This is a genomic window from Marinobacter excellens LAMA 842 (assembly GCF_001574445.1).
In the GTDB taxonomy this organism is placed as follows: Bacteria; Pseudomonadota; Gammaproteobacteria; order Pseudomonadales; family Oleiphilaceae; genus Marinobacter; species Marinobacter shengliensis.
This window is the reverse complement of the sequence record NZ_LOCO01000019.1, coordinates 1-57,554: the sequence shown is the minus strand read 5'-3', so window position 1 is coordinate 57,554 and position 57,554 is coordinate 1. Positions and strand designations below refer to the sequence as shown.

The following is a 57,554-nucleotide window of genomic DNA, read 5'->3' as shown; positions in this document are numbered from 1 at the left end:
CCCCCGGTATAACGGACTGTTGCAGGACCGCACCAACTTTGCCGCCATGGCGGGGTCGGCTGAGACCGCCTTGGCTACATCGAGCGCGGTGGAGTCTTCACGGTCCACCACCCGGCGCACTTTCCAGGCCACATCCGGCACACTGGGCAATTTGAGCTGATTGGAACGAAGTTCGGCGTAAAACTCCATCAGCAGGTGATGCTCTTCACTTTCATCGGCGCCGCCATCCCCGGAATCCATTTCCACCTGGGCAACCGGCGCCGATCTCAGCATCTGATTCAGAACCTCCTGCTCAATGACCAGAAACTCGCAGGGCTTGACCGCAGTAACGTCGTACATCCTGGGCTGCAACCGGGCGATGGGGTTGAGTGCCTTTTCCGTTTCAGCCTCAATCACCGTTTTACGGCCGTCCACAGACTCGAGCTCTACCTTTCCGGATATCAGGAAAAAGTCCAGGCCGTCGCGAACGCCCCGCTCCATCACCCGTTGGCCGGGCCCATGGGTCCGGCGTTCAGCCCGGCTGGCCAACAACACCAATTGATCGTCCGTCAACCGCCCCAATGGCTGGAAATCCTTGAGACGACGCAGCTGCAGGCTTTCCTGGCCACCCATAGACAGACTCCCTCGAAATTCTGGTCAAAATATCCCGTTACTTGTTACGTATTGTAAACACGCACTGGCAAAACAGCCATGCGACCAGCGTTTAATCTGGTATCCTTTGTGCTCAAGTACAACCAGATAACCAGGGAGACAGCAGCACACCATGCCCCAGTACCGTTCTCATACATCAACCGCTGGCCGCAACATGGCCGGCGCCCGGGCGCTCTGGCGCGCCACCGGCATGAAAAATGAAGACTTTGGCAAGCCCATCATCGCCGTTGCCAACTCCTTCACCCAGTTTGTGCCTGGCCACGTTCACTTGAAAGACCTCGGACAACTGGTCTGCCGTGAGATCGAATCGGCTGGCGGCGTTGCCAAAGAGTTCAACACCATAGCGGTGGATGATGGCATCGCCATGGGCCATGACGGCATGCTTTACTCCCTGCCCTCCCGGGAAATTATTGCCGATTCTGTCGAGTACATGGTTAACGCCCACTGTGCCGACGCGCTGGTTTGCATTTCCAACTGCGACAAGATCACCCCTGGCATGTTGATGGCCGCCATGCGCCTGAACATTCCGACAATCTTCGTCTCCGGTGGCCCAATGGAGGCCGGCAAAACCAAGTTGTCCGAGCACAAACTGGACCTGGTGGACGCCATGGTGATCGCAGCCGACCCGACTGCCACCGATGAAATGGTCGAAGAATACGAGCGTAGCGCCTGTCCTACCTGCGGTTCCTGCTCCGGCATGTTCACTGCCAACTCCATGAACTGCCTCACCGAAGCCATTGGCCTGGCGCTGCCCGGTAACGGTTCCATGCTGGCCACCCACGCCGACCGTGAACAGCTGTTCCTGAACGCCGGTCGTCAAATTGTGGAGAATACCAAGCGCTATTACGAGCAGAACGATGCCAGCGTGCTGCCACGCAGCATTGCGTCGTTCTCCGCGTTCGAGAATGCGATGGTCATGGACATTGCCATGGGCGGCTCCACCAACACGATTCTGCACCTGCTGGCGGCGGCCCAGGAAGGCGGTGTTGAGTTTACGCTGGCCGAAATTGACCAGCTGTCGCGGAAAGTACCTCAGCTGTGCAAGGTGGCTCCCAACTCCCCGAAATACCATATGGAAGATGTACACCGGGCCGGCGGCATCATGGGCATCATGGGTGAACTGGAACGTGGCGGGCTGATCAACGTCGATTTGCCAACGGTACACAGTAAAACCATGAGAGATGCCCTGGAAGTATGGGACATCATGCGTTCTCCCACCGCTGAGGTGGTTGAGTTCTACAAGGCCGGCCCGGCGGGCATTCCCACCCAGACTGCCTTCAGCCAGAGCACCCGTTGGCCCAGCCTGGACGGCGACCGTGAAAACGGCTGCATCCGGTCCGTTGAAAATGCCTACTCATCCGAGGGTGGCCTGGCGGTTCTGTTCGGCAACATTGCCCAGGACGGCTGCGTGGTAAAAACAGCGGGCGTGGATGAGAGCATCTACGTGTTCGAGGGTAAAGCCAGGGTCTTTGAAAGCCAGGACGCGGCGGTTGCCGGCATTCTGAGCGACGAAGTCAAACCCGGCGAAGTCGTCATTATCCGCTACGAAGGCCCCCGTGGTGGCCCAGGCATGCAGGAAATGCTGTACCCCACCAGTTACCTGAAATCCAAGGGCCTCGGCAAGGAATGCGCCCTGCTGACGGACGGCCGCTTCTCAGGTGGCACTTCCGGATTATCCATCGGGCACGCGTCACCAGAAGCCGCCGCCGGCGGTGCCATCGGCCTGATCGAGAATGGTGACACCATCCTGATCAACATCCCGGAGCGCAGCATCAATCTGCAGGTCAGCAACGAAGAACTGGACAAACGTCGCAAAGACCGTGACGCCAGAGGCTGGAAGCCCGAACTCGCCCGCGACCGCAAAGTCTCGGCGGCACTCAAGGCTTACGCGCTGCTGGCGACCAGTGCCGACAAAGGTGCTGTGCGGGACCTGTCCAAACTGGACTAGGCCCCCACGCACTAACAAAAAAGCCCGCCTGACGGATGCCTGGCGGGCTTTTTTGTGGCTATCGTCCGGTCACCACAGTGACCAGCCGCTCTTCTCTTCTTCCTCTTCGGGCTCCGGCTCGGTCGCGGCAGCGGCACTCTCCTCTGCCGCCGGCGCAGCTCCAGCTCCGGCCTGGCCCGCGGCGCTGGCCACCGGCTGCACAGCGGTCATACCCAGGGCGCGCTCGGTTGCCTCATCCAGCGAACCGGTTACCTCAAGCCCCTGGTCACGCTGGAACTTTTCCAGTTCGGCTCGGGTATTACTGTCCAGTTCCGGGTTAACGTTTTCTATATCGTAACCGGCACCGTACAAAGCATGCTTGAGGGCGACGACGTCGTTGGCATAGGCCGGGGATGTTAATCCCAGGAAGGCGATAGTTCCGGCGGCCATAGCCGCCATTCGTATGCGATGGCTGAAAGGATTCGTCATTGACACCTGATCTGCTCCTGATACCTCAGGGATATCGGTCTATTTATTATTATGTGGCGCCCATCTCCACAAGCCCGGGCGACCCACAGACCCTAACACAGATCAGTCGTCCTCTGCCGAACCTGTCGCACGTTTCGGCATATTCCCGGTGCTTTCGTTGCCAAATTCCCGGATAAAGATACCCCAGAACGCCATGAACAGAGCCGCCACCAGCGGGCCCATCACAAACCCGTTAATGCCGAACATGACAAGCCCGCCCAAGGTCGACAGCAAAACCAGGTAGTCGGGCATCTTGGTATCCCGCCCCACCAGGATTGGCCGTAACAGGTTATCGGCCAGGCCAATTACCACCATACCGTAGACCGTCAGAATGACCGCTGGCACCACGTCACCGATGGCAGCCAGGTAGACCGCCGCCGGAATCCACACAATGGCAGCGCCAACGGCCGGTAGCAGGGAGAAAATGGCCATCACCACCCCCCACAGGAGCGCACCGGAGATCCCCAGAATCCAGAAAATCACGCCACCCAGGGCACCCTGAATGATGGCAATCAGCAAATTGCCCTTGACCGTTGCCCGGGTAACTTCGGCAAACTTGGCAAACAGCAGGCGCTCTCGCTCATCACCCAGGGGCAATGCCTTGATCAGCAGCTCTACCAGTTGCTGGCCATCCCGAATCAGGAAAAACGCCAGATACACCATAAGCGCCAGGCCGAGGAAAAACTGGAAAGTGTTCTGGCCGATGCCCAGCGCCTGCTTGGCAAGGAACTGGCTGCCACCAACAAACGCACTGACCACGCGATCCCGCAATTCACCGAAACTGATATCAAACTGGCCCAGAAATGCCTGAATGGCAGGGAACGACCGGTTGACCTGGTCAATGTATTCACCAGGACGGATCTCACCGCTCTGGATCTTCTGGTATAGCCCCATGCCTTCGGTAATCAGGGCCGCGCCCAGCCCCAGAACCGGAATCACCACGATAACAATACAAACCAGCAGGGTAATTATCGCATTGATGTTAGGCCGGTGGCCCAGCCGGCGGGTCAGCCACTGGTTGACCGGGTAAAAGATCAGGGCAATGGCGATGGCCCAGAATATTGGCCCGAAAAATGGTTTCATCAACAACGCGAAGGCGATGGAAACGCCCACCAGCATCGCCAGAAAAGTCCGTGTCTCAAGTTTTGCGTACATAATCCCTATACCCTGAAGCGAACGGTGCCCATACCGGATGGAACGTTTCACGAAAAAACAGACTAACACGATAGCGTGGCCACTATAGCCACCTTCACGATATAGTATCAGGTTATCGATCAGCCAATTAACAGGTCATGTTGTTGGATTCAGACGCTTTTACCGTTGAAACAGCCCTTGAGGCCGCGACAGAACTCCAGAAGGTTCTGGCTTCGCGTATGCACCGCCGCAAGGTGATGGGGCAGGAGGTTCTGGTGCCTGGTCAACTGGGTGAAGCCCTACATCTTCCGCGCATCATCAACCGCTTGCAGAGCAAACAGCAGAGGCAACGGGACAGAGGGCTGGAAGACTTCCAGGAACTGTGGCCAACCCTGTCCGAGTATACCCGGCACCGAGTCATGGACAAACTCGGCTGGTACGACCCGAAAGACCTGGACTGGGAGGACAAACGCTCAAACCGTCGCCCCGTGGTCGATCCTGACGCCTGATACGTATAACTGCTGAACCCGAACCAATGCAGGATCACTGTGGCGACTTTGAACTGTCACATTTTGTCCTTATGTTCTATGGATCAGGAGGATTATTATGACAAATACTACCCATTACACCGCCATCCTGGCTGAAGGCAGTGCCGTGCCGACACTGTTGTGCGGCCATTGCCGTTCCATTCTTTCCAGAGCCAGGATTTTCAGAAACCAGGGCGACGGCCATCAGGACATCCATTGCCATACCATCGGCCTGTGCTCGGCCGACGACTGTGGCGCCGTCAATTGTTGTGACGATGCTTTGGCCCGGATTGACAACCCTGAACGCCTGTTTGATATCGCGTCCTGATTCAAACCGGCAACGCACTGTTACGCAACTCAAACACACAAAATTTCCATCTGATTTATCCTGATTTCCGACGATTGCCGTAAAGACAATCACGCAACCAATCAGTCAGGACAGTCGATGGCATGCGTATTCTGAGAACCGACGAAGCCCGCTTCGCAGGCCTTCCGGATTATCCCTTCCAAGCAAATTATCTGGACGTTGAGCCAGGCCTGCGCATGCACTTCGTCGATCAAGGTCCGACCAATGGAGCACCGGTGGTCATGCTGCATGGCGAGCCCTCCTGGTCCTACCTTTACCGGCACATGATCCCCATGGTCGCAGAAGCAGGTTACAGGGTACTGGCACCGGATCTGATCGGCTTCGGAAAATCCGACAAACCAGCCAATGTGACCGATTACAGCTACAGTAGCCATATGAGCTGGCTGGCCCGCTGGCTGGAAGACCTGAACCTCACCAACATCACCCTGGTGTGTCAGAATTGGGGATCACTGCTTGGCCTGAGACTGGCCGCCGAACACCACAGACGTTTCAGCCGGATCATTGTCGGTAACGGCATGCTGCCTACCGGAGACTCGCCGGTGCCTGCAGTGTTCCGCGCCTGGAAAGCGTTTGCCAGCCACAGCCCCTGGTTTCCCGTGGCCCGCATCATACAGCTGGGTACCGAAAGGGCTCTGAGCCCGGGTGAGATGGCGGCATACGAGGCACCCTTTCCGAGCGCGGCATTCAAAGCGGGTGCCCGCGCCTTTCCGGGCCTGGTTCCGGTTTCACCGGATGATCCAGCCAGCGCCGCCAACCGTGAGGCCTGGCGGATCCTGGAGAAATGGCGCAAGCCCTTCATCACCTGCTTCAGCAATGGCGATCCGATCACCCGGGGAGGTGATCGTCACATGCAAAGACGCATTCCCGGGGCACTAGGACAGCCCCACATTACCCTGCGCGGTGGCCATTTCCTGCAGGAGGACTCCCCCAGAGAGTTTGCCCGGGTCATACTGGACGCCCTGAAAGCTGAAATGGCGGCCTGAGCCCCCACCCATTCAACCAAAAACGGTCACTGTCTGGCGGCTCAGCGCCACCAGTTCGCCGCTCTCAGTCCAGATGCCGGCATGGGTATGGCCGTAACCGGCACCTGCCTGATCAATCGTGGCCCTGTAGAGCAGCCACTCTCCCGGCTTCATGGTCGGCCGCGGGTGCACAATCTCCAACGCCCAGCTCAGGGAACTGGCCGGTGCAGGACCTTTCAAGTGCGGCAATAACGCAGGCGGCCAGGCATCCACCAACGCCACAATGTGCGCGTCCGTCAGAGCAGAGGGCGTTTCCCGGAACTGCATCCAGCCCCCCATCTCACGACCACCCTTGCCGGAAAACGGCATGTTGCCGAACGCCCAACGCATGTCGATATGCTGGGTAAATTCCGGGGTAACTCCGGGAATGTATGGCAACGCCTGGCATTGGTCTACCGGAACAGCCTCCGGGGCAGGCGATGGCGCTACCTGAACCGACGACTCCCGGTCACCACCAAAACTCGCCAGGCAGGCCAGCCTGGTCTCACCGTTTTGCAGAATTCGCCCCTGTACCTGAGAGACCGCCTTGCCCTCACGCAACAGCTCTGCCTCAAACACCGCAGGCACATCCGGTTCCACCGGCCCGACAAACGACACCTGCATCGCCCGCATGGCCCTGCCAGGGGCAACTTTCGACGCCATTACATCGAATGCCAGTGCCGCTACCAGCCCACCGAAGGTAGCCCGTCCCTGCCCCCAACTGGCCGGGATCACAACGTCTCGGCCCTCGCGCACCGAATTCAGAAGCTCATCGAACGTCATACTCTTCCATTCCTGTTAATTAGCCTGCAAACAACCAAGACTGCCGCAGTTGACCGAGGCTGGCAAGCGGCTTCCCCGGCAACTACCTACCCTATTACCGGCAATAGTCATGTTAAAGACTGCCCAAACCGACTATAATATTTCAAAATCATGCATTGCATTTGTAATGCGATACCCTCCGAATACCGAGTACATTCATGTCAGAATTGTCTTTTGCCGAACTGGGGCTGGATCCAGCAGTACTGGAAGCCGTCTCCGCAGTTGGCTATGAAACTCCGTCGCCCATCCAGGCGCAATCCATTCCAGCCTTGCTGGCCGGCAATCACCTACTGGGTGTTGCCCAGACCGGTACTGGCAAAACGGCCGCGTTTGCACTTCCGCTGCTGAGCCGTATTGATGCCAGCGTTGCCGAGCCCCAGATTCTGGTGCTTGCTCCTACCCGGGAGCTGGCCATTCAGGTGGCCGAGGCGTTCACCACCTACGCCAGCAAGTTCAAACACTTCCACGTTCTGCCGATTTACGGCGGCCAGGACTTTGCACCACAGATCCGCGGCCTGAAGCGTGGCGCCCAGGTCATCGTGGGTACGCCAGGTCGGATGCTGGACCACCTGCGCAAAGGCACCCTGAAGCTGGGCAGCCTGAAGGCACTGGTGCTGGATGAAGCAGACGAAATGCTGCGCATGGGCTTTATCGACGACGTAGAAGCCATTCTGGCGAAAACTCCGGACACCTGTCAGCGCGCCCTGTTCTCGGCCACCATGCCGCCGCAGATCAAAAAGGTTGCCCAAACCTATCTGAAGAACGCCACGGAAGTGCGCATTGAAAGCGAAACCCGCACCGTTGAGCGTATCTCCCAGTTTGTGTTGCCGGTCTACGCCGAGCGCAAACTGGATGCTCTGACCCGCATCCTGGAAGTGGAGCCGTTCGACGCCTCCATTATCTTCGTTCGCACCAAGGCAGAAACTACCCTGCTGGCTGAAAAACTGTCAGCCCGTGGCCATGCGGTGGCGCCCCTGAGCGGCGACCTCAACCAGCGCCAGCGTGAACAGACCGTAGAAGACCTCAAGCGTGGCAAGAAAGACATCATCATCGCCACCGACGTTGCTGCCCGTGGCCTGGACGTACCCCGGATTACCCACGTGATCAACTACGACGTGCCCTACGACACCGAGGCGTACATCCACCGGGTTGGCCGCACCGGCCGTGCGGGCCGCACCGGCAAGGCGATTTTGCTGGTCACACCGCGCGAGCGCAGCTGGCTGCGCACCCTGGAGCGGGCCACCAACTCTCCGATGGAACCGTACCAGCTGCCGTCACCGGCTGCGCTGCAGAAAATGCGAGTAGAGCAGTTTGAAGAGCAACTGCTGGGCTTCACCAACGATCCCCGATCTGCCAAGGCCATTGCCCTGCTGGACGACATTGCCGAGCGCAATGACATGGACATGGCGGCCGTTGCTGGCGCCCTGGCCTGCTTGCTTGAAGCCTCCCAGCCGGATTCACTGCCGCTGGAGCAGCCCGAAGCCCTGCCGGAAGTGTCCGCAGCGCCCCGTCGCGACCGCAAAGGCCCGCCTCCCGGCAAAGGTGGCTTCCGTAAAGGCGCTCCTGGCAAGAAATTCAGCAAAGATGGCAAGCCCGGCTTCCGCAAGGGACCACCCAAGGGCAAGCCTGCTGGCAAGGGCGGCAAGCCCTCTGCCAATGGCCCCAAGCGCGCCCCGCGCTGAAGGCCAGAACCGCTAGCCGGTCAGGCTGACCGGCTACGCTGGTAGACGACGAAACTGTAGTCGTATGGATTATGATCAGACGCGGAGAAATCTTCGCGTCCGATTTCTTCCCAGTCATCCCAGTTCACTTCCGGAAAGTAAGCGTCGCCATCTACCTCGGCGTGCACCTGTGTGATGTACATCCGGTCGACCATGGGCAGCGCCTCGGCGTAGATCTGGCCACCGCCGATGATCATTACCTCATCACCGCCCTCCAGTTCCGCCTGGGCTTCTGCTCTGACTAACGCGTCATTCAATGATGCCGCCGCGACCGTGCCGGCCGGCGCTTCCCATGCCGGGTTTCGGGAAATCACCACGTTCATCCGTCCCGGCAGTGGCCTGCCAATGGAATCCCAGGTTTTCCGCCCCATGATGATCGGCTTACCCATAGTGGCTTGCTTGAAGTAACGCAGGTCGCCAGGCAGATACCAGGGGAGCTTATTGTCCCGCCCAATGACGCGGTTCCGGGACATCGCAACGATCAGTGCCTTTCTCATATTTGGTCCTCATAACTTGGAGTTAGCGAGGAGCGGGAGCTGGTTTTCAAAACACGCTCAAGCACATCCATGTGACGCTTGGGCTCCGCCATCCCTGGCTCCGCACAGTTTTGAAAACCAGCTCCCGCCCCTCGCACCCAAACTTCACTGTAAGACTTCACATACTGCGATCTATCTCGCAGCGTGATCGCTGGCAAGCGGGTGGGGCTTTCCGAAAATCTGCGGAGCCAGGGATGGCGGAGCCGAAGCCGCACAGGGACGTCTAGAGGCGCTTTTCGGAAAGCCCCACCCGCTTGCCAGCAGCCCTTATACTCGCGGGCCCGTCTCAAGGAAACACCGCCAGACTAACAGTCAGATCGCTATCGGAGCCTTAATCACCGGGTAAGGGTCATAGCCTTCGAATTCGAAATCTTCCAGCTCGTAGTCGAAGATGGATTCCGGCTTGCGCTTGATGACCAGCCTGGGCAACGCACGGGGCTCGCGCTTTAGCTGCTCGAACACGATATCGTCGGTCAGGTGATTACTGTACAAGTGACAGTCCCCAAACGTGTGCACAAACTCGCCAACATCCAGATCACACTGCTGGGCAATCATGTGGGTCAACAAAGCGTAAGACGCAATGTTAAAGGGCACCCCCAGAAACAGATCCGCGCTGCGCTGGTAAAGCTGGCAAGACAGCTTGCCGTCCGCCACATAGAACTGGAACAGACAGTGGCAGGGCGCCAGCGCCATGCGCCCTTCCCGCACGTTCTCCTGCGGACTGACCGACTCGTCCGGAAGTTCCGCCGGGTTCCAGGCGGAGACGATCAGGCGCCGGGAGTTGGGCTTGGTTCGGATTTGCTCGATAACCTCGCTGATCTGGTCGATCACCCGGCCGTCGTGGCACTGCCAGCTGCGCCACTGCTTGCCATAAATTGGCCCCAGGTCGCCATTATCGAGTGCCCATTCATTCCAGATGCTGACCTTTCGTTCCGCCAGCCAGTTGTTGTCGGTGGAGCCTTTCAGGAACCATAACAATTCGTAAATGATGCTGCGCAGGTGGACTTTCTTGGTGGTCACCAGCGGGAAGCCTTCCTGCAGGTTAAAGCGCATTTGCCGGCCGAACACGGAGCGGGTGCCAACCCCGGTGCGGTCGCCCTTGTCGAATCCGTTGTCGACAACGTCTTGCATCAGGTCGAGGTAAGCTTTCATGCAGCGTTTCTCCGGTAAGCAATAACAATCAGGGCAGCGCCAGCAATGACCATGGGCAACGACAGCACCTGCCCCATGGTCAGCCAGTCGAAGGCCAGGTAACCCAGTTGAGGGTCGGGCTGGCGGAAGAATTCGGTAAAGAATCGGAAGCTGCCATAGCAGGCCAGAAACAGGCCAGAGACGGCCATTTTCGGGCGGGGCCGGGAGGAGAACCACCACAGAATGGCGAACAGTACCACGCCTTCCAAGGCAAACTGATAGATCTGGGAGGGGTGCCTGGCCAGGCTGTCGGGGGCGGTGCGGAACACCATACCCCAGGACACGTCCGTAGGTTTGCCCCAGAGCTCCCCATTGATGAAGTTGCCGATGCGGCCCGCACCCAGGCCCACCGGCACCAGCGGCGCCACAAAATCGGCGATGCTCCAGAACCCGGCCGACGTTTTACGCCCGAACCACCACATCGCCAGCATGACGCCCAGCAGGCCGCCATGGAATGACATCCCCCCTTCCCAAACCCGCAACAACCATAACGGGTCGGCCAGGAAGGCATCGAAGTTATAAAACACCACATACCCGAAACGGCCACCAAGAATGACCCCCAGGGCCATGTAAAACAGCAGGTCACCTACTTGCTCTTCATTCAGGGGGGACCAGGGTTTGCGACTACGCAGGCGGCCAAGCCACCAGCCGGCGGCGAAGCCAACCAGGTAGGTCAGGCCATACCAGTGGATTTTCAGGGGGCCGATGGCGATGGCCACCGGGTCAATCTGCGGGTGTTGCAACATGAATACGCTCTCAACTCAGCAGGAATCGGAGGCCGACGAGGATCAGCACAACGGCAAATATCTTCTTCAACAGGCGGCCATCCAGCTTGTGCGCCAGCTTTGCTCCGAAACGGGCAAAAAAGACACTGGTGGCAACAATACCGACCAACGCCGGCAAATAGATAAACCCAATACTGAAATCGGGCAGCTGCGGGTTCTGCCAGCCGGTCCAGATGTTGCCAGCAGCACCAGCCAAGGCAATCGGCAAGCCGCAAGCCGCGGACGTGGCGACAGCTTGTTGCATGCGTACGTTACACCAGGTGAGGTAAGGCACGGAGAGTGTGCCACCACCAATTCCGAAGATGGCAGATGCCCAGCCCACAAACCCACCGGCCACCCCGAGCCCGGCGTTACCAGGCACATCCCGACCGGGCTTCGGGTTTGCTTCCAGCAGCATTTTCAGCGCGACCAGAATCGCAAAGGCGCCAATGATGGTTTTCAGCATCGGGCCACTCAGCAGCGATGCCGTCCACGCCCCGGCCAACGCCCCGACGATGATTCCGACCGTCATGGGCCGCACCAGTTCCCACCGGACAGCCCCATGGATATGGTGGGTGCGGATGGAACTGATGGACGTAAAGACAATCGTGGCCAGAGAAGTACCAATAGCGAGGTGAGCGGCAATCTCGGCACTGAACCCCTGGAAGCCAAAAGTGAAAATCAGCACCGGAACGATAACCAGGCCACCGCCGATTCCGAACAGGCCTGCCATGGTGCCTGCCAGTGCACCTAGTGCCAGATACAGAATGAATATACCGATCAGGGTCATGTTTGTTTGCTTAATCCCGGGAATAAATCAGGCTGGTATGATACGCATTGTTGCCAAACGCTGCAGCCTCCCAATTCAATTAAAGGATTGCCATCGACCATGTGCCTCATTGCTTTCGCCATCGGACAAAGCCCGGAATTTCCCCTGGTGGTGGCAGCCAACCGGGACGAGTTCTTCCGGCGCCCCACCGCCGCCATGGACTGGTGGCAGGATAACAGCGGCCAGCAGATTCTGGCCGGACAGGACCTGGAATCCGGCGGCACCTGGTTGGCGGTCAATACCGACGGCACGGTAACAGCCGTTACCAATGTACGGGAAGGAAGCCCCGAGGCTGGCCGCCAAAGCCGTGGCGAACTGCCCTTAAACGCACTGAGACTCTCAACCCGTGAACTGCAATCCTCACTGGATGCAGAGCCCGGGCGCTATGCAGGGTTCAATCTGGTGAAGCTGACCGGTCTTGGAGGCTGGTATTACAGCAATCGGGACGCCCACCCGGGCCGGCAGGTATTCCGGGGCGTTTATGGCCTGAGCAACCACCTGCTGCAGACCCCCTGGCCAAAACTGCTGAGGCTACGCAAGGCCGTTGGCCATTGCGTGGAACAAGCGCGCCAAGACCCGGCGCCGCTGCATAAACAGCTACTGTCACTCTTACAAGACACCACGCCAGCGCCAGACCGGAGCCTTCCGGATACCGGCGTTGGCATGGAAACCGAGCGATTTCTGTCTTCACCATTCATCGTCGGCGACCACTACGGAACCCGAGCAACCACGGTTATTACCTTGTCCCGACAGGGCCAGGTGTCAGTCACCGAGCAATCCTGGGGACCGAATGCCACAACTCTGGAAAAACGCCAATTCGCCTGGCAGCGATAGCTCATGGACTCTGATATAATCCGCGCAATTTCCGAAACACCTGACCGGAGGTCGCCCATGGCCGGTGAGAATAACAGCAGCACATCCATTGCCGACTTTGAAAAATCCCTGGACGAACTTGAGCGATTGGTTCGCGATCTTGAGCAGGGAGAGCTTTCGCTGGAGCAGTCACTGGCAGCCTTCGAACGGGGCGTAAAGCTCACCCGAGAATGCCAGACCGCCCTGAAAACCGCCGAACAGCGTGTTGAACAGCTGGTTCAGAACAGCGATGGCTCCCTGGAGACCCGTCCCTTTTCAGCGGATGATGCCAACTGATGAGTGAGCGCCTGTCCCTGGCTCTGGAATTTCTGGAGCAATCCCGCCAGCAGATTGACCAGGCACTGGAACGCTCTATTCGCGATGGCGCCGCCTCACCCAGGCTGGATGAGGCCATGCGCTACAGCGTTCTGGGCGGTGGCAAGCGCGTTCGCCCGGCACTGTGCCTGGCCGCGGCCCGCGCCATCGGCGCCGATCCATTGGCGGCGCTGGCCCCCGCCTGTGCGCTGGAACTGGTGCACGCCTATTCCCTGGTGCACGACGACCTGCCCGCCATGGATGACGACGACCTTCGGCGTGGCCGACCAACCGTTCACATCGCGTTTGATGAGGCCAGCGCCATACTGGCCGGCGATGCGCTGCAAACACTGGCCTTTGCACTTCTGGCGGAGGCCCCGGAGCTGTCAGACCAACAACGCATCGCAATGATTCGGGAGCTGGCGACCGCCAGCGGACATCAGGGCATGGTTGGTGGCCAGGCCATTGATCTGGAATCGGTTGGCCGACAACTGACCATAGAACAGCTTGAGTCCATGCATCGCCATAAAACCGGCGCCCTGATCGAAGCCAGTGTTCGCCTGGGCGCGCTGACGTCCGGTTCGGTCACAGATCAACAACTGGCCGCCCTGTCTGATTTTGCCAGCGCCCTGGGCCTGGCGTTCCAGGTGCAGGATGACCTGCTGGATATTGAAGGCGATACCGAAATCATCGGAAAGCGGCAGGGCTCGGACGCCGCCAGGGAGAAACCCACCTATCCGGCCCTGCTGGGTGTTTCCGGTGCCAGGGAACACCTTGAGAAGCTGCTGGATCAGGCCCAAAGTGCCCTGGACAGTTTCGGCGAAGAAGCCGAGGTGCTTAGGGCCATGGCCGATTATGTGGTGGCCAGAAGCCACTGAACCGCGCTGACAAACAAGAATCGGCCGGCCTGACGACACCGTTTTGTAACATCTGGCCCGGGAAGTGTGAAACACACCTCCCTGTTCCCTTATAATGCCAGTCATAGAATCCATATTCCGATAAAGACCCGAGCTGATGCAGGACACATACATTTTCAGGGAAATCCCGTCGCAGCGGCCCAACACGCCCATTCTTGACCGGATTGACGTGCCCGCCCAGCTGCGCACCCTGCCCGAGGAAGATCTTCCACAACTGGCCAGAGAACTCCGGGCTTTCCTGCTCTGGTCTGTCGGCCAGACCGGCGGCCACTTTGGTGCCGGCCTGGGCGTTCTGGAACTGACCGTCGCCCTGCACTATGTCTTCAATACCCCCGAAGATCGGCTGGTCTGGGATGTAGGCCACCAGGCCTACCCCCACAAGATTCTGACCGGGCGCCGGGAACAGATGGGCAGCATCCGCCGCAAGGATGGCCTGGCCGGGTTCCCGAAACGGGCGGAAAGTGAATACGACACCTTCGGTGTTGGCCACTCCAGCACCTCCATCAGCGCCGCACTGGGCATGGCCATTGCAGCCCGCATGCAGAATACCGGGCGCAAGAGCATCGCGGTGATTGGCGACGGCGCCATGACCGCCGGTATGGCCTTTGAGGCCCTGAACCACGCCGGCCACCTGCACGCCGATATGTTGGTTATCCTGAACGATAATGACATGTCGATCTCCCGCAACGTGGGCGGGTTGTCCAACTATTTTGCCAAGCTGCTGGCCAGCCGAACCTACAACCAGGTTCGGGACAGCAGCAAGAAAGTGCTGAAAAGCACCCCACACCTGATGGCGCTGGCGAAGAAAACCGAAGAACACTTCAAGGGCATGATTGCCCCGGGCACGCTGTTCGAGGAACTGGGCTTCAACTACATCGGCCCCATTGATGGCCACGATCTGCCATTGCTGGTTGAAACCCTGGAGAACATCCGGGAGCTGGACGGCCCGCAGTTCCTGCATGTGGTGACCACCAAAGGCAAGGGCTTTGCGCCCGCAGAGGCGGACCCCATTGGCTATCACGCCATCAACAAGATTGAACCCGTGCCACCGAGCAAGCCGGAGCCGGTCAAACCGAAGCAGGCCAAACCGAAATACGCCAACGTCTTCGGGCAATGGCTGTGCGATGCCGCGGAGCAGGATGAGCGCGTGGTCGGCATCACCCCCGCGATGTGCGAGGGCTCAGACCTGCTGGCGTTCTCGGAGCGTTTCCCGGACCGCTACTTTGACGTAGCTATCGCAGAGCAGCACGCGGTCACCCTGGCCGCTGGACTGGCCTGTGACGGTGCCAAACCCGTCGTGGCAATCTATTCCACATTTCTGCAACGGGGCTATGACCAACTGATTCACGACGTTGCCATCCAGGATCTGGACGTGCTGTTTGCCATCGACCGGGCGGGGCTGGTGGGCGAAGACGGCCCGACCCATGCCGGCGCGTTCGACATAAGCTATCTTCGCTGCATCCCGAAAATGGTGGTGATGACCCCCTCAGATGAAAACGAAACCCGCCAGCTCCTGCACACCGGTCTTCAATACCATGGCCCAGCTGCCGTGCGGTACCCCCGGGGCACCGGCCCCGGTGCCGAAATCCAGCAGACACTGACGGCTCTACCCCTCGGCAAGGGTCGCGTTGTCCGAGAGGGCACTCGGGTGGCCATACTTAACTTTGGCACTCTTCTGGGCTCTGCCCTGGAGGCGGCCGACAGCCTGAATGCCACCGTGGCCGATATGCGCTTCGTCAAACCGCTGGATGAGAGCCTGGTACTGGAACTGGCCGAACAACACGACCTGCTGGTAACGCTGGAAGAGAACGTTGTGGCTGGCGGTGCCGGTAGCGCAGTGACCGAATGCCTGAATAAACGGGAAGTGATGCTGCCGGTGCTGCAGCTGGGCTTGCCTGACCGCTTCGTCGACCATGGCAAGCACGGGGAATTGCTCAAGGAATGCGGGCTGGACCCGGAAGGTATCCGTAGCGCCATCGCAAGTCGGATTGACCGCCTCGGTAACGCCGCCCTGACCGCCATCAAGTGATCACTGCTGGCTGATAGCACAGCCGTGCTATCAGCCGACTCTGCCAGCCGGCTCAATCAGGCCGGGTCGTCATCCTGATGAGTCTCGAGCCAGTGGCCGAGCTTGCTTTGCTTGGTATTGAGGTAGTGTTCGTTGTGCGGGTTGCGACCCACGTGCAGGGGAACACGCTCCGAAATCTGAATTCCGTAAGACTCCAACGCCTTGACCTTCCTGGGGTTATTGGTCATCAGCTTCAGGCTTCGAATCCCCAGGTGCTCGAGCATGTCCTTGCACATGCTGTAGTCCCGCAAATCCGCACCAAAACCCAGCCGCTCGTTGGCCTCTACGGTATCTGCGCCCTGATCCTGCAACCGGTAGGCGCGAATCTTGTTCAGCAACCCGATGCCACGGCCTTCCTGGCGCAGATACATCAGAATGCCACGACCTTCGCGGGCAATGCTGCGCAATGCTTCTTCCAGCTGATACCCGCAATCACAACGCATGCTGTACAGGGCATCGCCGGTCAGGCATTCGGAATGAGTACGTGCCAGCAGAGGCTCATCGCTATCAATATCGCCCAGCGTTAGTGCCACATGCTCCTTTCCGGTGTCCGGCTCCTCAAAGCCGTGCATGTCGAACACACCGAAGGGGGTGGGCAAACGGCAGGTCTCAATGTAACGAACAGCCACTGTATTTCCTCGTGGTTCTGACAAATTGGGCGGGCATTCTATCATGCGGCTGCTTGCCTGGCGTAGTGTTGGCACGTTTACTCTCCGAATACAGTGTGGTCGGAAAGAGTACGGCCAAGGCCAGAGAGCAGATCATTGTTCCGGCGCGCGCCAGTGTCCCGAGCGGCCACCCTTCTTTTCCAGCAGCCGCACACCATCCACCACCATCGCCTTATCAACGGCTTTGCACATGTCGTACAGGGTCAACGCGGCAACACTGGCAGCCGTAAGCGCCTCCATCTCGACACCGGTCTGCCCCGACAGCTTGCAGCGGGTAAGGATATGCACCGAGGCGCCATCCGCCCCCGGGGACAACTCCACTTTCACCGATGTCAGATTCAGGGCATGGCACAGGGGAATCAGGTCATGGGTCTTCTTGGCCGCCATGATGCCGGCAATACGGGCAGTAGCCAGCACATCTCCCTTGGGATGCTCACCATCAATGATCATTCGCAGGGTTTCCGGCGCCATGCGGATGGTTGCTTCCGCCCGGGCCTCCCGCTCGGTGACGGCCTTGCTCGTCACATCCACCATTCGGGCTTCGCCCTTATCATCCAGATGGGTCAACTTGCTCACGCTGCACTCCCCGCTCGTTTTTGATCTGTCACTGATTAACTACTGTTGCACAGACTGATGCCGGCGGAAATCCGTAATCTCCGCCAGCGGCTCACCACCAGAATCCGATGCCGGCAATGCCCTGGCCGCCCCGCTCACGACACAGTGTTTCATGACCTGGCGTCAGCCCCCCCAGCCCGTAGACTGGAAGCCTGGCATTGGCCACCAGGGATTCGAACTGCCCCCAGCCCATTCCGGGTTGCCCCGGATGGGTGGACGTTTCCAACACCGGGCCCAGCGTCGCGTAATCCGCACCCAGGGCCGCCGCATGGTGCAGCTGGCCCTGGTCATGGCACGACACACCCAGCCATCGATCGGCCGGCACAGGACGCCTTGAGAGCGCCTGAGCCTCACGCCAGGGCAGGTGCAGGCCGGCAGCTTTCGGAAACGCACCCAGCAAACGCGGATGGCCATGCAAAACCAGTCCGACGCCGGCACCGGAACAGATCGGCAAAGCCTCTGCCGCCAGTTTCAGGTAATCGTTATCCGGTAATTGAGGCGCCCGAAGCACAACCAGCTGCCCCGCCATCCCGCCAATCGACCGTTCCAGCCGGCTGATACCGTCCTGCCAGGATGCCATGGGGCCAACAATAGCCAGGCGCTGCGGTAAATTGAGTGCCCTGATGATCGGGCGGTTGGCGGCAGGGAAATCCGCATCGGCGAGCTCGCACGGGCGCAGCCAACTGATCGGCTGCCCTTCCCGGCCCTCTGGCTGCCCCTCGGCCCCCGAGGTTTTCCAGACATCCAGGAACACTTGTTTGTCACCGTAGTCGTGGCGGATACCGATCACCGGCTCCAGGCTGGCCAGGGGTACCTGCAGGCCGGTTTCCTCGGCAATCTCCCGAACCAGGGCCTGCTGTACGGTCTCCCCCGGCTCCACCTTGCCACCCGGGAACTCCAGCAGTCCGCCCTGATGCACGTGATCCGGACGGCGAGCAATCAGAACCCGGCCGTCACGGATAATGACGGCGACGGCAACGTGGATCTGCTTCTTCCCCGCCAGGGTCTCAGGCTCAGGTACGGTATTCGGCATTGATGGTCACATAGTCGTGGGAGAAGTCACAGGTCCACACGGTTTCCTGGACGCTACCGCGCTTGAGGTCGATGGCAATGGTGATTTCTTCCTGGCTCATTACCCGCTGACCCCGGTCCTCGGAGTAATCATCGGCACGGCCACCGTTGCGCACCAGGCAGACATCCCCCAGATAGATTTCCAAAGAGCCCAGGTCCAGGTCCGGCACGCCCGCGCGCCCCACCGCCGCCAGAATCCGGCCCCAATTCGGGTCCGAGGCAAACAGCGCGGTCTTCACCAGCGGCGAGTGCGCGACGGTATAGGCCACATCCAGCGCCTCCTGCTGGCTGGCAGCACCGCTGACGTCGATGGTGACAAACTTGGTGGCACCCTCACCGTCCCGGACAATGGCATGGGCCAGGTCCAGGTATACCTGGCGAAGGGCTTCTCTCAACGCCGGCAGGTGCGGGCTGCCTGCGGTAATTTCCGGCCCGTCGTACTGGCCACTGGCCATCAACATGCAGGCATCGTTGGTGGAGGTATCGCCATCAATGGTAATCCGGTTGAACGACTTCTCGCCCAGCTCCGACGCCAATGACTGCAGCACGTCGGGTGCAATGCGGGCGTCGGTGGCGATAAACCCGAGCATGGTGGCCATGTTTGGCCGGATCATGCCCGCGCCCTTGCTGATGCCGGAAATGGTCACCGCATGGCCACCCAGGTCCACCCGCACAGACGCCCCCTTGGGCCGGGTGTCGGTGGTCATGATGCCACTGGCGGCTTCCGCCCAGCGGTCTTCCCGGGTATTGGCCAGGGCTTCCGGCAGCGCCTTGATAATCTTGTCGACCGGCAGGGGCTCACCGATCACACCGGTTGAGAACGGCAACACCGCGTCAGGGCTGACGCTCGCTTCGGCGGCCAGCGCCTCACAACAACGCAGGGCGTCGGCCATACCCCGCTCTCCGGTACCGGCGTTGGCATTGCCGGTGTTGATCAGCAGGTAGCGGGGTGCGCCCTGGGCCAAGTGTTTCCGGCTGAGTACCACAGGAGCCGCGCAGAACTGATTACGGGTAAATATGCCCGCTACCCTTGCCTCCGGCACCAACTCGAACACCACTATGTCTTTACGCCCGGGCTTTTTGATACCCGCACTCGCAATCCCCACCTTGATACCCGCCACCGGGTAAAACTCGGGTAAGGTTCCGGGACCTACCGCCATGCCTGCCTCCTGAATTTATCCGAAACTGTAAACGACAAAACCCGCATACCGCCCATACACTGGCCGATTGCGGGTTCTGGTGCCGAGGTTGCTGCTCAGGTTTTAGCTGACCTTACCGCAACACTGCTTGTACTTCTTGCCAGACCCGCAGGGACACGGCTCGTTTCGCCCTACCTTGCGCTCCTGGCGAACGAAAGTTTCCGGGGTGCCCTGGGCCTGGTTACCCTGGCCATCATCCTCACCCTGGGTGGCACTGGTCTGATCGTGACGCAACTTGGCCCGGGCCATTTCCCGCTCCAGCTCTTCCTTGCGGCGGCGCTCAATCTCTTCCATCTCTTCGCGACTCTGAACCCGGACATGGCACAACACACGGGTGACGTCACGCTTCATGGTGTCCAGCATGGTCTCAAACAGGTTGAAGGCTTCGCGCTTGTATTCCTGTTTCGGGTTCTTCTGAGCGTAACCACGCAGGTGGATACCGCGGCGCAGGTGGTCCATGTTCGACAAATGCTCTTTCCACAGGGTGTCGAGCACCTGCAGGAACACCTGTTTCTCGAACTTGCGCATGGGTTCTGCGCCGGCAATCTCTTCTTTCGCCTTATATTCGGTGACGATGGCGTCAAGAATCTTCTGGCGCAGGTTTTCCTCATACAGTTTGCTGTCTTCGTCCAGCCACTGTTGAATCGGCAGATCAATGGCCATTTCCGACTGCAGCTGCGCTTCCAGCCCGGCCACATCCCACTGTTCCGGCATGCTCTGGGGCGGAATAAACTCGCTGACCATCGCGTCAACCACATCGCTGCGAATGGTGTCGACCATCTCGGAGATGTCGTCAGACGCCATCACCTCGTTACGCTGGTCGTAAATCACCGTGCGCTGATCGTTGGCTACGTCATCGTATTCCAGCAGGGTTTTACGCATGTCGAAGTTACGACCTTCCACCTTGCGCTGGGATTTCTCGATGGCGTTGGTAACCATCCGATGCTCGATGGCCTCACCCTTTTTCATACCCATGGCCTGCATCAGGTTCTTCACCCGCTCAGGCGCGAAGATCCGCATCAGGTTATCTTCCAGCGACAGGAAGAAACGGGAAGAACCCGGATCGCCCTGACGGCCGGCACGGCCCCGTAACTGGTTGTCGATCCGCCGGGATTCGTGACGCTCGGTACCAATAATATGCAGACCACCGGCATCCAGCACCTGATTGTGGCGTTCGGTCCACTCCGCCTTCATGCGGGCGACTTCTTCCTCGGACGGATTATCCAGGGCGGCCACTTCGTATTCCCAGTTACCGCCCAACACAATGTCCGTACCACGACCGGCCATGTTGGTTGCAATCGTCACCGCGCCGGGGCGGCCCGCCTGGGCAATGATCAGTGCCTCAGAGTCATGCTGCTTGGCGTTGAGGATCTTGTGCTCAATGCGGGCCTTCTTGAGCAGCATGGACAGCAGCTCGGAGGCCTCGATGGATGCGGTACCCACCAGGATAGGCCGGCCTTCACCAGTGACATCCTTGATCTCATCAATGATGGCGTGGAACTTTTCTTCCTGGGTCAGGTACACCAGGTCGTTATAGTCAATCCGCTGAATGGGTTTGTTGGGCGGAATCACCACCACGTCCAGACCGTAGATCTGGCGGAATTCGAAGGCTTCGGTATCGGCCGTACCGGTCATGCCGGCCAACTTGTCGTACAGACGGAAATAGTTCTGGAAGGTGGTCGATGCCAGGGTCTGGCTCTCGGCCTGGATCTTCAGGCCTTCTTTCGCCTCGATGGCCTGGTGCAGGCCTTCGCTCCAGCGGCGGCCCGGCATGGTCCGGCCGGTGTGTTCATCAACGATCACCACCTGACCGCCCTGAACGATATAGTCGACATCCTTCTGGAACAGGTGATGAGCCCGCAGGGCTGAATGAACGTGGTGCAGCAGGCTCAGGTTGGCTGCCGAGTACAGGCTTTCGCCCTCTTGCAGCAGGCCTCGCTCCAGAAGCAATTCTTCAACCTTCTCATGACCGGCCTCGGTGAGCTCTACCTGGCGTGACTTTTCGTCGATGGTAAAGTCGCCGGAGCTTTCTCCGGATTCACTGACCTCGCCTTTTTCAAGGCCCGGAATCAGCGTATTGATGGCCTGATAGAGCTTCGAGGAATCTTCGGCAGCACCGGAAATAATCAGCGGGGTACGGGCTTCGTCGATCAGGATGGAATCCACCTCATCCACGATGGCAAAGTTGAGACCGCGCTGAACCTTGTCATCAATACTGAAGGCCATGTTATCGCGCAGGTAGTCAAAGCCGAATTCGTTGTTGGTACCGTAGGTGATATCCGCCTGGTAGGCGGCGCGCTTCTCTTCCGGTGGCTGGCCAGCAACGACCACGCCAATGGTCAGGCCAAGGAAGCGATACAGCTTGCCCATCCACTCGGCATCACGGCTTGCCAGGTAATCGTTGACGGTTACAACGTGAACGCCCTTGCCGGGCAATGCGTTGAGATAAACCGCTGCGGTGGCCACCAGGGTTTTACCCTCACCGGTCTTCATCTCGGCAATGCGGCCTTCGTGCAGGGTCATACCACCAATCAGCTGTACGTCGTAATGACGCATGCCCATCACCCGGCGGCTGGCCTCGCGAACGGTGGCAAAGGCTTCGGGCAGCAGGGCATCCAGGGCTTCGCCCTCATCAAGACGCCGGCGGAATTCAGCGGTCTTGCCCTGCAACTCGGTGTCCGACAACCCGCCCAGCGCCTCTTCAAGTTGATTGATGCGCGTAACGGTTTTGCGCATCCGCTTGATTTCTCTGGCGTTTTTACTGCCGAACATCTTCGTTGCAAGCTTTGTGAACATAGACCACTGCTTCTTCAGTTAAACGGAGGAAGCCGGCATTCTAACCTTATTTGGCGACAGGACAAAAGGTGGGGTTCACGGGAATGGAATCAGCGGCTTGCGCGCTGGATATATTTCTCAGGATTTTCGGACTTGCCATTGCGGATCACTTCAAAATGCACGTGGGGGCCAGTAGACCGGCCGGTGCTTCCCATCAGTGCCACAACCTGCCCTTTCTGGACCACATCACCGATTTCGACCTTGATGGTCTTGGCGTGGGCATAACGGGTAACCAGCCCGTCGCCGTGATCTACCTCAACCAGATTGCCGTAGCCAAAGCGGTCACCGGCAAAGGTCACAACGCCGGCACCGACAGTGATGATATCACTGCCTTCCTTACCCGCCAGATCCACTCCGGCATGCCAGCGGCGCTTGCCAGTGAAGGGGTCGGTACGGTATCCGTAAGGGGACGACAACCAACCCCAGGTAATGGGACGGCCCTGCAGATACAGCTCGTCTTCGAGCTTGTTGCGGGACGCCACCTTATCAAGCAATCGCAGCTGCTTTTCACGATCATCCAGCGTGCGCTCCAATTGCTCGATCATATCGGTCAACTCAGGGGCACTGTAGGACTCACCACCCATACCGTCTTCGGGGCCACCAACAGCCGCCGGCTGATCAAAGTTGAATTCATCGCTGGCCACCAGCCCGGACTCAACGAAGCGCTGACCAAGGGCATCCAGTCGCAGAAGCCGCCCCTGGATATCACCAAGCCGGAGTGTCAAAGCGTCCACCTGCTGCTGCACGTTCTCCCGAACCCGCGTCACCTCGGCCCGTTGCTCCTGAAGCTTGTCTTGCCAGGTAGATACCAGTTCGGTCTCTGTGGGCTTTTTGGCTTCCGCCTTTGCCACGGCCACCTGATAACCCGCCCAGCCAGCCGCCAACAGCAGCGCCAGCACAGTAAACACCAGAGCTGCAACAATACCGGCGTTGAGCGCGATTGCCCGGGAACGGCCGTGGCGTTTGCCAACGAATATTACGTTCATATCGTCATTCGATTTCATTGAAGAGCCGCATACCTGTCCCTGTAGTGCTGCGGCCCGGAAATAAATATCCGAGCGGTTCTGCTATCCTTGGCAACAACTACGTACTGATAAATCGCAGCGCCCGGTAGACATACTCATTACCCACAATGTAAAACGAGTGTGTTATCAGCGCTACGCACAAAGCGTGCCGAAGTGTAACCAATCGTAAACAGTCCCGTCGAGAAAAAAGCCGGTTATGAGCAAAAAAAATGACCAAAAAATGATCTTTGGCAAAGTGGCTTCCAGCCCCGGCTCTACTCTGAAAGCCCTGCTGACCAAAGCCGAGCTTCACCAGCAGGCGGAACAACTGGTGCTCGACGCGGTTCCGGAGGAGCTGGCAGACGGCACGCGTTTTGTCAGCTGTACCGACGGAGAACTGGTGCTGGCCACCGACAACGCCAGCAAGGCTACCCGGTTACGGTTCCGGCAACACGAGATCATGGAAAAGCTGCGGGAGCAGGAGTTGTTCAGGTTTGTCTGGAAGGTTCGCATCAAGGTGTCACCCTTGAGGTACCGGGACAAACCGGAGGCGAAAATGACGCCCCTCAGCAAAGAAAATGCCCGGCTCCTCAAAGAGGAAGCCGGGCACACGAAGGATAAAGCACTACGCGAGGTTCTCGAAAAACTCGCAAGCCACGTCCGGGATTAAGGCTTCCGGCCTTAACCCACCGCGAGCACAGGTTTCATGTAAGAGATAGGAGCAGTGGCTTCATCATCGAAGGTCACCACTTCCCATGCGTCTTCTTCCGCCCTGAGCTTGCGCAGCAGCTTATTATTCAAGTCGTGACCGGATTTGATACCGCGGAACTCACCGATCAGGCTGTTGCCCAGCAGGTAGAGATCGCCGATCGCGTCCAGAACCTTGTGCTTGACGAACTCATCGTCATAACGAAGGCCATCTTCGTTAAGGATCTTGTAGTCGTCGACCACAATGGCATTGTCCACGCTGCCACCCAGCGCCAGGTTCATCGCACGCAGCTTCTCGATATCGCGCATGAACCCGAAGGTACGGGCACGGGAGACTTCCTTCACAAAAGACGTGCTGGAGAAATCCACCGTTGCGGTCTGGGCACGACCCTTGAACACAGGATGGTCAAAGTCGATACCGAAGCTGACCTTGAAGCCTTCAAACGGCAGGAAGGTCGCTTTCTTGTCACCTTCTTCGATGGTGACTTCCCGCTTGATGCGGATAAACCGCTTGGCGGCATCCTGTTCGGAAATGCCGGCAGACTGCAGCAGGAATACGAACGGCCCAGCTGAACCATCCATAATCGGCACTTCCGCCGCGCTCAGTTCGACATAGCAGTTGTCAATGCCAAGACCAGCCATGGCTGAGAGCAAATGCTCTACGGTCGCCACACGGACACCGTCATTTACCAGCGTCGTGGACAGCATGGTCTCACCTACATTTTCCGCGCATGCCCGGATCTCAACCATTGGGTCGAGGTCCGTACGGCGGAAGATGATGCCCGTATCAACCGGAGCCGGCTTCAGGGTCAGGTAAACCTTTTCCCCTGAGTGCAGGCCGATACCGGTCGCACGGATGGTATTTTTGAGTGTCCGTTGTCTGATCATCGGTTCATCATTCCGTCACAAAAAGTCGATATTCTGAGCAAAAAACTGCCCGGAGAATATCAGAATTCAAGACTGAGTACCATTTAGCCAACATGACTTTACTTAAAAATTGCAATAGTCATCCGCTATGGCCAACCAGCTCACGTTTATTCCGGACTAAAGGTTCCATCTGACTGCGTTGAAACCGATACCCCCGAACACAGGTGAGACAGATTATCAATCAGCCTGCCGGCGAAGGAATGCGGGAATATCGAGATAGTCCACGCCCTGCTCTTCGCTTTCTTTGCTCTGGTCCAGCGCCACATTGCCCTGCGAAACCGCACGACGACGCAGCACAGCAGGCCGATCCAACTGGTTGTAATCGGTCTTGCCGTCCAGTGTGCGTGAGTTGTCCACCACCTTGGTGGGCTTCTCACGTTCACCGCCGAGACCCGTCGCCACCACGGTGACCTTGAGCTCGTCGGTCATTTCCGGATCGATAACCGTGCCCACCACCACCGTGGCGGCGTCTGAAGCAAATTCACGAACGATGTCGCCAACCTCGGAGAATTCGCCCAGGTTCAGATCCATGCCGGCGGTAATGTTGACCAGGATGCCCTTGGCGCCCTGCAGGTTGATGTCTTCCAGCAGCGGGCTGCGAACGGCGGCCTCAGCGGCTTCACGGGCGCGGTTCTCGCCGGTGGCCCGGCCGGTACCCATCATTGCGTTGCCCATTTCGGACATCACGGTTTTAACATCGGCAAAGTCAACGTTGATCATACCGTTGCGGGTGATCAGGTCAGCGATACCCTGAACCGCGCCCAGCAACACGTCGTTGGCGGAGGCAAAGGCGTCCAGCAGGCTGGTCTTCTTTCCCATGACCGCCAACAGCTTCTCGTTCGGGATGGTGATCAGTGAATCAACGCTCTCGCCCAGCTCTTTCAGGCCGGACTCGGCCACGCTCATACGCTTGCCACCCTCAAACTGGAACGGCTTGGTGACCACGGCAACGGTCAGAATACCCAACTCCCGGGCCACTTCCGCGACAACAGGCGCGGCACCGGTGCCGGTTCCACCACCCATGCCGGCGGTGATAAAGACCATATCCGAGCCGCTGAGCGCCTCGGCAATACGGTCACGATCTTCCAGGGCAGACTGACGGCCCACTTCCGGGTTGGCACCAGCACCCAGACCTTTGGTGATATTGCCACCAAGCTGGATAATCTGGCGGGCGTCCAGGTCTTTCAGTGCCTGGGCGTCTGTGTTGGCGCAGATAAACTCCACACCTTCAATGTCGCTGTTAAGCATGTGACGAACGGCGTTACCGCCACCACCGCCAACACCGACAACCTTTATAACTGCGTTTTGCTGAACACTATCAACGAGTTCAAACATATCCCCTACTCCTTCGTGCTGTTTCCGGTCTTTCCAGACCGGTTTCATTCGATCGTTTTGTGTTTTTCGAGATACCTTCGTGTACTACCTGCTGATTCACCGTCAGAAGTGACCGGTAAACCAGGCTTTCATGCGCTCAATCAGGGAAGGTGCATCCTCCCCTTTGAGCACCGGCGCCCGGCCAAGATCCATTTGCCGGAAGCCATGAATCAACAACCCCACACCAGTGGCGTAAATCGGGTTGTTGACCACTTCGGTCATGCCGGAGACCGCCTGCGGACAGGCCAGCCTCACCGGCATGTGGAAGATTTCTTCGGCCAGCTCCACCACCCCTTCCATGGTGGACGAACCGCCCGTAATCACGATGCCTGCGGGAATCATGTCTTCGAATCCCGACCGGCGAAGCTCCGACTGCACCAGGGTGAACAGCTCCTCGTAACGGGGCTCCACCACTTCCGCCAGCGCCTGCCGTGACAGGTCTCTGGGCGCCCGGTCCCCGACACTGGGAACCTTGATGGTTTCATCGGCACCGGCGAGCTGAGTCAGCGCGCAGGCGTATTTGATCTTGATCTCTTCGGCATTTTGCGTTGGCGTGCGCAGCGCCATGGCGATGTCATTGGTGACCTGATCACCGGCAATGGGAATCACCGCGGTATGGCGGATCGCACCGCCGGTAAACACCGCGATGTCGGTGGTGCCCCCACCGATATCCACCACACAGACACCCAACTCTTTTTCGTCCTCGGTCAGAATCGCGTGGCTCGATGCCAGCTGTTCAAGGATGATGTCGTCTACCTCAAGGCCGCAGCGCTTCACACATTTCTCGATGTTCTGTGCCGCGTTTACCGCACAGGTCACCAGGTGCACCTTGGCTTCCAGGCGCACACCAGACATGCCCATGGGCTCCTTGATGCCTTCCTGGTTATCGATCACGAATTCCTGCGGCAGGATATGCAGGATTTTCTGATCAGCGGGTATGGCAACCGCCTGGGCCGCGTCGATCACCCGGTCGATATCGGCCTGGGTCACTTCCCGGTCGCGGATGGCCACGATGCCGTGGGAGTTCAGGCTCTTGATATGACTGCCCGCGATGCCTGCGTAGACCGAATGAATTCGGCAGCCAGCCATCAGCTCGGCTTCCTCCACTGCCCGCTGGATCGCCTGAACCGTGGTTTCGATATTCACCACCACCCCCCGCTTGAGGCCGCGGGACGGGTGTGAGCCGATACCAACCACTTCGATGGTTCCATCCATCTTGCGCTTGCCGACAATCGCAACCACTTTGGAAGTTCCGATATCCAGGCCGACAATCATGTTTTCCGTTTCAACCGATGACATGTGTTTCACCAAACCCCAGGTTCGTAATAATCGTTATCAGGATTTCGGCGCGGCGGTTGCCACGTCCGACTTCCACTGCACCGCCACGCCGTTGGAGTAGCGGGCATCAACCCGACTGACTTCGTCCACTCGCGAAGCCAGGCGGTTCTCATAAACCGTAATAAAACGCTCAAAACGTTGCTCGACCTTGTCACGCCCCAAAACCACCTCAATGCCGTTTGACAGCGTGAGTGTCCAGGCGCCCCGTTGTTCCAAGGACAAGCCAGCAAATCCGAGCCCGTAACCGGCCAACTGGTCACTCATGGCGCGGGCCATGGAAATCACCTCTCGCACCCGCTCATCCGGCCCCGCCAGCCTGGGCAATCTGCCCGCCACTTCCGGGTTTGGCGGCAGGAATAGCTCGCCTGACCTGCTTACCAGCCGGCCATCCGTCCAATACGCCAATGGCTTTTTCTCCCGGATGTCGATCTCCAGCCGCCCTGGCCAAACCCGCCTGACCGCCGCCGAGGCTACCCACGGCCGACGTTCCAGTTCGGCTTTCACCTCCGCCAGATCGGTGGCGAAGTAACTCTTGCCAATCCAGGCGCCGGCAGCACGCTCCACGGCCACCGAGCTGTCGCCAACAAAGTCTCCGCGCACATCCACCGCGATGATCTGCTGGTCCATGGCGGTAAGCAGCCGGTCGGTTGCCCAGGGCACCATGGCCGCCAGCAGAACAATGGTTGCGCCCAGCCCCACCTGTAGCCAAGGCACCGCCGACAATACCCCTCGCAACACACCAAACCGGTCCCGCTCCGGTCCGACCGAGGTTGCCCCCCGTCGCCGGGGCGGCTCGGGCGGTACCGCCCGGCTCCGGATCAGTAATGTTTCAAGCATTCGTCGCCTCCGGCAGCGTGTCCTTGAGAATCCGCACGACCAGTTCTTCGAAGCTGATGCCTGCTGCCTTGGCGGCCATCGGCACCAGGCTGTGGTCAGTCATACCAGGGACAGTGTTCGCCTCCAGCAACCAGAATTCGCCGTCAGCATCCTGCATGATGTCGACCCGCCCCCAGGTTCTGCACCCGAGCACCCGAAAGGCGTCCAGCGCCAGGTGCTGCAACCGGACTTCATCGTCCGGGGCCAGGCCACACGGAATCCGGTACCGGGTATCATCGGCCAGATACTTGGCGTCGTAGTCGTAAAAGGTATGGTCTGTACTCAGGCCAATGGCCGGCAGAGCTTTGTCCTGAAGCAGGCTGACGGTAAATTCCGGCCCCTCAATCCACTGCTCCACCAGCACAAGATCATCGATTTCCGCTGCCTTTCGATAGGCCTCCGCCAGCTCTTCGACATTGTGAACCTTGAAGATCCCGATACTGGAACCTTCGTGGGCCGCCTTGACACTCAACGGTGTGCCCAGGCTCCGGATAATCTCATCCGCCTCCGCGGCGGAGGTCATGGCCCGGAATGCAGGCGTTGGCAGACCGCAGCCCTGGAATACATACTTGCTACGTAACTTGTCCATGGCCAGGGCCGAGGCCAAAACCTCGCTGCCGGTGTAGGGAATGCCCGCCTGCCCCAGAATCGCCTGCAGGGTGCCGTCCTCGCCGCCCCGGCCGTGCAGGGCAATAAACACCCGGTCGTACTCCGGAGCTTCGACGGTTTTCAGCAGGCAGCCACGCACGTCAATACCAAAGGCATCAACGCCGGCCGACTGCAACGCCGACAACACAGCCTGGCCACTCTTCAGGGACACCGCCCGCTCTGCGGAATCGCCCCCCATGAAGACCGCCACGCGCCCGAAGGCTTTCACCAGTTCCGGTGATGCCTGATAGGGCTGTGCGTTGGTATGACTCAAATCACTCACTTGCTCACTCCCGCCGCAGCCAGTCGTGCAGCAACGCCACCAATATCGCCGGCACCCTGGGTAATCAGCAGGTCGCCGTCTTTCAGGGCACTTTCCAACAGGTTTTCGATTTCCCGGTTTTCCTCGACGAACACCGGCTCAACCTTGCCACGCTGCCGGATACTCCGGCACAGGGCACGGCCATCGGCACCGGGTATTGCCGGCTCGCCGGCCGAATACACATCCATCAATAACAGGCCATCGAGTTCCGACAACACACGTACAAAGTCTTCGTACAAATCCCGGGTACGGGTGTAGCGATGGGGCTGGTACAGCATGACAATACGCCGGCCAGGCCAGGCATCGCGTGCGGCACGGATAACCGCTTCCACTTCCGTGGGATGGTGCCCGTAATCGTCCACCAGCGTTACCGACCCTTGCGGAATCCGATACTCGCCGTACACCTGGAAGCGCCGGCCGACACCGGCAAAGCCTGCCAGGCCCCGGCAGATCGCCTGATCATCCACCCCTTCATCGGTGGCAACGGCAATGGCAGCCAGAGCATTCAAAACATTGTGACGGCCCGGCATTTTCAGCTCGACCGTCAGGTCTGAGCGATTCCCTGGGCGGCGCACAACAAAATGGGTTCTCAGACCATCTGAACTGATCTGCTCGGCCCGGTAATCCGCATCCGGGTTGTCGATGCCGTAGGTAATGATGGCCCGGGATATCCTCGGAATGATTTCCTGCACGTAGGCGTCATCCACACACATCACGGCAATGCCGTAGAATGGCAGGTTGTGCAGAAAGTCCACGAACGTCTGTTTCAGTTTTTCAACATCACCGCCGTAGGTATCCATGTGGTCGGCTTCGATGTTGGTCACCACCGAAATCACTGGGGTCAGGTGCAGGAACGATGCATCGCTTTCGTCAGCCTCTGCCACCAGGTACCGGGAGCCACCGAGCTGGGCATTGGTACCGGCACTGTTGAGTTTGCCGCCAATGACAAAGGTCGGGTCCAGGCCTGCTTCCCCAAGAATCGAGGCAATCAGGCTGGTGGTGGTGGTCTTGCCGTGGGTGCCAGCGATGGCAATGCCATGGCGATAGCGCATGATTTCCGCCAGCATTTCTGCTCGCGGTACGATCGGCACGCGGCGGCTGCGGGCGGCTGTCACCTCAGGGTTGTCGCCAGCGACAGCAGAAGAGACGACCACGACGTCTGCCTGCTCACTGTTCTCCGCCCGATGGCCGATCTGGACTTCTACGCCCATGGCGCGGAGGCGGCCGGTAACCGGACTCTCTTTCAGGTCCGACCCAGACACGTCGTAACCCTGGTTCTTGAGCACCTCTGCGATGCCACTCATGCCCGCACCGCCGATACCAACAAAATGGATACGGCGAATACGGCGCATTTCGGGCACCTGATAGACCAGCGGCGGATTGGTTACTTCAGCCATTGGCGGCCTCCAGACAGTAATTCACGACTCTCTCCGTTGCATCAGGGCGGGCCAGTGAGCGTGCGGCCGTCGCCATTGTCGAAATTCGTTCCCGGTCGCCTGCGAGATCTTTCAAGGTCTCCGCCAGCACATCCGGAGTCATCATCTGCTGGGGTATCAGAATGGCTGCCCCTGCTTTTACCATGTGTTCGCCATTGCGGGTCTGGTGGTCGTCCACCGCGTGGGGGAAAGGGACCAACACGGCCCCGACGCCAGCGGCGCAGAGTTCTGATACCGTCAGGGCTCCAGCCCGACACACCACAATATCTGCCCAGGCGTAGGCTTCGGCCATGTCCCGGATAAACGGTTCAACACTGGCCGAGACACTGGCAGCCTCATAGGCGTCCCGGGCTTCCTGCGCATTTTTTTCACCACACTGGTGCCGAACCTCCGGGCGCAGTTCCTCCGGCAACAACGCCAGTGCAGCTGGTACCTGCTGGTTGAAAACCCGGGCACCCAAACTGCCGCCCACAACCAGAACACGCACCGGCCCGGTCCGGCCATTGAGGCGGCGCTCCGGCTCGTCGATTTCGGTGACATCTTTGCGCACCGGGTTGCCGGTGCAGCGGGTGACCACGTTCGCACCAAAGCTCCCGGGAAAGGCTTCGAGCACCGTATCCGCAACCCGAGTCAACCAACGGTTGGTCATTCCCGCGATGGCATTCTGCTCATGGATCACCAGGGGCACACGCTGCAGAAAGGCAGCGATGCCACCGGGGCCAGTCACAAAGCCACCCATGCCCACAACGCAATCCGGCTTGATCTTTCGCAGTACGGTGAACGCCTCACCCAGTGCGCGCATCAAGCGGATCGGTGCCAGCACCAGTGCCAGTTTGCCTTTGCCACGAAGCCCGGAAATATGAATCAGCGACAGAGGAATATCCGTCTCGCCAATCAGCCGCTCTTCCATACCGCCCTTTGCGCCCAGCCAGAACACCTCGTGGCCTCTGTCCTGCAGCGCACGGGCGGTCGCCAGCGCGGGGAATACGTGGCCACCGGTGCCACCAGCCATCATCAGAAAACGACGGGGCTTACTCATACACAGCACCTCCCCGCGTTTTTTTTCTGGTTTGTTCTGAATTCATTCGCACCTTATCAAGCCGTTCAATTTCAACCCTTGCCAGCACGCCGATGCCAATGCATGTCATCATCAGGCTTGAGCCGCCGTAGCTCACCAGGGGCAGCGTCAGGCCCTTGGTGGGCAACAACCCCGTGCTGACGGCCATATTGATACCCGCCTGCAGACCCATCAGCAGGGTAAGGCCATAACTGAAGCACGCAGCGAACGGCATTCCAGCATTCTCCGCCCGCCGTGCGATCACGAACCCGCTGACCACCAGTGCGGTGAACAATGTCAGCACAATCAGAGAGCCCAACAAACCAAACTCTTCGGCGATGATGGCGAAGATGAAGTCGGTATGTGCCTCCGGCAGATAGAACAGCTTCTGGATCGAATTGCCCAGACCAACGCCGGCCCATTCGCCCCGACCGAAAGCAATCAGGGACTGGGTAAGCTGGTACCCGGTGTCAAACTGGTCTTTCCAGGGATCCAGATAGCTCACCACCCGCTTCAGACGATACGGCTGGGTAACCACCAGAACGGTTCCCAGCAACGCCAGGATGCCGATCAACGGAGCAAACCGGGTTAGCCGAACGCCGCTAAGGAAGATCATGCCCGCTGCGGCGGTGACCAGCACCACGGTGGCGCCGAAGTCTGGCTGAATCACCAGCAGCACCGACGCCAGGCCCAACACCACCAGGGGTTTCAGAAACCCGGACCAGGTGTTCAGCAATTCATTCCGGCGCCGAACTACGTATCCGGCCAGATAGGCAATCAGGCACAGCTTGGCCACCTCGGATACCTGCACATTGAACAGCCCCAGCGGGATCCAGCGGGTTGAGCCGTTGACCGTGCGCCCCATGGGTGTGAGCACCAGCACCAAAACCAGCATGCCGATACCCAGCAGCAGCCATCCGCTGCGCTCCCACCAGGACACCGGCACATTCACGGCGATCAGGGCCATGAGGCAACCGAGCGCCGCGAACAGTACCTGCCGGATCACATAGTGATAACTGTTGCCCATGGTGGCTGCTGCCATATCCATGGAAGCGGACGAAATCATCACCACGCCCAACACCAGAAGGGCGACGGAGGTCACCACCAGCACGGGCAGGGGCTGGAGATCGCCTAACCAGGCTTGTGGCCGGTAACTGGCTGCACCCATTTGCATCACTGGGCCTCCACCAACACACGGAACTGGTCTCCGCGATCGTTGTAATCCCGAAACATGTCGAAACTGGCGCAGGCCGGTGACAACACCACGCGGTCGCCCGGCTGCGCCAGCCGGCGCGCTTGCTCGACGGCCTCGGCCAGCGACTCTGCCTTAACGATGTCAACACCGTCGGCCAACGACCTGGCAATGGTATCGGCATCACGGCCCATCAATACGACCGCACGGCAGTATCTGGCTGCGGGTTCCGCCAATGGTGTGAAGTCGGCACCTTTACCATCGCCACCGGCAATCAGGATTACCTGGCCGTCTTGCGGCGCCAGGCTTTCGATCGCGGCAACAGTGGCACCCACGTTGGTGCCTTTGGAATCATTGATGTAATCAACGCCATCCAGATGCCGGACAAACTCACAGCGATGGGGCAAGCCGGTAAACTCACGTGCCACCCCAAGCATGGTCTCCATAGGCAAGCCCACGGCCTGGCCAAGAGCCAATGCGGCCATCACGTTGCTGATGTTGTGCCGCCCCATCAGCTTGAGTTCGCTGGCCAGCAACAGGTTGTCGAACCCGAAGGTAATCCAGGTTCCCTGGTCGTCCTCCCGGGTGCTGAACGTCTCCGGGTTCACCCGATTAAAACCAAAACAGATGAACCGAAGGTTATCTCGGGCCATGGGAGTGCTCAGGGCGTCGTCGAGATTCACAATGGCACTCTTACAGCCCCGGTAAATCCGCTGTTTTGCCTGAAAATAGGCCATTTTGTCGGGGTAACGGTCCATGTGATCGTCGCTGACGTTGAGTACGGTGGCAGCCTCCGCATTTAGCTCTTCGGTGGTTTCCAGTTGAAAACTCGAGAGTTCCAGCACATACAGGTCTGCGCCCTGACCAAGCAGATCCAGGGCTGGCGTACCGATGTTGCCGCCAACCTTGACGTTCCGTCCCGCCGCCCGGGCCATCTCCCCGACCAGGGTGGTGACCGTGGTCTTACCGTTGGAACCCGTGATAGCAATGATGGGCGCATCTGCCGCGTCGGCAAACACATCAATATCACCGCGAACTCGAGCGCCATTTTTGGCGGCAGCGGCAATGGCTGGCTCCGCAATGGCAATACCCGGGCTGACCACCAGTTCGTTAAAACCGGCAAACAACGAGGGATCAAACACTCCGAGATAGACCGGTATATCCGGCCAGCCCGCGCGCAGTTCTTCCAGCCCGGGCGGGTTTTCCCGGCTGTCAGCCACAGCAATGTCGCGGCCCGTTCCGGACAAATAGCGCACGCAGGAGAGCCCGGTTTTACCGAGCCCTACTACCAATGTGCGACGATCCGAAACAATGACACTCATAGCTGTAACCACTTCCTATCGGATTTTCAGACTGGCGAGGCCAATCAGTACCAGAACCACAGTGACCACCCAGAAACGCACAATAACGCGCGGTTCGGGCCAGCCTTTCAATTCGAAATGGTGATGCAACGGCGCCATGCGGAAGATGCGACGCCCGGTCAGCCGGAACGAAGCCACTTGCAGGATCACCGAGATGGTTTCCATCACAAACACGCCGCCCATGATGAACAGCACGATCTCCTGGCGGACAATCACGGCCACCACGCCCAGGGCAGCGCCCAGTGCAAGTGCACCTACATCCCCCATGAACACCTGAGCCGGATAGGTGTTGAACCACAAGAAACCAAGCCCCGCCCCGACCAGCGCACAGCAGAACACGATCAGCTCACCGGCACCCGGCAGGTGTGGAATCAGCAGATAGTTGGCGAACTGGGCATGACCAGACACATAGGCAAAGATCGCCAGCGCACTCGCCACCATCACCGTCGGCATGATGGCCAGCCCATCCAGACCGTCGGTCAGGTTCACGGCGTTGCTGCTACCAACGATCACAAAGTAGGTCAGAAGAATGAACATCACCGGCCCCAAAGTCAGTGATACGTTTTTCAGGAATGGCAGATACAGCGAGGTCTCTTGGGGCAGCGATGCCGTCATGTAAAGCACAATAGCTGCGGCAGCGCCGATGACCGATTGCCAGAAATACTTCCAGCGCCCAGGCAGGCCACGGGGATTACGCTCAACCACTTTACGGTAATCATCAACCCAGCCAATCGCACCAAACAGCAGCGTGACAGACAGCACCACCCAGACGTAGCGGTTGCTCAGATCCGCCCACAACAGGGTGGAAATCGCAATCGCCACCAGAATCAGCGCACCGCCCATGGTCGGTGTTCCGGCTTTGCTGAGATGGGTCTGCGGACCATCATCACGCACCGCCTGGCCAATCTGGTACTGGCTTAGCTTGCGAATCATCACCGGCCCGATCAGCAGCGATATCAACAGCGCCGTGAGCACGCCCAGAATGGCGCGCAGGGTCAGGTACTGAAACACCGTCAGTGCGGAAAAGTATTGCGATAGAATCTCTGTCAGCCAGAGCAGCATGTGTTTTTCACCTTTGTCTGAATCCCCTCCACCACGCGATCCATGGCGGAACTGCGAGAACCTTTCACCAGAACTGTTATAGCGCCCTGCCGGCCATCCACGATGGCCGGCACAGCCTGCTCATGACTCTGGAAAATTTCAGTGCCGGCACCAAAACCGGCCTCGTATGCCTCTGCACCCGGGCCTACCGCCAACAGGCGCTCAATGCCTTTGGCCTGGGCATGGGCACCCACCTGCCGGTGCAACTCGGCAGCCTCCGCACCCAGCTCTGCCATGGCACCCAATACCGCCACCCGAGTGCCGGGGTAACCCGCCAGCACATTCAGGGCAGCGATCATGGACGCCGGGTTGGCGTTGTAGCTGTCATCAATCACGGTCAAATCGGCTGCGGGGTTCAGTACCTGCAATCGCCCTTTCACCGCCTGCACCCCTGCGAGGCCGTCCACGATCTGTTGATCCGTGGCTCCCAGCGCCCGGCAAGCCGCCAGCGCCAGCAGACCATTGGTTATGTTGTGTTCGCCGGCCAGCGGTATACGAACCTTGCAATGCCAGCCTTCCGGACCGGTTACTTCGGATTCAAACCCCTCTGACATCGGGGTGCTGGCGACCGCCTGATAGTCAGCATCTGAAACCCCGAGCCGGGAAACGCTCAGCACCCGGCGCCGGCCCGCCCGCTCGCGCCACTGGTCAAAAGCGGGGTCGTCGCGATTCAGCACAACCACGCCATCGGCGGGCACACCATCAATAATTTCACCCTTGGCCAGTACAATGTTCTGGTAGCTGCCGAAGCCTTCCAGATGTGCCTGGCCGGCGTTGGTCAGGATTGCCACTTCTGGGCGAACCACCGCCACCGTGTGGGCAATTTCTCCCAGGCCACTGGCACCCAACTCAATGGCACCAAACCGGTGCTCTGGTGCCAGGCGGAACAGGGTCAGCGGCACCCCGATGTGATTATTCAGGTTGCCCTCCGTGGTCAGAGTCGGCCCCATGCCCGCAAGAATCGCCGACGTCATTTCCCGGACCGTGGTTTTGCCACTGCTGCCGGTCACCGCCAACAAGCGAGCGCTGCTTTCATCGCGATTTCCGGCCGCGAGCCGCGCCAGCGCATCCACCGTATCGGCGACCACCAACTGTGGGATCGCCAGGGAGCTGTCGGCGGTATCCACAACCGCCGCAACCGCTCCCTGCTCCATCGCTTGCCGGACAAATCCGTGACCGTCAAACCGCTCGCCTCGCAGTGCCACAAACAGCTGCCCTGGCACCACAGACCGGGTGTCGGTGGAAACGCCGTCAAACCGAACCGCATCAAGCGCAGAAACGGATCCGGCAACGGTTGCCTGCAACCAGTCGCGGGCCTCCGCCAGCGAAAAGGCGCGCATCATGCCACACCCCCATTCAGCTTCAATAGGTGGCGAACCTGCTCTGCATCACTGAACGGAAGCTTCTGCCCGGCAATCTCCTGCCAGGCTTCATGTCCCTTCCCGGCGATCAGCACCAGATCTTCCGGCCCGGCCATGGTCACCGCTGCCGCTATCGCCTCAGCGCGGTCATGGATAACCTTGAAACACCCTTCCTTTGAAAAACCCTGCTCAATATCACGGACAATCCGCGCCGGGTGTTCAGATCGAGGGTTGTCATCGGTGACGATGATCACATCTGCCTGTTTCTCCGCCTCGCGGGCCATTTCCGGACGCTTTCCGGGGTCCCGGTCACCACCACAACCGAACACGCAGATCAGCCGGCCGGTGACGTGGGAGCGCAGGGCCGCCAAGGCATTGGCGAGGGCGTCCGGCGTGTGCGCGTAGTCCACAACCACGTTCCGGCCGTCGGCACCGGTGAACCGCTCCAGCCGCCCCGGTGGCGGGGTCAGCCCTGCCGTTGCGGCGACTGCCCTGTCAACAGGCACCCCCAGCGTCAGGACCGTAGCCAGTGCCGCCAGTACATTGCTGGCGTTGAAGCTACCCAATAACGGCACCTGCAGGTCGAATTCGCCCCACTGGCCATCAACACGGGCCCGGAAGCCAGTCGCCACCGGCGCGAAATCTTTCAGCCACAACTCGGTCTGAGCCTCATGCAGGCTGTAACGAACCCGGTCACATTGCCCATTGAGCTGTTCGAATAACTGCCGCCCAAAAGGATCGTCAAAGTTGATTACCGCAAAGTGCAGCTCTTCCCTGCGAAACAATCGGGCTTTGGCCTCGCCGTAGGCTTCCATGGAGCCGTGGTAGTCCAGGTGGTCCCGTGTAAGATTGGTAAACACCGCTCCGGTCATGGTCAGCTTGTCAATCCGCCCCTGATCCAAGGCATGGGATGACACCTCCATCACCGCTGCACGACCACCGTCGTTTCGAATTCGGTTAAGTACCCGGTTGACCTGGACCACGTCCGGCGTGGTGTGGGTTGCCGGCTGAAGGTTACCCGGCATGCCATATCCCAGAGTGCCCAGCACACCACAAGGGGTGCCGGTTTCCTTTAAAAGTTGTGCGATGTACTGGGTGACCGATGTTTTCCCGTTGGTCCCGGTCACGCCAATCAGCCGCAAATGCCGGGAGGGATGCTCGAAAAATCGATCTGCAATCCGCCCCAACTGGGCCCGAAGCCCCACCACGGGCACCACCAACGCGCCATGGCGTTCGTGGCATTCCCTCGATTCCGAAGCTTCCAGAAGTATCGCAGTGGCACCCGCCGATATCGCCTGGTCAACGTATTGCTCCGATGACGTTCGAGTCCCGGCCAGTGCGATAAACGCATCCCCCGACGCCACCGTTCGGCTGTCGGTCTTCAGCCCATGAATCGTGACATCAAACACCGATGGCACGTCGACAATACCCTGTAACAAGTTGCTGATAGATGTGATGCACATGGTGTTACCCTCTCTCTCCGGGAGCCTGACGGGGCGCTTTGGCCCCGCTGACTTCCAGTTCTGGCTTCACATTCAGCAGTCGCAGTGCGTCCCCCATCACCCGGGCGAATACCGGGGCCGCCACTTCGCCACCGTAGTACTCTCCGGATTGAGGCGCATCCACGGCCACAACCGTCACGATACGCGGATCATCAATCGGCGCCATGCCCGCAAATATCGCTTTGTACTGGCTCTTTTCATAACCCCGGGCGCCCACGAGATGAACCGTGCCGGTCTTGCCTCCGGCGGCATAGAGACCCGGCTGGCCGCGACCACCCGTTCCCCGCGCCACGGCCTCTTTCAGCATACCGCGCACGGCAAACGCCACGTCTTCACTCAATACCCGCTGCCCCTGGGGCGGAGCATCCTGCTTCATCAGGCTCAATGGGTAACGGATGCCACCATTAGCAATCACCATATAGGCCTGGGCCAACTGCAAGGCGTTCACGCTCATGCCGTAACCGTAGGACAGTGTGGATTCTTCAACCGGGCGCCACCTTGGCGGTGCCGGTAAAACACCAACGGCTTCCCCTGGGAAGCCGATACCGGTTGCCTGCCCCAACCCCATCCTGGCGAACAGATTCCTCAACACATCGCCCCCAAGCTCCGTGGCAATCTGGCTGACCCCCACGTTACTGGATTTGACGATCATTTCTGTCAGGTCCATGGTTCCGTAATTTCGCGCATCCCGGATGGTAAAACGACCAAATCGGCGAAAGCCGGGTGAGGTGTCTATGGTGCTGTTAACCTGGTACTTGCCGGATTCCAGTGCCGCCGCGATGGTAATCGGCTTGATGGTGGAGCCTGGCTCAAACAAGTCGGTGATTGCTTTGTTGCGCAGATTATCCGCGGATAACTGGGCCCGGTCATTGGGGTTGTATGAACCCTGGTTAACCATTGCCAAAACTTCACCGGTATCCACGTCCAGCATGACCAGCGTTCCGCCCCGGGCATTATGAGCAGTCACCACTGCCTTGAGTTCCCGGTAGGCCAGGTACTGAAGCCTCAGGTCCAGGCTGAGCTCAAGATCCCGGCCGGGCCGGGCATCCCGGATCAGCATCAGGTCTTTGATGACACGCCCACGATTGTCCTTGAGTACCCGCTTGCGCCCGGGCTCGCCGGTTAGCCACTGGTTATAGGCCAGTTCAATCCCTTCCTGCCCCAGTTCGTCGATATTGGTGAAACCGACCACATGCGCAGTCACCTCTCCGGCAGGGTAGTACCGACGGTATTCTTGCCGGGCATAGATGCCACCGATCCCAAGATCCAGCGCTTCACGCGCCAGGCTGGGCTGAACTTTCCGGCGCAGATAGATGAATTCACGACCCGCAAACGTACGCAAACGCTCCCGCAGCGAACCTTCAGTCATACCCAACAGGCGAGCCAGACCCGCCAACCGGGGATCATCAGGATCAGTTTCAGAGGGGTTTGCCCACAGTGTCTGAACCGGGGTGCTGACCGCCAATGGCTCACCATGGCGATCGCTGACCACGCCACGATGAGCGTCAATCGACTCAACCCGGATGGTCCGGACATCGCCCTGCTGGCGCAGAAACTCCTTATCCACCACATGCAGATCGACCAGACGCCAGCCAATACCCAGCATCACCAGCAGAAAAACGCCCAGCACCGAGCCGAAGCGCCAGGCCTTCAACCCCGCGGACAAACGCTGCTGCCAGTTTGCTGCCTGCTTTCCCTGACCGGACAAATCGATCACCCTGATGTGTTTGTTATGATCGTTATTTCGCCGCAACCGGAGACATCAGCGGCACAAGAACTATGTCCTGTCGCCCCGGCACCACCATATTGAAACGTTCTGCCGCCAGGTGTTCTACGCGCCCATGAGCACTCAGCGCACTCTGCTCAAGCAAGAGCTGACTCCATTCCCGCTGATAGGCATCACGTTGCTGCTGCAACCCGGACAACGTATTGAATAACTCCCGGTTTTCGTGGGCACTGACAACAACACCGATGGCAGACAGTGTTAATACCGCCACCAACGCCAGAGTCACCACCACCCGGCTCTCCCGCGTGGTGTCGAAAACCTGCCGGGACAGGCGCACGGCGGTTGCCACGCCGTCACGAACCCGCTGCTTGCTGAGCCTGGTGGTCTTGGTTGGTTGTTCGATGGCTACCGCGCCCATAACGTCGCGCTCCCCTGCGAATTCGATTAGTTGGTTCGTCTTTCCAGTACCCGCATGACTGCACTACGGGCACGGACGTTTTCGGTAATTTCCTGCTCATTGGCCTTGCTGGCCTTACCTACCAGGCAAAACTCGGAGCGCTCCTGGTCAGCGGTCACTGGCACACCCTTGGGTATCATCGGGCCACGGGCCAAATCCCGCATAAAGCGCTTTACCAGGCGATCTTCAAGCGAGTGAAAGCTGATCACCACCAGGCGACCGCCTGGCGCCAGGCGCTCGACCGCAGCAACCAAACCGACTTCCAGGTCTTCCAGCTCCCGATTGATAAAGATTCGGATAGCCTGAAACGTTCTGGTGGCCGGATGTTTGTGCTTTTCTTTCTTGGGCACCGCCTCAGCCACCAACTCCGCCAGCTGGCGGGTTGTTTCAATGGCCTCTTCCTGCCGGCGGGCAACCACCAGACGCGCGATACGGCGAGAAAAACGTTCTTCGCCGTAGCGCCAGATCACATCCGCAATGTCGCGCTCGTCTGCGGTTGCCAGCCATTGAGCAGCGCTTTGCCCCTCCTGAGGGTTCATCCTCATGTCCAGCGGGCCATTGCGCATAAACGAAAAACCGCGCGCAGCATCGTCCAGCTGTGGCGACGACACCCCGAGATCCATCAGCACACCCTGCACCGTCGGCCACTGCTGACTGTCCAGAGCCTGACTCAACTCAGAAAAGGAGCCGTGATACCAGGAAAACCGGCTATCTTGTGCTGCCAGATCTTTGGCAACCTGAATGGCTTCCGGGTCTTTATCGATACCCATCAAGCTGCCCGGAGCGTCCAACTGGCCCAGAATCAGACGACTGTGACCGCCCCGACCGAAGGTGGCGTCCACATAACGACCAGCTGGATCATTGATCAGATAATCGACAGCCTCATCCAGCAGCACCGAGCGATGCCGGAATGGCTGATCTGACGCCTGCTCTGTTTCGGTCATAGCGACAGCGCCTCCATTTCCGGCGGCATATCGTCATCGCCAGAAGATTCATCCAGCCAGGCAAACCAGCGCTCCTCGCTCCAGAGCTCCAGCTTCTTGCCCTGACCAATCAGCATCAACTTTTTCTCCAGGTGCGCGTAGCTTCTCAGCGTCGGCGGCACCAGGATGCGGCCAGCGGAATCCAGCTCCATAGGCGCCGCATTACCGAGAATCAGCCGCTGTAAACGCCGGGCGGCTTTATTCATGTTTGGCAGCGCTTCAATTTTGGGCCTGAGGGTTTCCCACTCCGGCTCTGGATACAGCAAAAGACAGCGCTCTTCATCGGCATTGGCGGTCAGAACAATACGGCCACCACAAAGCTGCGCGAGTTCCTCACGCACCTTTGTCGGGATCGCCAGGCGACCCTTCGCGTCCATATTGATGGCATGACTGCCAAGAAAGTTGCTCATTTATGCCGTATCCAAGGCTGCTATTTCCACAAAAAACCACTTGAAACCACTTTTTCCCACTTCCGCACACTATAGAAACACGCAAAAGACAATGCAAGCGCCGCATTCGGCACCACACAGGCGAAAGCTCCTTTAATGACAAGAGGTTACAAAGGGGAAACTTAGAAAATCGTTAAAAAGACGTAAAGAAAAGGAGAAAAAACAAGCACCTGCGGAAAACTCTAAAGAGCCTTTCTGAGGTTTAAGATTTTTTGGCTATAAAGGCCGAATTGTGAGAAGGATGGGCATTACATCAAAAGAGAAAATGGCGAGCTCGCCGATAAGCCGGGTTCTGTCTTGGACAGTCATTCATCTAGGGCCTGCGTCACCGCAGGCCTCAAGCAACCTACCCGAATCCAGCGCGGGCCACGCCATTGGATTCCTATTTGGTCTTGCTCCAGGTGGGGTTTACCATCGCCGTGGACTGTTGCCAGCCACGCGGTGCGCTCTTACCGCACCATTTCACCCTTACCGGCGCCCGAAGGCGCTTAGGCGGTATACTTTCTGTTGCACTTTCCGTCGGCTCGCGCCGCCCAGGCGTTACCTGGCACCTTGCCCTGCGGAGCCCGGACTTTCCTCCCCCGATCGAAACCGGCGGCGACTGCCTGGCGAGCTCGGTGCCGACAATACCCCCGCATCCGCCGCCATGCAAGGCCTTAATGATCTTTCAGCTCCAACGCGCGCTGGTAGAGCTCATTTTTACCCAGACCACTGACTTCCGCCGCAATCCGGGCCGCCTTCTTCACCGGCAACTCCTTGATCAACAACTCCAGCAGTTTATCGGTGTCCAGAACGGAGGCTTCTCCAGCGGGTGTCGGCGCCGCGCCACGGACCATCACCACAAACTCACCCCTGGCTCCATGAGGATCACTCTCAAGCTGTTCAAGCACCTCATCCGCGCGACCACTGTAGAAGGTCTCAAAGGTCTTGGTCAGCTCTCGCCCCAACACACACTCCCGATCCGCCCCCAATACCTCAGCCAGGTCTTTCATAAATTCGATAATGCGATGTGGCGACTCATAGAACACCAAAGTCGCTGGCTCCCGCGCCAATTCCGTCAACGCAGCCTGCCGGCCCGAGCGCTTGGCTGGCAAAAAGCCTGCGAACAGAAACCGGTCGGTCGGCAACCCCGCCACAGACAAGGCGGCAACCAGCGCACACGGGCCAGGCACCGGCGACACCCGGTAACCCGCCGCGCGAACCTCGCGAACCAGCAAGTAACCCGGGTCCGAGATCAGCGGTGTGCCAGCATCAGATACCAACGCTACCTGCCGCCCCGCCGCCAGCGCATCCAGAATCCCTGCTACCCGAGCACGCTCATTGTGGTCATGCAGCGCCAACATTTGTTTGCTCAACCCAAGATGCTGGAGCAACCGTCCGGAGTGACGGGTATCCTCCGCAGCCACCAGGTCCACTTTTGCCAAGGTCTGACGCGCCCTGTCAGAGAGATCGTCCAGATTACCAATTGGCGTTGCAACCACATACAGAACACCATCCATCTCTTTCCGGACATTTTCCGAACCGGACATACACATACTCCCACCGATAGAAGACAGGAGCTGCGTCACTCCCGTGCAACCCGGCACCCATGACAGGCATGTCATGTGAAATGGGCCGGGAGCTGGTAAACTTGCCACCAATAAAGCGGCACCACAAGCCTAATGATCCGGAGACTCCGAGCCTGCTATGACTAAATACCGCAGCCATCGAACACTTTTTGCCCTGATCACCCTGGTCATCCTTCTGACTGGGGGTTGCGCCACCGTCAACCTGGACAGCCAGGTTGCAGACACACCAGAGCGTGCACTCGAACTTGCTGCCAGCGAACGAAACCCCGTAACAGCACAGCGTTACCTTCTGCGGATGGCCAGCAACTTCCAGGATCAGGGCAACCACAGGGCGGCGCGCCAGATTCTCCGCAACCAGCAGCTGGACACGATCGACAGCCAGCTAACCGGCCAAAAATTACTTCTGTCCATGGCCAGCGCCGTCGAACTTCAAGATAGCGACTGGGCGAATGAACTGGTCGGCAATCTGTCGCCAGACCACTTCCTCGGCTACCCGTCAGACATCATGGCAAAAGCCGCGCAACTGCAGGCTGAGACATTCGCCCTCAATGATGACCAGCTGTCCGCCGCGCTTACGCTGATGCTGCTCAGCCAGACTGACACCCAAAGCGACCCACAGGACACCCACGACCAGATCTGGCAATACCTCAGGACAATCCCCGGGCAAGCGCTGAATGAAGCTTCAGAAACAGCCATCGGCTTCGAAGAACAGGGCTGGCTGGAGCTGGCCACCACCTTGCGCGCCCGCGATGTCGGCCTTGACGAACAGGGGCGTCTGATCAGGGCCTGGCAGAATAACTGGCCAGGGCACCCCGCGGCACAGATCCTGCCCACAGACCTTCGCCTGCTGTCGGAACTGGCCACCAGCCGGCCGGAACGCATCGTACTGGCACTTCCCCTGCAGGGCTCTCTGGCAAGTGCCGGGCGCGCAATCCGGGACGGCTTCCTCGCCGCCTACTTCAGTGATGACAGCGCGGACCGCAGCAAAACCGACATCCGCATTGTCGACACCTCCAGCAAACCTTTTACGGCGCTGTATGAGGAGCTGGCTGGCCAGAACATCGACCTGATCGTTGGCCCCCTCGAGAAAGACGCACTGGCAAGCCTGAGCTCGAGAAACACGCTCGCGGTCCCAGTACTCGGTCTAAACTACCTGCCAGCGGACAGCCGGGTGCCCGACGGGCTTTACCAATTCGGCCTGTCTGCGGAGGATGAAGCACGGCAGATTGCCGACCAACTGGCAGCACAGTCGCTCCGCCAGATCCTCGTGCTCATTCCCCGGGGTGAATGGGGTGATCGCGTGGAACAGGCATTGCTTCAACGCATGGCCAATAATAACGGCACCGTCCTGGACATCGAGCGGTTTTTCCCGGAGGACAACTTCCGGTCAGTGACCGCCGATCTGCTCGGTGTCACCACATCCCGTCAGCGGGCGATTCAGGTTGAACGAACCATTGGCCAGAACGTCGAATTTGAGCCCCGTCGCCGCCAGGATGCCGAGGCCATTGTGCTGGTTGCGCAACCTACCGTGGCACGCCAGTTCAATCCGCTGTTTGCGTTCTATTTCTCCGGTGACCTGCCGGTATATTCCCCATCCATTGTCTACGAGGGCACCCCGGACCCGGGGCGTGACCGCGACCTTAACCGGGTGACGTTTACTGACATCCCCTGGATCCTGGCCGAAGACAATCCGCTGCGAACCCAGGCTGAGCAGAATCTCAGCGGCACCCGGGGCCAGTTGGGCCGGCTGTTTGCCATGGGGGCCGACGCCTGGCAATTGAGCAAGCGACTGCCACTTCTACGGCAAGTTGAAGGCGCCGCCATTGATGGCCAGACGGGCACCCTCACCATGACCCCGGATGGCGCCATCCATCGCCATCAACTTTGGGCACAGTTCCAGAATGGGCGCCCGGTCCTCGCCCCGGAACTCAACCAGATTCCTACCCTGGAAGACTCCCGGGGGACTGAACAAGGCGACAGCCAACGCCTGTAGAGGACACAAGCCATGGAAGGCAAGCGCGCCATAGGAAGTCACTACGAAGGGGTAGCCGCCCGCTATCTGATGAAAAACGGTATTACCATTCTGGAGCAGAACGTTTACAACCGGGGCGGAGAACTTGACCTGATTGGCCAGGACGGCGATACCCTGGTGTTCTTCGAGGTTCGCTATCGCGGCGATGGCAGCCTGGTCGATCCAGCAAGCTCCATCACCTATGGCAAGCAGCGACGACTGCTCCGGGCTGCCTCTTATTACCTGCACAGGCACGGCTTGTGGAACATCGCCTCCAGAATTGACGTCGTCGCGATCATGCCGGGTACGGTGCGCAAATACCGGGTACAATGGATCAAAAATGCAATCCAGGCAGAATAACCGAACCAATGACCGACACTGCACAAAAGATCAACCAGTGGTTTGCCAACCACATGGAACAGACTGCCCAGGCCGCCAGCACCGCCGGGCCAGATATCGAGGATGTAGCAGACGCCTTTGTAAATACCCTGCTGCAGGACGGCAAGCTCATCGCCTGTGCCAATGGCAACGCCAATATCCTCGCCCAGTATTTCTGCACGGCACTGCTGAACCGCTTTGAGCAGGACCGTCCGGCACTGCCTGCCATCAATCTCGGCGCAGATGCCACCACCTATTCGGCCATATGCAGGGATAATCGGTTCAACGACACTTTCTCCCGACAGGTTCGCGCCATCGGCAAGCCCGGCGACCTGTTGTTTGTCATTGTCGATGACGGGCACAAGGCCAACCTCATCCAGGCCATCCAGGCCGCCCACGACCGGGAGATGCAGGTGGTGGTACTGAGCGCCCGGGAAAAATCAGACATTACCTCTCTGATGCACCCGGAAGATCATGAAATTGCCCTGAATGACCTTGCCCCCCACGAAGCCACACCGTTAATGTTGCTGATCATCAACACCTTATGCGACCTGGTTGACCACAAACTGTTTGGCGGATAACAAAAAAGCCGGCTTTCGCCGGCTTTTTTTTATTTCACCACTTTCAGGGTTGGTCGCCCACTCGGGCGCTCATCTGAGCGCCTGCCCGTCGGAGCATCTGTATCCGCCCCGCCATCAGGATCCGGCGAACCCGGCTCACTGCCGAACACCATACCTTCACCATTTTCCTTGGCGTAGATAGCCATGACCGCCTGCAACGGAATAAACACCTGCATGGGCACACCGCCAAAGCGCGCGCTGAACTCCAGCGCGCCATTACCGATCACCAATCCCCGAACCGCGCCAGGGCTGATATTCAGGACGATCTGACCATTGGCGACATGTTCTGTCGGCACCTGAACACCCTGCACACCCGCGTCGACCACGATGTAAGGGGTACAGTCGTTATCCAGAATCCACTCATTGAGGGATCGTACCAGGTATGGACGGCTAGACGTCATAGTGACACTCATATCAGGCACTGCAACCACTCCTGCCCCGCCATGCGGGCTTGCCGATCAGCTTCGGATGTCTTCTTCCAGGTCTGAAAGGCTTGCCTTGAAACCTTCCCGGGCAAAGATGCTGTCCATGTATTTCTGAATAGGCTTGGCCTGCTTGTCACTCAGATCAATGCCCAGCGCCGGCAGGCGCCAGAGAATTGGCGCGATGCAGCAATCCACGATAGTGAACTCTTCTGACAGGAAGAACGGCATTTCCGCAAACAGAGGCGCTGTTGCCAGCAGACTCTCTTTCAGCTCTTTACGAGCCGCATCTGCCGCTTTGCCCGTCGGCTGCGCCAGAACCTGATCAACCAGGCCGCACCAGTCCTTCTGAATACGGTGAATCATCAGGCGACTGTTGGCCCGCGCGACCGGGTATACCGGCAACAATGGCGGGTGCGGAAAACGCTCGTCCAGGTATTCCATCATGATGTTGGGCTCGTACAGTACGAGATCCCGATCCACCAGGGTTGGCAGGGCGTTGTACGGATTCAGGTCAGCCAGTTCTCCCGGCGGGTTATCTGGATCCACATCCACAATATCAACGGTAACACCCTTCTCTGCCAGCACAATGCGCACACGGTGGCTGTAATGACTGGCCGGATCCGAGAAAAACGTCATTGATGACCGCTTGGTCACAACGCCCATATAACTACCTCACGATTCTGAAAATCGAAACAATACACAAACGCAAAATTCCAGCGAACCTTACCGGCCCGCTGGAATTCAGGATTGAGGATTATACCCTAAATCTTAATGTACGTCTTTCCAGTACTCGCGGTTAAGCAGGTACGCAAAGATGAAGAAGATCGCCACAAAGATCAGCACGAAAATCCCCAGACGCTCACGCTCAACCTTCACCGGATCACCCATGTAAGACATGAAGTTGGTCAGGTCCCACATGGCACGGTCAAAGTCTGCACCCGACATATTGCCTTCGATGGCATATTCCGGACAGACATCCGCGTTATTGATGTTACCACTAAGCGGCTCAACCGAGGCGCCGACACCAATCTTCGGCTCGACGGCACACAGACCCTGCATCTCGACCATCACATGGGGCATACCAACGTTGGCGAATACCACGTTGTTCACACCCAGTGGGCGAGTGTCATCCTGGTAGAAACCTCGCAGGTACGAGTACACCCAGGATTCACCACGCACACGCGTGACCAGAGTCAGGTCAGGTGGCGGAGCACCGAACCAGCCGGCAGCCATATCCTTACTCATGGAGATCTGCATCAACTCACCGATCTTGGCACCAGTGAAGATCAGGTTCTCCTCGTAGAGTTCCGCCGGAATCTCCAGGTCATCCGACACCCGCTTGTAACGGGCGTATTCCATGGAGTGGCAACCCATGCAGTAGTTGGTGAACAATGCCACGCCCCGCTGCAGTGATTCCTTGTTGGTGTGATCCGGCTTCATGGTGTCGAGAGGACCGCCGGGAGCAGCCGCCAGCCCGAGAGCCGGCAGGATTGCGATGAAAAGACCAAAAATCAGCTTTCTCATTATCCTGTCACCCTCTCTGGTACTGGCTTGGTTTTTTCCATGCGCGTGTAGAACGGCATGAGAATGAAGTACAGGAAGTACAGCACTGTCAGAATCTGGGCGACGATGGTACGACCCTCGGTGGCCGGAACGATACCCAGATAGCCCAGGACGATAAAGCTGACGACAAAGATGGCCAGCGCAACCTTACTCATCCAGCCCTTGTAGCGGATAGACCGCACCGGGCTCTTGTCGAGCCATGGCAGCACGAACAGGATGGCAATTGCTGCACCCATCACAACCACACCCCAGAACTTGGCATCGAGACCAAAGAGATCAACGGTTACCGCACGAAGCATTGCGTAGAACGGAGTGAAGTACCATACCGGTGCGATGTGTGCCGGCGTCTTCAGACTGTTCGCAGGTTCGAAGTTCGGCTTCTCCAGGAACAGGCCGCCCATCTCCGGGAAGTAAAACACAACGATGAAGAAGATGAAGAAGAAGACCGCCACACCCAACAGGTCATGTACGGTGTAGTACGGGTGGAACGGAATGCCGTCTTTGGGAATACCGTTTTCGTCCTTGTTCTTCTTGATATCAATACCGTCAGGGTTGTTAGAACCCACTTCGTGCAGCGCCAGAATGTGCAGCACCACCAGACCGAGCAGTACGATCGGCAATGCAACCACGTGCAGGGCAAAGAAGCGGTTCAGGGTAATACCGGAAATCAGGTAGTCACCACGAATCCACAGAGACAGGTCTTCACCAATTACCGGAATTGCACCGAACAGGTTAACGATAACCTGAGCACCCCAGTAAGACATCTGACCCCAGGGCAGCAGGTAGCCCATGAATGCCTCTGCCATCAGCACCAGGTAGATCAGCATGCCGAAGATCCAGATCAGCTCACGCGGCTTCTGGTACGAGCCGTACATCAGACCACGGAACATGTGCAGATAGACCACCACAAAGAACGCTGACGCGCCGGTGGAGTGCAGATAACGAAGCAGCCAGCCCCACTCGACATCACGCATGATGTACTCAACGGAAGCAAACGCACCTTCCGCAGACGGATTATAGCTCATGGTCAGCCAGATTCCGGTGACCAGCTGGTTCACCAACACCAGCATGGCAAGCGAACCGAAGAAGTACCACATATTGAAGTTCTTCGGAGCGTAATACTTACCTACATGCTTGTTCCAAGCATCGACAACCGGCAGACGCTCGTCTACCCAATTAAGCAGTTTGTTCATTACGCTGCCTCCGGATCAAGACCAATGGTCATGGTCGCATCGTCATCAAACCGGTACGGCGGAACCTCAAGGTTCAGCGGAGCCGGCTGATTGGAGAACACACGACCGGACAAGTCGAATCGGGAGCCATGGCACGGACAGAAAAGACCACCCAACCATTCACTACCCAAGTCAGCCGGCGCCACTTCCGGGCGATAGCTTGGCACGCACCCCAAGTGCGTGCAGATACCCACCAGGACAATAAACTCCGGCTTGATGGACCGCTGTGCGCCGGTGATGTAAGCCGGTTGCTGAGGGTCTTCGGACTCAGGATCTTTCATTCGCGGAGACAGCTTTTCAATGTTCTCAAGCATCTCGTCGGTGCGCCGGATAATCCACACCGGCTTACCCCGCCATTCGACGGTAATCTGTTGTCCAGGTTCGATCTTGTCGACAGTTACGGTTACCGGAGCACCGGCCGCTTCCGCTTTCGCACTGGGATTCCAGGACGCCACGAAAGGGACCGCTGCACCGACGACGCCGACACCACCCACCACGGACGTTGCACCGATCAAAAACCGGCGTCGACCTTGGTTCACGTCGCCATTACTCATTATGGTTTTCTCCCATCAGGCGAGGCACAGACGCGGAAAAACCGGCACTGCGCTTCGAAAAGGACTTCACAACCCAAAAATATAAGCGCTGAAATGGTAATGAAATTACCCCTCGCTTACAAGCCGGAAAGGCTCAACTGAGAGCCTATCCCTGCGTCAGATCAAAAATCTGGCGACCTTCAAGGCATAAAAAAACCCGACCATAGGATCGGGTTTTTCCATCGGCAATGGCGCCGATTAACGCTTGGAGTACTGCGGACGCTTACGCGCCTTGCGCAGACCAACCTTCTTACGCTCAACCTTACGGGCGTCACGGGTTACGTAACCCGCTTTACGCAGCGCAGGGCGCAGAGTTTCGTCGTATTCCATCAGCGCACGAGTCAGACCATGGCGAATTGCGCCAGCCTGGCCACTGATACCACCGCCCTTTACGGTGATGGTGATGTCGAATCGATCAGCAGACTCAGCAACAACCAGCGGCTGACGAACGATCATGCGAAGAGTTTCACGACCGAAGAAATCTTCGATGGTGCGACCGTTAATGGAGATGTTACCGCTACCCGGCTTGATAAAGACGCGAGCCGTGGATGATTTGCGGCGACCAGTACCGTAATTTTGTGCTACAGACATATTCGCCTTCCGTTAGATGTCGAGTTCTTTGGGCTGCTGGGCGGCATGAGCATGCTCAGCGCCTGCGTACACTTTCAGCTTCTTGAACATGGCGCGACCAAGCGGACCCTTCGGAAGCATACCTTTTACGGCCTTCTGAATGATTTGCTCGGGAGCCTTGTCAACCAGCTTCTCGAAGTTGATGGATTTGATTCCACCCGGAAAGCCGGTATGGCTGTAATACATCTTTGCCGATGCCTTTTTGCCGGTAACCTTCACCTGGCTGGCATTGATAACAATGATGTAGTCGCCAGTGTCCACGTGAGGGGTATACTCAGGCTTATGCTTGCCCCGCAGACGAAGGGCGATTTCGGTTGACAGACGACCCAGCGTCTTGCCGGCTGCGTCTACAACGTACCAGTCACGTTTTACTGTTTCTGGTTTCGCACTCAGAGTCTTCATTGATTCCGCCTTGAACGCTATATAAGAAACGTTAAAAACCACCACCGGTAAATGCAAGGCATCCGGAGGAGGTTCATACCTGTATGTTGACGTCGCCACCATTCGGGGCTGAGATAGTGACATCGCCTTGAAAAGCCAGGGCGCGAAGTATACTCGAAGCAGTCAGGAAAACCAACCCTGCCTCACTGTGTTTCGTCAATCCCCTATTCTGCACTGGCATCAACACCAGCCGTACAACTGTCGAACGTTATCATACAAGGCTTCAGAGAGCGTTTCGGCCGACTCGGCCCTCAGCTCCGCCAACGCCTGCAGTACCCTCGGCAGGTAAATCGGTGAATTCTGTCCCTTGGCCACACCGGCCGGAGCCATGTCGGGCGCATCGGTCTCGATCACCAGGGCCTCGACCGGCAACCTGGCAATCGCATCGCGGGTTTTACGCGCCCGATCGTGGGTGATCACACCACCAACCCCGATATAACAGCCAAGATCCACCAGCTTTCTGGCTTGCTGGTAACTTCCGGAGAAGCCATGAACCAAGGCCCGGCCAGACCAACCGGAAGAGCGCAGCAACCCATGCACTTCATCATGGCTGCGCACCGAGTGAATGACCAACGGCAACTTCACCCTCGCGGCAATATCAACCTGCGCCTGGAACCAAGGCAATTGCGCGGCGAGTTCACCATGAAGAGCATCAAGGCCACATTCTCCCAGCGCTACGCAGCCCTCGGGGAGGTCGGCGAGCTGCGCCTCGAGGACAATCAGATCCTGCTCACTGTGCTCTCCAACAAACCAGGGATGAATTCCCAGGCAAATCCAGAGCCCCCTATCCGGTGAAGCCAGCGCCTGAACCCGCGCCCAGTCCGCCCGGCGAACACCCGGAATGACCAACGCCTCCACTCCCCGGCCTCTGGCCTCCGCCAACACCTGGTCACGAATCCCATCAAACTCGGGGAAGTCGAAATGGCAATGGGCATCAACCAGCTGCATGGAGTCCTCCGGTGGCCGATCAGTGTTCCCGGGTTTTATGGAACTGGATATCCGGATAACGTTCCTGAGCCAGATTCAGGTTGACCATGGTCGGTGCAATGTAGGCCAGCCGGTCACTGCCATCGAGGGCCAGGTTCTCCTGATTCTTGCGCTGGAACTCATCGAGTTTGCGCTCATCACTGCAGCTCACCCAGCGTGCAGTGGCAACATTGATCGGCTCGTAAACGGCCTCAACCTTGTATTCACTCTTGAGGCGACTAACCACCACATCGAACTGCAAGACGCCTACTGCACCAACAATCAGATCGTTGTTCTTCACCGGCCGAAACACCTGAACAGCACCCTCCTCAGAGAGCTGGATCAGGCCTTTCTGTAATTGCTTCGCCTTGAGCGGATCCTTCAGGCGGATACGGCGGAACAGCTCCGGCGCGAAGTTCGGAATGCCGGTGAACTTCATGTCATCGCCGGCGGTAAAGGTATCGCCCAACTGGATCGTACCGTGGTTGTGCAAACCGATAATATCGCCAGCGTATGCCTCCTCGGCATGTTCACGGTCACCCGCCATGAACGTCAGAGCGTCGGAGAACCTCACTTCTTTACCAATCCGCACATGGCGCGCCTTCATACCCTGATTATAGCGACCTGACACGATACGCAGGAACGCGACCCGGTCACGATGCTGTGGGTCCATGTTTGCCTGGATCTTGAATACAAAACCGGAAAAAGCATCCTCCGCCGGCTCGACCTTGCGCACATCCGTTTCGCGCCCCTGGGGCGCAGGCGCCCAGTCAACCAGGCCGTCCAGCATATGGTCCACACCGAAATTACCGAGTGCTGTACCAAAGAACACCGGGGTTAGTTGCCCGGCAAGGAATGCCTCATGATCAAACTCATGAGACGCACCCTTAACCAATTCAATTTCGTCACGCAGGTCAGCGGCATAGCCGTCAATCGCTTCATCGAGCTCGGGGTTATTCAGGCCTTTGACAACCCGCTTTTCCTGAATGGTGTGGCCCTGGCCAGTCTGATAGAGGATCACTTCATCCCGATACAAGTGGTAGACACCCTTGAAACTCTTGCCCATGCCAATCGGCCAGGTGATGGGGGCGCAGGCAATTTTTAGAACATCTTCCACTTCATCCATTAACTCGATCGGGTCCCGGGTGTCGCGATCCAGTTTGTTCATGAAGGTGATGATTGGCGTATCACGCAGGCGGGTCACTTCCATCAGCTTGATGGTGCGTTCCTCAACGCCCTTGGCGCTGTCGATAACCATCAGGCACGAATCAACCGCCGTCAGGGTCCGATAGGTATCCTCAGAGAAGTCTTCGTGACCTGGGGTATCCAACAGGTTGACCAGCTTGCCACCATAAGGAAACTGCATCACTGAGGTGGTGACCGAGATACCCCGCTCCTTTTCCATCTCCATCCAGTCGGACTTTGCGTGCTGGCCGGACTTCTTGCCCTTGACCGTTCCGGCTTTCTGAAGCGCCTGACCGAAGAGCAGCACTTTCTCGGTAATGGTGGTTTTACCGGCATCCGGGTGCGAGATAATCGCAAAGGTGCGGCGCTTGGCCACTTCCTGGGATAGGTTAGACATAAACAACGGAAACCTGATTGGGTTGGGTGAAAAGCGGTCTATTATACGGGGTAGCGTGGGGTCAGGTGAACCGATAGACCATTACGCGGGCATCTTCTCGTCCAGTGGCATCCGGGTAGTAGCCGGGCCTGCGGCCGATTTCCTCAAATCCCTCGCTGGCATACAACGCAGCCGCCGCTTCGTTGCTTTGCCGGACTTCCAGAATCATCTGTACCATTCCGTCCCGGATAGATTCAGCCACGGCGTAGCGCAACAAGTAACGGCCAGCTCCGTGACCCCGCAGGGCAGGATGCACGCAGACATTCAGCAGGTGAGCCTCATCAACCATATAGTTGACTACGGCATAACCGACCAACTCATCGCCTTGCATCAGCGCCCACAGTCGATATTGCGGCTTAAAACAGTCCTGGAATACAGACACCGGCCAGGGGTGAGAATACCCCAGGCGCTCCAGTTCCATCACTCGGGGGAGATCGGATTCCACGAGGCTGCGAACCGTCAGGTCCTGATTCTGAACCTGGCGAAGGATTTGTGTTGACATTAATCCTTCGCGCCCAGGGAGCGAATCTTTTGCCATAACTCTCGTTTCAATACCGGGTTACTTGCCAGGCCAGCAAGGGAGGCGTCAAACACCACTTCCGGGCCGCGACCCATAACGTCGGAAAGGATATTGGGCACCGCACCGGCCCCGGCTCCCAGACCAAGCGCTATGACAGACTTGCCAGTGGCAGGGACCAGCGCTTGCCGCAGTAAGCCCGTCAGATCTGCATCACTGTTGAGCGACACCCTCAGATTATTGAACAGTGGCCAGCGAATGACGTCTGACATGTCCAGGGTCTGCTCACCGAGACTGCGAAGAATGTTGCGAGCCAGTGCGTCCTGCATGCTGAAACTGGCTTCCTCGGAGAGATTGGCAAGCAAAAGAACTCTATCTCCCACCCAGAACTGCAGACACAGCCGAGCGATATCTTTGATCGAAGCAACCCGTGGGCTGACATTGGGCTGATTTTCACCCAACAGGTCTGCTGCCGAGTCTGGCTCGACGGAATCCACAACTTGCGACTCAGCCTCGGCCAGCGGCGCTGCTTTATCTGGTTTACCAGCGCCGGTCTCCATCAGATTCTTGAGTTGCGCCAGACGGTCTTTATTGCCGGGATCAACGGCAGGGCGAGTGGGCACGGCACGCTTGGTTGCCGGCGCATCAACAACGACCGGGGCTGGCTCGACTTCGGCAACGCCGAAATCATACTCCGGGCTTGGCGCCGCGCCAGGCAGCGGTGCGCGGGCATACCACAGATGAATGCCTGCGGCCCCGAGATAGAACTGCCTTTCCGCTTCTGTTCGGATCACGTCATGCCTCTGACCGGGGACAAGTGCCACATAACGTCACTATCAGACATCGGCCACCTGAGGGTGCTGACGAATACCACCTCTGGCAATCAGGTTCAACGCCTCGATATAGGCCTTTGCTGATGCGATGATGATATCAGTATCAGAGCCAACGCCATTGACAATACGCCCGCCACGCTCAAGGCGCACGGTCACTTCGCCCTGGGCATCGGTGCCACTGGTTATATTATTCACGGAATACAGCTGGAGATTACAGCCTGAATCAACCAGCGACTCAATCGCCTTGAATGTTGCATCCACCGGACCACTACCCTCGGCCTCAACCGTGTGTTCCTTGCCATCCATGGTCAGGGTCAGATGAGCCTTGGGTACAACACCGGTTTCCGAGCAGACCTGCATGCAGACGAGACCATAACGCCCCTCCTCGTCTTTCTGACGCGTGTCGCTGGCTATGGCCTGGAGATCTTCATCAAAAATCTCGTGCTTCAGATCAGCCAGGGCCTTGAAACGGGTAAACGCTTCATTCAGCTCGGACTCGGTATCGAACTGAATGCCCAGTTCCAGTAACCGGGTACGGAAGGCGTTACGACCGGAATGCTTACCCAGAACCAGGCTATTGGTATGCCAGCCCACGTCTTGCGCGCGCATAATCTCATAGGTTTCCCGGTGTTTGAGTACGCCATCCTGATGGATGCCGGACTCATGGGCAAAGGCATTGGCACCCACAATGGCCTTGTTCGGCTGTACCGGAAAACCGGTAATGGTCGACACAAGCCGGGACGCCGGCACGATGTGCTGGGTATCGATTCGTGTATCAATATTGAAGAGATCCTGACGGGTACGCACCGCCATCACGATTTCTTCCAGAGAAGCATTACCGGCACGCTCACCCAGACCGTTAATGGTGCACTCCACCTGGCGGGCACCACTGGTAACCGCAGCAAGAGAGTTAGCCACAGCCAGCCCCAGATCATTATGACAATGGACGGAAAAAATGGCTTTGTCAGCGTTGGGGATACGGTTCAATAGCTGTCGAATTGTTTCAGCGAACTGCTCGGGGATTGCATAACCGACAGTGTCTGGAATATTAATGGTTCGGGCGCCGGCATCAATCGCCGCTTCGATAATTCGGCATAGGAAATCCAGCTCGGAACGACCGGCGTCTTCACAGGAAAACTCCACGTCGTCGGTATGGCTACGAGCACGCTTTACCGCCCGAACCGCCTGCTCCACTACCTGATCCGGCTCCATCTGCAGCTTATGCTTCATATGGATCGGTGAGGTGGCAATAAAGGTATGGATACGGCCGCTGTCCGCTGGGCGGATGGCCTCCGCCGCACGATCAATATCTTTGTCCAGGGCACGAGCAAGACTACATATCGTGGAATCCTTGATGGTTTCTGCGATGGCCTTGACCGCTTCGAAGTCGCCCTGACTGGCAATTGCAAAGCCGGCCTCTATCACATCCACGCGCAATTTCTCGAGCACCTTGGCAATACGCAGCTTCTCGTTCTTGTTCATGGTGGCGCCAGGGCTCTGTTCGCCATCACGGAGAGTAGTGTCAAAAATGACCAGGTGATCAGTTGCGGCCATTGGAAGGCTCCCATCAAAACTTGGTTCGGATAATGGTAGGGAGTATATCACTTCTCCCGAGGCACAAATAAAAAAGCCCCAGCATCAAGGATGCTGGGGCTTTGGCATTAGGAGCCTGACGATGACCTACTCTCACATGGGCGAACCACACTACCATCGGCGCTGGTCTGTTTCACTTCTGAGTTCGGGATGGGATCAGGTGGTTCCAGACCGCTATGGTCGTCAGGCAAAACGGATGATCA

General features: G+C 58.4%; 56 protein-coding genes, 1 rRNA gene and 1 other RNA gene (1 of these 58 running past the window's edge). 13 read left to right on the top strand and 45 right to left on the bottom strand.

Translation table 11 applies throughout. From position 1 onward, the window contains the following. A protein-coding gene (locus J122_RS14920; protein ID WP_058090978.1) for an HDOD domain-containing protein crosses the window boundary here: on the bottom strand, positions 1-612 show its 5' end (the start). It extends 642 nt beyond the left edge of the window; only the first 612 of its 1,254 coding nucleotides appear in the window; its start codon is at positions 610-612; the stop codon falls past the left edge of the window. Between the two features lie 151 nt (positions 613-763). Between J122_RS14920 and ilvD the strand changes: the two genes are divergently transcribed. After that, complete coding sequence (gene ilvD / locus J122_RS14915; RefSeq protein WP_058090979.1) at positions 764-2,599, top strand: dihydroxy-acid dehydratase; 1,836 nt, start codon at positions 764-766, stop codon at positions 2,597-2,599. A 69-nt stretch (positions 2,600-2,668) separates the two neighbouring features. On the opposite strand, the gene J122_RS14910 is transcribed toward ilvD, so the two are convergent. Both J122_RS14910 and J122_RS14905 read right to left on the bottom strand, forming a co-directional pair. After that, on the bottom strand, positions 2,669-3,067 hold the full coding sequence (locus J122_RS14910) for a peptidoglycan-binding domain-containing protein (RefSeq protein ID WP_061333033.1): 399 nt from the start codon (positions 3,065-3,067) through the stop codon (positions 2,669-2,671). 102 nt (positions 3,068-3,169) lie between these two features. Continuing rightward, complete coding sequence (locus J122_RS14905; RefSeq protein WP_061333032.1) at positions 3,170-4,261, bottom strand: AI-2E family transporter; 1,092 nt, start codon at positions 4,259-4,261, stop codon at positions 3,170-3,172. A 137-nt stretch (positions 4,262-4,398) separates the two neighbouring features. Between J122_RS14905 and J122_RS14900 the strand changes: the two genes are divergently transcribed. The 3 genes from J122_RS14900 to J122_RS14890 all read left to right on the top strand — a co-directional run bounded on the left by J122_RS14900 (position 4,399) and on the right by J122_RS14890 (position 6,117). After that, the gene (locus J122_RS14900; protein WP_061333031.1) at positions 4,399-4,749 is read left to right on the top strand and encodes a hypothetical protein; all 351 of its coding nucleotides are present in this window, start codon (positions 4,399-4,401) and stop codon (positions 4,747-4,749) included. 97 nt (positions 4,750-4,846) lie between these two features. Continuing rightward, a complete protein-coding gene (locus tag J122_RS14895; protein ID WP_058090983.1) occupies positions 4,847-5,095 on the top strand; it encodes a hypothetical protein in 249 nt (82 codons plus the stop codon). Positions 5,096-5,217: 122 nt separating this feature from the next. Beyond that, a complete protein-coding gene (locus tag J122_RS14890; protein ID WP_061333030.1) occupies positions 5,218-6,117 on the top strand; it encodes a haloalkane dehalogenase in 900 nt (299 codons plus the stop codon). A 12-nt stretch (positions 6,118-6,129) separates the two neighbouring features. Here J122_RS14890 and J122_RS14885 read toward each other — a convergent pair whose 3' ends face one another. Beyond that, positions 6,130-6,918 (bottom strand): acyl-CoA thioesterase, encoded by a 789-nt coding sequence (locus tag J122_RS14885; protein ID WP_061333029.1) that lies wholly within the window; start codon positions 6,916-6,918, stop codon positions 6,130-6,132. Between the two features lie 197 nt (positions 6,919-7,115). Here J122_RS14885 and J122_RS14880 point away from each other — a divergent pair, with 197 nt between their 5' ends. After that, positions 7,116-8,639 (top strand): DEAD/DEAH box helicase, encoded by a 1,524-nt coding sequence (locus J122_RS14880; protein ID WP_061333028.1) that lies wholly within the window; start codon positions 7,116-7,118, stop codon positions 8,637-8,639. Between the two features lie 20 nt (positions 8,640-8,659). Here the strand turns inward: J122_RS14880 and J122_RS14875 are convergent, their stop codons facing one another. The 4 genes from J122_RS14875 to J122_RS14860 form a co-directional block, all read right to left on the bottom strand. Beyond that, a complete protein-coding gene (locus J122_RS14875) occupies positions 8,660-9,175 on the bottom strand; it encodes a dihydrofolate reductase (RefSeq protein ID WP_061333027.1) in 516 nt (171 codons plus the stop codon). Positions 9,176-9,526: 351 nt separating this feature from the next. Further along, positions 9,527-10,366, bottom strand: a complete 840-nt coding sequence (locus tag J122_RS14870; RefSeq protein WP_061333026.1) for a thymidylate synthase — start codon at positions 10,364-10,366, stop codon at positions 9,527-9,529. Next, the gene (gene lgt, locus J122_RS14865) at positions 10,363-11,151 is read right to left on the bottom strand and encodes a prolipoprotein diacylglyceryl transferase (protein WP_061333025.1); all 789 of its coding nucleotides are present in this window, start codon (positions 11,149-11,151) and stop codon (positions 10,363-10,365) included. The genes J122_RS14870 and lgt overlap by 4 nt, the downstream gene beginning before the upstream one ends. A 10-nt stretch (positions 11,152-11,161) precedes the next feature. Beyond that, positions 11,162-11,959 (bottom strand): sulfite exporter TauE/SafE family protein, encoded by a 798-nt coding sequence (locus tag J122_RS14860; protein ID WP_061333024.1) that lies wholly within the window; start codon positions 11,957-11,959, stop codon positions 11,162-11,164. 99 nt (positions 11,960-12,058) lie between these two features. On the opposite strand from J122_RS14860, the gene J122_RS14855 reads away from it, so the two are divergent. The 4 genes from J122_RS14855 (at position 12,059) to dxs (ending at position 16,111) form a co-directional block, all read left to right on the top strand. After that, positions 12,059-12,832 carry an NRDE family protein gene (locus J122_RS14855; protein ID WP_061333023.1) on the top strand — a complete coding sequence of 258 codons (774 nt, stop codon included), beginning with the start codon at positions 12,059-12,061 and terminating at the stop codon, positions 12,830-12,832. A gap of 57 nt (positions 12,833-12,889) precedes the next feature. Beyond that, the gene (locus J122_RS14850; protein WP_058090992.1) at positions 12,890-13,147 is read left to right on the top strand and encodes an exodeoxyribonuclease VII small subunit; all 258 of its coding nucleotides are present in this window, start codon (positions 12,890-12,892) and stop codon (positions 13,145-13,147) included. Next, complete coding sequence (gene ispA, locus J122_RS14845; protein WP_061333022.1) at positions 13,147-14,043, top strand: (2E,6E)-farnesyl diphosphate synthase; 897 nt, start codon at positions 13,147-13,149, stop codon at positions 14,041-14,043. Before J122_RS14850 ends, ispA begins: the two co-directional genes overlap by 1 nt. 136 nt (positions 14,044-14,179) lie before the next feature. Next, positions 14,180-16,111, top strand: coding sequence for a 1-deoxy-D-xylulose-5-phosphate synthase (gene dxs / locus J122_RS14840; RefSeq protein ID WP_061333021.1), 1,932 nt, complete (start codon positions 14,180-14,182; stop codon positions 16,109-16,111). Positions 16,112-16,167: 56 nt separating this feature from the next. On the opposite strand, the gene ribA is transcribed toward dxs, so the two are convergent. The 6 genes from ribA to J122_RS14810 form a co-directional block, all read right to left on the bottom strand. Then, positions 16,168-16,779, bottom strand: a complete 612-nt coding sequence (gene ribA, locus J122_RS14835; protein WP_058090995.1) for a GTP cyclohydrolase II — start codon at positions 16,777-16,779, stop codon at positions 16,168-16,170. A gap of 132 nt (positions 16,780-16,911) precedes the next feature. Then, on the bottom strand, positions 16,912-17,394 hold the full coding sequence (gene moaC / locus J122_RS14830; RefSeq protein ID WP_058090996.1) for a cyclic pyranopterin monophosphate synthase MoaC: 483 nt from the start codon (positions 17,392-17,394) through the stop codon (positions 16,912-16,914). Positions 17,395-17,485: 91 nt separating this feature from the next. Continuing rightward, positions 17,486-18,466 (bottom strand): Nudix family hydrolase, encoded by a 981-nt coding sequence (locus tag J122_RS14825; RefSeq protein WP_061333020.1) that lies wholly within the window; start codon positions 18,464-18,466, stop codon positions 17,486-17,488. Continuing rightward, positions 18,447-19,664: a bifunctional glutamate N-acetyltransferase/amino-acid acetyltransferase ArgJ gene (gene argJ / locus J122_RS14820; RefSeq protein ID WP_061333019.1), complete on the bottom strand. Its 1,218-nt coding sequence runs from the start codon at positions 19,662-19,664 to the stop codon at positions 18,447-18,449. Before argJ ends, J122_RS14825 begins: the two co-directional genes overlap by 20 nt. A 102-nt stretch (positions 19,665-19,766) precedes the next feature. Next, entirely contained in the window at positions 19,767-22,499 is a 2,733-nt protein-coding gene (gene secA / locus J122_RS14815) for a preprotein translocase subunit SecA (RefSeq protein ID WP_061333018.1), read from the bottom strand. Positions 22,500-22,588: 89 nt separating this feature from the next. Continuing rightward, positions 22,589-23,524, bottom strand: a complete 936-nt coding sequence (locus J122_RS14810; RefSeq protein ID WP_227510226.1) for a M23 family metallopeptidase — start codon at positions 23,522-23,524, stop codon at positions 22,589-22,591. A gap of 235 nt (positions 23,525-23,759) precedes the next feature. On the opposite strand from J122_RS14810, the gene J122_RS14805 reads away from it, so the two are divergent. Then, entirely contained in the window at positions 23,760-24,212 is a 453-nt protein-coding gene (locus tag J122_RS14805) for a DUF721 domain-containing protein (RefSeq protein ID WP_061333016.1), read from the top strand. Positions 24,213-24,223: 11 nt separating this feature from the next. Here J122_RS14805 and lpxC read toward each other — a convergent pair whose 3' ends face one another. The 18 genes from lpxC to rsmI all read right to left on the bottom strand — a co-directional run bounded on the left by lpxC (position 24,224) and on the right by rsmI (position 43,895). Continuing rightward, positions 24,224-25,138, bottom strand: coding sequence for a UDP-3-O-acyl-N-acetylglucosamine deacetylase (gene lpxC / locus J122_RS14800; protein ID WP_058091002.1), 915 nt, complete (start codon positions 25,136-25,138; stop codon positions 24,224-24,226). A 216-nt stretch (positions 25,139-25,354) separates the two neighbouring features. Further along, a complete protein-coding gene (gene ftsZ / locus J122_RS14795) occupies positions 25,355-26,512 on the bottom strand; it encodes a cell division protein FtsZ (protein ID WP_058091003.1) in 1,158 nt (385 codons plus the stop codon). A 102-nt stretch (positions 26,513-26,614) separates the two neighbouring features. Next, positions 26,615-27,850 carry a cell division protein FtsA gene (ftsA, locus tag J122_RS14790; RefSeq protein WP_058091004.1) on the bottom strand — a complete coding sequence of 412 codons (1,236 nt, stop codon included), beginning with the start codon at positions 27,848-27,850 and terminating at the stop codon, positions 26,615-26,617. Between the two features lie 36 nt (positions 27,851-27,886). Continuing rightward, the gene (locus J122_RS14785) at positions 27,887-28,726 is read right to left on the bottom strand and encodes a cell division protein FtsQ/DivIB (RefSeq protein ID WP_061333015.1); all 840 of its coding nucleotides are present in this window, start codon (positions 28,724-28,726) and stop codon (positions 27,887-27,889) included. Next, on the bottom strand, positions 28,719-29,696 hold the full coding sequence (locus J122_RS14780) for a D-alanine--D-alanine ligase (RefSeq protein WP_061333014.1): 978 nt from the start codon (positions 29,694-29,696) through the stop codon (positions 28,719-28,721). Before J122_RS14780 ends, J122_RS14785 begins: the two co-directional genes overlap by 8 nt. Then, the gene (gene murC / locus J122_RS14775) at positions 29,693-31,132 is read right to left on the bottom strand and encodes a UDP-N-acetylmuramate--L-alanine ligase (RefSeq protein ID WP_058091007.1); all 1,440 of its coding nucleotides are present in this window, start codon (positions 31,130-31,132) and stop codon (positions 29,693-29,695) included. The genes J122_RS14780 and murC overlap by 4 nt, the downstream gene beginning before the upstream one ends. After that, on the bottom strand, positions 31,125-32,210 hold the full coding sequence (murG, locus tag J122_RS14770; protein WP_061333013.1) for an undecaprenyldiphospho-muramoylpentapeptide beta-N-acetylglucosaminyltransferase: 1,086 nt from the start codon (positions 32,208-32,210) through the stop codon (positions 31,125-31,127). The genes murC and murG overlap by 8 nt, the downstream gene beginning before the upstream one ends. Continuing rightward, positions 32,203-33,402 (bottom strand): putative lipid II flippase FtsW, encoded by a 1,200-nt coding sequence (ftsW, locus tag J122_RS14765; protein WP_061333012.1) that lies wholly within the window; start codon positions 33,400-33,402, stop codon positions 32,203-32,205. The genes murG and ftsW overlap by 8 nt, the downstream gene beginning before the upstream one ends. Further along, entirely contained in the window at positions 33,402-34,742 is a 1,341-nt protein-coding gene (gene murD / locus J122_RS14760; protein ID WP_061333011.1) for a UDP-N-acetylmuramoyl-L-alanine--D-glutamate ligase, read from the bottom strand. Before murD ends, ftsW begins: the two co-directional genes overlap by 1 nt. A gap of 15 nt (positions 34,743-34,757) precedes the next feature. Next, positions 34,758-35,843, bottom strand: coding sequence for a phospho-N-acetylmuramoyl-pentapeptide-transferase (gene mraY / locus J122_RS14755; protein WP_058091011.1), 1,086 nt, complete (start codon positions 35,841-35,843; stop codon positions 34,758-34,760). Beyond that, positions 35,828-37,225, bottom strand: coding sequence for a UDP-N-acetylmuramoyl-tripeptide--D-alanyl-D-alanine ligase (locus tag J122_RS14750; RefSeq protein ID WP_061333010.1), 1,398 nt, complete (start codon positions 37,223-37,225; stop codon positions 35,828-35,830). The genes mraY and J122_RS14750 overlap by 16 nt, the downstream gene beginning before the upstream one ends. Beyond that, on the bottom strand, positions 37,222-38,706 hold the full coding sequence (locus J122_RS14745) for a UDP-N-acetylmuramoyl-L-alanyl-D-glutamate--2,6-diaminopimelate ligase (RefSeq protein WP_061333009.1): 1,485 nt from the start codon (positions 38,704-38,706) through the stop codon (positions 37,222-37,224). Before J122_RS14745 ends, J122_RS14750 begins: the two co-directional genes overlap by 4 nt. 4 nt (positions 38,707-38,710) lie before the next feature. Next, positions 38,711-40,453 carry a peptidoglycan D,D-transpeptidase FtsI family protein gene (locus J122_RS14740; RefSeq protein WP_061333043.1) on the bottom strand — a complete coding sequence of 581 codons (1,743 nt, stop codon included), beginning with the start codon at positions 40,451-40,453 and terminating at the stop codon, positions 38,711-38,713. 31 nt (positions 40,454-40,484) lie between these two features. After that, positions 40,485-40,889 (bottom strand): cell division protein FtsL, encoded by a 405-nt coding sequence (gene ftsL, locus J122_RS14735; RefSeq protein WP_058091014.1) that lies wholly within the window; start codon positions 40,887-40,889, stop codon positions 40,485-40,487. 26 nt (positions 40,890-40,915) lie between these two features. Beyond that, a complete protein-coding gene (rsmH, locus tag J122_RS14730) occupies positions 40,916-41,872 on the bottom strand; it encodes a 16S rRNA (cytosine(1402)-N(4))-methyltransferase RsmH (RefSeq protein ID WP_061333008.1) in 957 nt (318 codons plus the stop codon). Continuing rightward, positions 41,869-42,321 (bottom strand): division/cell wall cluster transcriptional repressor MraZ, encoded by a 453-nt coding sequence (gene mraZ / locus J122_RS14725; RefSeq protein WP_061333007.1) that lies wholly within the window; start codon positions 42,319-42,321, stop codon positions 41,869-41,871. Before mraZ ends, rsmH begins: the two co-directional genes overlap by 4 nt. Positions 42,322-42,625: 304 nt before the next feature. Next, an RNA gene (rnpB, locus tag J122_RS14720) (RNase P RNA component class A) lies at positions 42,626-42,977 on the bottom strand. Positions 42,978-43,016: 39 nt separating this feature from the next. Further along, positions 43,017-43,895: a 16S rRNA (cytidine(1402)-2'-O)-methyltransferase gene (gene rsmI, locus J122_RS14715; RefSeq protein ID WP_061333006.1), complete on the bottom strand. Its 879-nt coding sequence runs from the start codon at positions 43,893-43,895 to the stop codon at positions 43,017-43,019. A 151-nt stretch (positions 43,896-44,046) separates the two neighbouring features. Here rsmI and J122_RS14710 point away from each other — a divergent pair, with 151 nt between their 5' ends. Genes J122_RS14710 through J122_RS14700 form a run of 3 tightly spaced genes read left to right on the top strand, consistent with a single transcriptional unit; the run spans position 44,047 to position 46,898 of the window. Next, positions 44,047-45,921 (top strand): penicillin-binding protein activator, encoded by a 1,875-nt coding sequence (locus J122_RS14710; protein ID WP_082780609.1) that lies wholly within the window; start codon positions 44,047-44,049, stop codon positions 45,919-45,921. 12 nt (positions 45,922-45,933) lie between these two features. Then, positions 45,934-46,299: a YraN family protein gene (locus tag J122_RS14705; protein ID WP_058091018.1), complete on the top strand. Its 366-nt coding sequence runs from the start codon at positions 45,934-45,936 to the stop codon at positions 46,297-46,299. Positions 46,300-46,307: 8 nt separating this feature from the next. Next, positions 46,308-46,898: an SIS domain-containing protein gene (locus J122_RS14700; RefSeq protein ID WP_058091019.1), complete on the top strand. Its 591-nt coding sequence runs from the start codon at positions 46,308-46,310 to the stop codon at positions 46,896-46,898. Positions 46,899-46,927: 29 nt separating this feature from the next. Here J122_RS14700 and J122_RS14695 read toward each other — a convergent pair whose 3' ends face one another. The 13 genes from J122_RS14695 to rrf all read right to left on the bottom strand — a co-directional run bounded on the left by J122_RS14695 (position 46,928) and on the right by rrf (position 57,539). Next, a complete protein-coding gene (locus J122_RS14695) occupies positions 46,928-47,338 on the bottom strand; it encodes a ClpXP protease specificity-enhancing factor (protein WP_197463856.1) in 411 nt (136 codons plus the stop codon). 57 nt (positions 47,339-47,395) lie between these two features. Further along, the gene (locus tag J122_RS14690; protein ID WP_058092414.1) at positions 47,396-48,025 is read right to left on the bottom strand and encodes a glutathione S-transferase N-terminal domain-containing protein; all 630 of its coding nucleotides are present in this window, start codon (positions 48,023-48,025) and stop codon (positions 47,396-47,398) included. 105 nt (positions 48,026-48,130) lie between these two features. Next, positions 48,131-48,886 (bottom strand): cytochrome c1, encoded by a 756-nt coding sequence (locus J122_RS14685; RefSeq protein ID WP_058092413.1) that lies wholly within the window; start codon positions 48,884-48,886, stop codon positions 48,131-48,133. Further along, entirely contained in the window at positions 48,886-50,118 is a 1,233-nt protein-coding gene (locus J122_RS14680; protein ID WP_058092412.1) for a cytochrome b, read from the bottom strand. The genes J122_RS14685 and J122_RS14680 overlap by 1 nt, the downstream gene beginning before the upstream one ends. Then, positions 50,118-50,711 carry a ubiquinol-cytochrome c reductase iron-sulfur subunit gene (petA, locus tag J122_RS14675; protein ID WP_058092411.1) on the bottom strand — a complete coding sequence of 198 codons (594 nt, stop codon included), beginning with the start codon at positions 50,709-50,711 and terminating at the stop codon, positions 50,118-50,120. Before petA ends, J122_RS14680 begins: the two co-directional genes overlap by 1 nt. 237 nt (positions 50,712-50,948) lie before the next feature. Next, a complete protein-coding gene (rpsI, locus tag J122_RS14670; RefSeq protein ID WP_058092410.1) occupies positions 50,949-51,341 on the bottom strand; it encodes a 30S ribosomal protein S9 in 393 nt (130 codons plus the stop codon). A gap of 12 nt (positions 51,342-51,353) precedes the next feature. Continuing rightward, the gene (gene rplM, locus J122_RS14665) at positions 51,354-51,782 is read right to left on the bottom strand and encodes a 50S ribosomal protein L13 (RefSeq protein ID WP_022988664.1); all 429 of its coding nucleotides are present in this window, start codon (positions 51,780-51,782) and stop codon (positions 51,354-51,356) included. 219 nt (positions 51,783-52,001) lie between these two features. Continuing rightward, a complete protein-coding gene (locus J122_RS14660) occupies positions 52,002-52,769 on the bottom strand; it encodes a TatD family hydrolase (protein WP_058092409.1) in 768 nt (255 codons plus the stop codon). Positions 52,770-52,788: 19 nt separating this feature from the next. Then, entirely contained in the window at positions 52,789-54,369 is a 1,581-nt protein-coding gene (gene prfC / locus J122_RS14655) for a peptide chain release factor 3 (RefSeq protein ID WP_058092408.1), read from the bottom strand. 61 nt (positions 54,370-54,430) lie between these two features. Then, positions 54,431-54,910: a ribosomal protein S18-alanine N-acetyltransferase gene (rimI, locus tag J122_RS14650; protein WP_058092407.1), complete on the bottom strand. Its 480-nt coding sequence runs from the start codon at positions 54,908-54,910 to the stop codon at positions 54,431-54,433. Further along, positions 54,910-55,719, bottom strand: coding sequence for a hypothetical protein (locus tag J122_RS14645; RefSeq protein ID WP_058092406.1), 810 nt, complete (start codon positions 55,717-55,719; stop codon positions 54,910-54,912). Before J122_RS14645 ends, rimI begins: the two co-directional genes overlap by 1 nt. Positions 55,720-55,761: 42 nt before the next feature. Continuing rightward, the gene (locus J122_RS14640; RefSeq protein WP_058092405.1) at positions 55,762-57,312 is read right to left on the bottom strand and encodes a 2-isopropylmalate synthase; all 1,551 of its coding nucleotides are present in this window, start codon (positions 57,310-57,312) and stop codon (positions 55,762-55,764) included. Between the two features lie 113 nt (positions 57,313-57,425). Next, positions 57,426-57,539 (bottom strand): 5S ribosomal RNA (gene rrf, locus J122_RS14635). Positions 57,540-57,554 lie beyond the last annotated feature (15 nt).

Coding starts and splice junctions, on each gene's coding strand:
- ilvD (WP_058090979.1), top strand. CDS start 764: ATGCCCCAGTACCGTTCTCATACATCAACCGCTGGCCGCAACATGGCC.
- J122_RS14910 (WP_061333033.1), bottom strand. CDS start 3,067: ATGACGAATCCTTTCAGCCATCGCATACGAATGGCGGCTATGGCCGCC.
- J122_RS14905 (WP_061333032.1), bottom strand. CDS start 4,261: ATGTACGCAAAACTTGAGACACGGACTTTTCTGGCGATGCTGGTGGGC.
- J122_RS14900 (WP_061333031.1), top strand. CDS start 4,399: ATGTTGTTGGATTCAGACGCTTTTACCGTTGAAACAGCCCTTGAGGCC.
- J122_RS14895 (WP_058090983.1), top strand. CDS start 4,847: ATGACAAATACTACCCATTACACCGCCATCCTGGCTGAAGGCAGTGCC.
- J122_RS14890 (WP_061333030.1), top strand. CDS start 5,218: ATGCGTATTCTGAGAACCGACGAAGCCCGCTTCGCAGGCCTTCCGGAT.
- J122_RS14885 (WP_061333029.1), bottom strand. CDS start 6,918: ATGACGTTCGATGAGCTTCTGAATTCGGTGCGCGAGGGCCGAGACGTT.
- J122_RS14880 (WP_061333028.1), top strand. CDS start 7,116: ATGTCAGAATTGTCTTTTGCCGAACTGGGGCTGGATCCAGCAGTACTG.
- J122_RS14875 (WP_061333027.1), bottom strand. CDS start 9,175: ATGAGAAAGGCACTGATCGTTGCGATGTCCCGGAACCGCGTCATTGGG.
- J122_RS14870 (WP_061333026.1), bottom strand. CDS start 10,366: ATGAAAGCTTACCTCGACCTGATGCAAGACGTTGTCGACAACGGATTC.
- lgt (WP_061333025.1), bottom strand. CDS start 11,151: ATGTTGCAACACCCGCAGATTGACCCGGTGGCCATCGCCATCGGCCCC.
- J122_RS14860 (WP_061333024.1), bottom strand. CDS start 11,959: ATGACCCTGATCGGTATATTCATTCTGTATCTGGCACTAGGTGCACTG.
- J122_RS14855 (WP_061333023.1), top strand. CDS start 12,059: ATGTGCCTCATTGCTTTCGCCATCGGACAAAGCCCGGAATTTCCCCTG.
- J122_RS14850 (WP_058090992.1), top strand. CDS start 12,890: ATGGCCGGTGAGAATAACAGCAGCACATCCATTGCCGACTTTGAAAAA.
- ispA (WP_061333022.1), top strand. CDS start 13,147: ATGAGTGAGCGCCTGTCCCTGGCTCTGGAATTTCTGGAGCAATCCCGC.
- dxs (WP_061333021.1), top strand. CDS start 14,180: ATGCAGGACACATACATTTTCAGGGAAATCCCGTCGCAGCGGCCCAAC.
- J122_RS14825 (WP_061333020.1), bottom strand. CDS start 18,466: ATGCCGAATACCGTACCTGAGCCTGAGACCCTGGCGGGGAAGAAGCAG.
- argJ (WP_061333019.1), bottom strand. CDS start 19,664: ATGGCGGTAGGTCCCGGAACCTTACCCGAGTTTTACCCGGTGGCGGGT.
- secA (WP_061333018.1), bottom strand. CDS start 22,499: ATGTTCACAAAGCTTGCAACGAAGATGTTCGGCAGTAAAAACGCCAGA.
- J122_RS14810 (WP_227510226.1), bottom strand. CDS start 23,524: ATGAACGTAATATTCGTTGGCAAACGCCACGGCCGTTCCCGGGCAATC.
- J122_RS14805 (WP_061333016.1), top strand. CDS start 23,760: ATGAGCAAAAAAAATGACCAAAAAATGATCTTTGGCAAAGTGGCTTCC.
- lpxC (WP_058091002.1), bottom strand. CDS start 25,138: ATGATCAGACAACGGACACTCAAAAATACCATCCGTGCGACCGGTATC.
- ftsZ (WP_058091003.1), bottom strand. CDS start 26,512: ATGTTTGAACTCGTTGATAGTGTTCAGCAAAACGCAGTTATAAAGGTT.
- ftsA (WP_058091004.1), bottom strand. CDS start 27,850: ATGTCATCGGTTGAAACGGAAAACATGATTGTCGGCCTGGATATCGGA.
- J122_RS14785 (WP_061333015.1), bottom strand. CDS start 28,726: ATGCTTGAAACATTACTGATCCGGAGCCGGGCGGTACCGCCCGAGCCG.
- murC (WP_058091007.1), bottom strand. CDS start 31,132: ATGGCTGAAGTAACCAATCCGCCGCTGGTCTATCAGGTGCCCGAAATG.
- murG (WP_061333013.1), bottom strand. CDS start 32,210: ATGAGTAAGCCCCGTCGTTTTCTGATGATGGCTGGTGGCACCGGTGGC.
- ftsW (WP_061333012.1), bottom strand. CDS start 33,402: ATGCAAATGGGTGCAGCCAGTTACCGGCCACAAGCCTGGTTAGGCGAT.
- murD (WP_061333011.1), bottom strand. CDS start 34,742: ATGAGTGTCATTGTTTCGGATCGTCGCACATTGGTAGTAGGGCTCGGT.
- mraY (WP_058091011.1), bottom strand. CDS start 35,843: ATGCTGCTCTGGCTGACAGAGATTCTATCGCAATACTTTTCCGCACTG.
- J122_RS14750 (WP_061333010.1), bottom strand. CDS start 37,225: ATGATGCGCGCCTTTTCGCTGGCGGAGGCCCGCGACTGGTTGCAGGCA.
- J122_RS14745 (WP_061333009.1), bottom strand. CDS start 38,706: ATGTGCATCACATCTATCAGCAACTTGTTACAGGGTATTGTCGACGTG.
- ftsL (WP_058091014.1), bottom strand. CDS start 40,889: ATGGGCGCGGTAGCCATCGAACAACCAACCAAGACCACCAGGCTCAGC.
- rsmH (WP_061333008.1), bottom strand. CDS start 41,872: ATGACCGAAACAGAGCAGGCGTCAGATCAGCCATTCCGGCATCGCTCG.
- mraZ (WP_061333007.1), bottom strand. CDS start 42,321: ATGAGCAACTTTCTTGGCAGTCATGCCATCAATATGGACGCGAAGGGT.
- rsmI (WP_061333006.1), bottom strand. CDS start 43,895: ATGTGTATGTCCGGTTCGGAAAATGTCCGGAAAGAGATGGATGGTGTT.
- J122_RS14710 (WP_082780609.1), top strand. CDS start 44,047: ATGACTAAATACCGCAGCCATCGAACACTTTTTGCCCTGATCACCCTG.
- J122_RS14705 (WP_058091018.1), top strand. CDS start 45,934: ATGGAAGGCAAGCGCGCCATAGGAAGTCACTACGAAGGGGTAGCCGCC.
- J122_RS14700 (WP_058091019.1), top strand. CDS start 46,308: ATGACCGACACTGCACAAAAGATCAACCAGTGGTTTGCCAACCACATG.
- J122_RS14695 (WP_197463856.1), bottom strand. CDS start 47,338: ATGACGTCTAGCCGTCCATACCTGGTACGATCCCTCAATGAGTGGATT.
- J122_RS14690 (WP_058092414.1), bottom strand. CDS start 48,025: ATGGGCGTTGTGACCAAGCGGTCATCAATGACGTTTTTCTCGGATCCG.
- J122_RS14685 (WP_058092413.1), bottom strand. CDS start 48,886: ATGAGAAAGCTGATTTTTGGTCTTTTCATCGCAATCCTGCCGGCTCTC.
- J122_RS14680 (WP_058092412.1), bottom strand. CDS start 50,118: ATGAACAAACTGCTTAATTGGGTAGACGAGCGTCTGCCGGTTGTCGAT.
- petA (WP_058092411.1), bottom strand. CDS start 50,711: ATGAGTAATGGCGACGTGAACCAAGGTCGACGCCGGTTTTTGATCGGT.
- rpsI (WP_058092410.1), bottom strand. CDS start 51,341: ATGTCTGTAGCACAAAATTACGGTACTGGTCGCCGCAAATCATCCACG.
- rplM (WP_022988664.1), bottom strand. CDS start 51,782: ATGAAGACTCTGAGTGCGAAACCAGAAACAGTAAAACGTGACTGGTAC.
- J122_RS14660 (WP_058092409.1), bottom strand. CDS start 52,769: ATGCAGCTGGTTGATGCCCATTGCCATTTCGACTTCCCCGAGTTTGAT.
- prfC (WP_058092408.1), bottom strand. CDS start 54,369: ATGTCTAACCTATCCCAGGAAGTGGCCAAGCGCCGCACCTTTGCGATT.
- rimI (WP_058092407.1), bottom strand. CDS start 54,910: ATGTCAACACAAATCCTTCGCCAGGTTCAGAATCAGGACCTGACGGTT.
- J122_RS14640 (WP_058092405.1), bottom strand. CDS start 57,312: ATGGCCGCAACTGATCACCTGGTCATTTTTGACACTACTCTCCGTGAT.